Source organism: Natronorubrum texcoconense, assembly GCF_900100335.1.
Taxonomy (GTDB): Archaea; Halobacteriota; Halobacteria; order Halobacteriales; family Natrialbaceae; genus Natronorubrum; species Natronorubrum texcoconense.
In genome coordinates, this window is sequence record NZ_FNFE01000001.1 from 1,238,522 (window position 1) to 1,296,192 (window position 57,671).

Here is a 57,671-nt window from a genome sequence, read left to right on the forward strand (position 1 = left end):
CACCGCCGCGGCGACGATCGCGACGACGCCCGCCGTCCCCATCGTTACGACCGCGACGTCCGAGACGGGGACGAGCGAGTCGCCGAGATCGGCGTAGGGAACGACGCCAGTGCTGACGATCATGACGACGACGTAGAGGAGCGTGACTGACACCACCGAGAGGATCATCGTCAGCGGGATGTTTCGGCCCGGATTTTTCACTTCCTCCGCGACGGTCGCGATGATCTCGAAGCCGAGGAACGTGACGAAGACAAGCCCGGTCGTCGCGATGATCCCGCTCGGTCCCGTCGGGGCGAACGGCTCGAGGTTCGTGGTGTCGACGTAGAAGATCCCGATTGCGAGGAACACGAGAATAACCGCCGTCTCGCTGCCGATCATGATGTTCTGGAACGCGCTCGACTCCTCGGTACCGTAGTAGTTGACGCCGACGAGGAAGGCGAGACCAAGGAGCCCCAAGAGGACCACGAAGCCACGTCCGTCGAGGAACGGAACGGGTTCGACGAGATACTGCCCGAAGCCGATCATGTAGAACGCGCTCGCGAACATCAACCCCGTCCACATTCCCCAACCGACGATGCTGCCGAAGAAACTCCCGAGCGCGCGGTTGACGTAGTGGTAACTCCCGCCGGCGATCGGCATCCCGGTGGCGAGTTCCGACAGCGAGATGGCCGCGAGTAAGGCGACGATTCCCGCGATCGCAAACGAGAGGGAACTCGCCGGGCCGGCACCTTCAGCCGCGATTCCGGGCAAGATGAAGATGCCCGCACCGATCATCGTTCCCCCGCCCATCGTCATCGCCTCGGTGAAGCCGAGATTTCGGGCGAGTTCGCCGTCCTCACCGCTCACAGTCTCTCCCTCCACTCCCCCGTTGGAGCGATGCACCAGATAGAGAATTTTTCATCGTAATTGGTACTAGAGCCACGGACAAAAAAAGTTGCCAGCCTTGCAACGAAAACGGAGAATGGACGCGGCTACCGAAAGACGGGGCTGGAATCACCGTTCGAGCCGACGCCTGGAAGAGAGACGTTCGATCCCGGTCAGTGGACAGCGGACGACATCGTTACGATTTTCACCGGCGTATTGGTAGGGACGAGTATGTTTGAATCGGTTGCGCTTCAGAGCGTCCTCCGTAACTTCAGTATATACGGAGTCGGCGTCGCACTGGCCGTCGTCGGCGCGTTGGGCCTCTCCGAAGCGATCGACCTGTCGACCCTGATCGCCGCTGTGTGTTTCGCCGCTGGCCTCCTCATAGTCGTCGCCGTTCACGAGTATCTCGGCGGTCCGATCTAAGTCCGTTCGAATCGGGACGCGAACCCGTATCGCTCGAGGTTTCCGAGCACCTCGAGATGCTCGTTTTTGAGCGCGGTCGTCGCGTCCTCGTTTTCGATAACCTGCTCGACGTTGTCGAGCAGTTGATCCGACGCGAGAACGTTCGGTACGTTGACAAACGCCGCACCGGAATCGAGCAACTGAGTGGCGTCGCGAGACGATTCGGCTCTGAGTATCACGTCCGCGTCCGTTTCGAACTCGAGGAGGTGAGTCGAGAGCGGCATATGATCCACCGTCGAGACGACGAGTTCTGCGTCGGCTACGCGCGCTCGCTCCAGCGGATACGACGCCATCGCGTCACCGAAGACGTAGTTCTTGCAGTCGAGTTGCAGTTCGTCGTAGAGCACTGGGTCGTTCTCGACGACAACGTACGGGACCTCTAGCTTCTCGAGTCGGTTGACGAGCAGTCGACCTTGGCGACCGTATCCGACGACGACGACGTGCCCGTCGATCTCTTCTTCGACTCGACTGTGTTCGTCGACGTAGCGGGTCTGTCGGCCTCTGAAGAGTCGTTCGACGATGGTGTGGTAGACGAGGTCTTCGTAGCGCTTGGCGACGACCGAGAGGATCATCGTTGCAGCCGCGGCCAGAATTATCGCGTCGAACAGTCCGTCGGAGATCGTCTGGAGCAGCCACGCCTGAATCGCAATCACGAGCGAAAGCTCGCTCACCTGATTCAGGCTCGAACTCGCGAGGAACGCCGTTCTCGTGTCGTACCCTTCGTAGAGAAACGCAAGCGTGTGAACGAGCGGACTGACGAACAGGACGAGAGCGAGCAGCGACGCCGCAAGCACGAGCGCCTCGAAGGTTGGAATCTGAACCAGCGCACCGACGGTGATGAAGAAGATCGCCACGAAGAAGTCCCTGATCGACTCAATTCCGTTGCGGACGCCGAGCGCCTGCGCACCGTCGCTTCGAATCGCGATTCCTGCGGCGAACGCCCCGATGACGATCGAAATGCCGACCGCTTCGGCGGCCGCGATGAACGCGATCAGAATCGAAATACTCCCCATCAGGATTAGCTCCTCGAACCCATCTGCCGCGCGGACTAACAGGGGGAATCCGTGGCGATACAACAGGAGGCCGGCGAGCAAAAACAGGACCCCGTATCCGATGTTCGACGTGATCAGTTGCGGATCGCTCAACGTCTCCGCGGAGATGACCAGAATCACGCCGATCGCAACCATATCGTCGAAAAAGTGGATCGAGGAGGCCAACCGCCCGTGAACGAGGTTGCTGCGAATCTCCCGTTCGAGGACGCCCGCTCCGACGATGGTCGAGCTCAGCGTCGCTGCGGCGGCGAAGTAGATCGCGTTCCGAAGTGGGTACTCGGCACCGAAGAACACGGCGAAACCGTATCCGACGACGGTCGCGATCGATCCGACAATGAGCAACTGCGTGAACGCCGCGACTTCGGCGTCCCGGAACACCGACTGGATGTCGTTGAAATCGACCTGGATGCCGAAAACGAACACGAGAAAGGCGATCCCCCACTGGGCGAGTTCGATGAGATCGGGCTGATCGACGAACCCACTCGCACCCGTAATCAGACCGGCGATGATGTAAAACGGGATCGGCGAGAACCCGAAGTGGTTCGCGACGAGCAATAGCGCCCCGGCCGTGACGAACATCACGGAGAGAGCGATGATGAGTTCAGACATCGTCAGTCGTCCCCCCCGAGCTTCCGCGGATCGAACTCGATATCGACGCCGGTCCGCTCGCTCTCGGCGCGCGATCGGCCGCGCCGTCTGATCCGCTCGATATCTTGCGAGATGATCTCCTCGAACGCCTCACGGTCGGTGAAGTACTGCTCGAGGTAATCGCTCAACTTCGACGCCGTCAGGTACGTGTTCATAATAACGTAGGTTGCACCGTTTCGGTAGAGACTGCGCGCATCGTGAATCCGCTCGGCTTCGGCGAAGACGATCGCGTCGTCGCCTACTTCGTCGAGCAACGCTTCGTTGACGTCAGTCTGGACGCTCGAGCTCAGGACGAACTTTGCGTTCTTCAATCCGGCGGCTTTCCGAACTTCACTGTGTCGGAAGTCGCCGAACACGTACTCGTATCGACCGTTCTCTTCGAGTTCCGCGATGTGGCTCGTCTTGCGGTCGACGACCACGACCTCGCCGTAGCGCTCCTCGAGCAACGGCAGCGCCCGCTCGGTCACTTCGTCGTAGCCGATCGCAACGGCGTGATTCTTGTACGTTCGGAGATTCCGATCGACCTTTTCATCGGATTCGAACCGGCTAAACCAGGGGGCGAGGCGCTCGTAGATCGCGTGGTTGTACGCGATGATGTACGTCGAGACGGTCATCGTCATCAGGGCCATCAGCGTCAGATAGCCGAGCACGTCGGCACCGATGTAGCCCTGCGTGATCGCGAGCGCACCGACGACGAGCGAGAACTCGCTCACCTGGACCATGTTGATCGATCCCAGGAAGGAGGTTTCGACGCTGAATCCCTCCCGATCGATGAGATAGAACATGATCCAGAAGTTCCCGATCATCAGGATGACCGAGGCGATTACGGCCTCCTGCCAATAGGCGAAGAGGCTTGCTGCGCCCTCGATCTGGAGCCCGATGCTCGCGAAGAACACGAGGATGAAGAAGTCGGTGATCGGCGTGATTCGATCCTCGAGTTCCTTGCTGTAGGGGAGCTGCGCGAGGCTGATTCCCGCGAGGAACGCGCCGACTTCGACCGAGAGGTTGAATCCTTCGGCGATCGCGATGAACAGGAACGCCCACGCGATTGCGACGATGAGGAAGATGTCTTTGTTGTCCGCGATTCTGCGGAAGATTCGAGGGAGAAGGTATCGAGAGGACAGAATCGAGAAGAGGCCGATAAAGCCCATCATGACGAAGATAACGGCGAGGGTCGACGCGATTTCGCCGGCGTTGTCGAGCGAGTCGGCAGCGAAGAGGGCGAGAACTACGACGAGGTAGATGTCCTGGACGATCAGGACACCGACGTCGATCTTTCCGGGCAACGATGTGATTTCGTCTTTGTCGGTGAGAACCTTCACGATGATCGGGGTCGCCCCGAAGACCGTCGCCAGCGCGATAACGAGAATTTCGGTGGTTTGGAAGCCGAGCGCCCACGCGACGAGAAAGGCGAGTGCAGTCTGGAGGACCGTCTGCCCGATCGCGATATTCGTAATTGGGGTCAGAATCTCACGAATATCGTCGAAGCGCATCTTCATCCCGAGCAAGAAGAGAAGGAATCCGAGTCCAAGTTCCGCCATCACGTCGACGAGTCCCTCGTCGGTGACGATGTCGAACAGCACCGGACCGAGAACGACGCCCGTGGCGATGTAGGCGACGATCGTCGGCTGACCGAGCCGGCGCGCGATCAGCCCGATCATCGTCGCGACGACAATAATGATCGCGAAATCAGCAGCAAGAGCGATTTGATCCATAGCGAGTCAATCTACACGACGGGTTTGAGCAAGGCCCGTATATATGTTGCTCATCACAGTGGTAACGCGTCCGAACACTCACTAAAGCTATTTTTGCATATCGAAAAAGGCAAGACACACGGAGAATCGCTTCGGTGTTACGCTCCGTGGAATTCTTCCAGGCCGCTCTGTAAAGACAACCATTCTCTCACCCAAGACGGTGTACTAAGAGTGTGCGATTAAGTAGAACGAAGAAAAACAATAAGTGAAAACTGATGGGAGACTCACCGAATCACGAGTTAGAGAACCACGTCCTCGTTCTGGGTACGAGCGAGTTGACGGAAATTATCGTCGAAGAACTCGAGTCGCAGGCGCAGTTCCTGATCGTTTCACAGGGGGGTCCGGACAGTATCGAGCTCGAACGGGACTACGAGGTTCTCGAAGGCGACCCTGGGAGTCGCGAGACGCTGGAGCGAGCGGGAATTTACGATGCGGCCGCCGCGATCGTCGCAGCGGACAGCGATTCGCAGGACGCGATGTCGATCCTCACGGCAAAGAAGCTCAATCCCTCCATACGGATCGCTGCTGCGGCGACCAATAAAGAAAACATTTCGAAGTTGAAACGAGCAGGTGCCGACGTCGTAATCAGTCCGAGCATGCTCGGTGGTCAGTTGATGGTTAGATCATCTCTCACCGGTGAGACGACCGAGGAATTAACTGGCGAACTCTTTTCAGATTCTGAACAACCGTAACAAAGATGCGATTGCTGCTGTCTCGAGAACCCGCTCTTGACGTATTCGAGATGATACTGTCCAATACTGTATCTTGTGGGTCGATCGAACAGTCTCGGTATGACGACGATCAACCGCTCGCCTATACTCCGGAAACTGCCGTTCGTGGGGCTTTCCCCTGGTATAGTGAGCGATCGTGTTCGAAATCACACTGAGTCCCCTATTCGACTACCTCGAGTTCGACGTCGAGTTCGTTCTCGAGTATGAGTTCGAGGTCAAGATCCAACTTGAGCAGTCGGCTGACTTTTCGTTTTAACGAGCGTGTCTTGGATATTCCAATGACGACTCGATCGGCGTCCTGCCTGACAGCTTCGTCGATGATCGCCTCTTCAAGAATATATCCCGATCGAACGACGTAATGAGCTGGAATCTCTCCGAACCGCTGTTGGACTGCTTTTCGCAATTTTGTTCGAGAAACACTTCGTCCCTGCTGAAGCAGTCGCACATGCAACAGTATCAACGAACCGCTATCGTCACCGGAAATGTGATCTAACCCGCGTTCGATCGTGCGATAACTGTGCTCGGAAAGCGGATACCGCACTGGAACAAGAATAGTAGTCATCAGTCGAGTTTTGAAACGTACAATTATCTACGTTATGTTCGTGATAGTTGCTACTGAACGTCGATACACACCTGATCGCATGATAGCTTCCTGATTGGTGTGTGCATCGTTTCAGTGGTAACGATACCAGATAGTCGCTGAGATCGTCGTTTTGCACCGGTTGCTCCTGAACTCAGTGGAGAACAACGGTCTTATACCGTCGGTCTGAGTGAGGTGGGAGCAACGTATGGTCACTGGGTCACTTCGACCAGTCAAAGAGCGCGTATACATTCTTTTAGACGGCGGGAATACTGAAGACCGACTCTCACTCGGGACGAATCTGTTTATCACCGCATTGATCGTTCTGAACGTTGGGACGTATATCGCAGGAACAGTCGATTGGGTCGGTGCCCAGTACGGATGGTATATTTATGTATTCGACATTATCTGTGTCGGCGTATTCACTATCGAGTACGTCCTTCGGGTCTGGTCCTGTACGGTCGACGACCGGTACTCGTCCCCGATACGCGGCCGCATTCGGTTCATGCTCTCACCGTATGCGCTCGTCGACCTGTTTGCCATACTTCCGTTCTACCTGCCGGTAGTTATCGGAGAGCAGGGGGCCGAGCGAGTGCTCAGAATCTTCCGGTTGTTCCGACTGTTGAAGATAGCCCGGTATTCGAGCTCAACAACACTGATTACGAACGTGTTCCGCAGGAAATCGCACGAGTTGATGATTACTGTCCTGGTGATGAGTATCTGGCTCGTCTTCATCTCTAGCCTTATGTATTATATCGAACGGAGTGCGCAACCGGAGGTCTTTTCGAGTATTCCAGCGGCCATCTGGTGGGGTGTCGTCACGCTCACGACTGTCGGATACGGTGACGTGGTCCCGGTGACGCCACTCGGCCGAGCGCTCGGGGCGACGATCGCATTACTCGGTATCGGACTCTTCGCGCTCCCAGCAGGTATTATCGCCTCCGGATTTACCGAGGAACTCAATCGGCGCCGTCAAGGAGATCGATACTGTCCCCACTGCGGCGAGCATGTCGATGAACTTGCTGACGAACCCCAAGCGCATACAGAGAAAGCTGAATTAGACGATTGAGCTTAGTTCCCGATCGAAGTTCGTCCTCGTCGCGTTTTCCTTCGTCACTGCTGACAACGTTCGATTCGTGTGCGTGTTGAATCTGGAGAGCTCCTGTTGGGTAGTACGGGCACAAGAGCGTGGCCTTCAGGTCGTGAAGGCTCGAGGTGTAAACAGCCTCAGACGTAATTTCGGCTTCTATACCGATATCCGGTGATGGCCGTAAAAAAGTCCAATAACCTAAGATGCCTGAAACGGGATATCGTGCAATGGCTTCACCAGCGTTCGCAATCAGACGAATCCGAAGGGCACAGCAACAATTGGCGCGACCGAGCCAGAGTGATGTGAACCCTCGAACTGATTATAAGGATATCCTGGAGGCTGTCTATCGAGCTGCTGATGAAGAGACGCACGACGATTTAATGGGGTGGATTATCGTAGAAACGATACACGACCGTCGACTTCCTCATCCGGACGAATTGCGTGACCGGGCCCGGGAACTTTGTCTGTATCGTGATATCACTATCCCCGATGACTCGCCGCTACACCCATGATCCCATTTATATCATATATTTATGATTTCGTCGGCTACAGTAGCCATTGAAACGAGTCACACACCGGTCTCAGTGACGTCCTGCGATCGTGTATGCAAATGACTTTCAGTAGCAAGTTGCGTCCTGCTGAGACTCCTCGCCCCGCACTCGAGTCAGCTTGAGTCGACTGTCGTCCCGAGACTGGAGGGTCGCTCGGAGTCAGGTCCTCGGCCAAGCGACGACTGACGAACAACCTAAACGGGTTCGGCGTACGGTCTCTGACCCGCCGCTCGACCGCTTTCTGAGCGAGTTCCGACGGGCACTGTGCTCGCCGACCGGTATCTTCCGCGTCACCCGGGAGCCGCTTCGTCCGCTCACGATACCATTATAACCGTCGACTCGAGATGGTGCGTATCACGGAGTCCGAGATGATCGCCATTCCACACCTCGCCATCAGGATTCCAGGCCCGTTCGAAGCCATCGGGGTCGAGAACCCCTGGCTCGTCGCGGTATTCGTTCTGGCGCTCTCTTACGTTGCGGCCCGACTCGTCGAGTGGGGCGGCAAGGGACTTCTCGAGCGGTCGGACTCCTGGTCGGAGACGTCGTTCAACCGGACGCTGTTCGAGGTGATCCACGCGCCGCTGTATCTCTCGATCGGACTGGGCGGACTCTATCTGAGCTTCGTCGTCCTCGATTTCGTGGACTCGAGCGTCGTCCTCGTCGACGCGCTGGTCACGGCGTTCGTCCTGCTCTGGACGTGGGCGGCGCTCCGACTCGGCAATCGCTGGATCGAACACGCCCACGCGAGTGAGACCGACTACAAGTTCGCCCCGGTGTTCAAAAACCTCTGGACGATCGCGGCAGTTCTCGGCGCCGTCCTGCTGATGATCTCGATCTGGAGCATCGAGATCACGCCGTTTCTCGCCTCGGCCGGAATCCTCGGAATCGTCCTCGGACTCGCAGCCCAGGAAACCATTTCGAATCTCATCGGCGGCGTCTCGCTGTACTTCGATAACACCTACACCGTCGGCGACGTGATCGAACTCGACGACGGCTTCCGCGGGACGGTCGTCGACATCGGCATCCGGAGCACGACGGTTCTCACGCGAGACAACGTAACGATCACCGTTCCCAACTCGGTCCTGAATACCAGGCAGGTCGTCAACCAGTCGACGCCCCAGCGGCGGATGCGTCTCCGGATCCCGATCACGGCCGCCTACGGGTCCGATTACCAGGAGGTCGAGCGAATCCTGCTCGACGTCTGCGAGGAGGCGTCGCTCATCCACGACTCGCCGAAACCACAGGTGCTGTTCAGCGAGTTCGGCGACTCCGCGCTGGTGTTCGAACTGCGAGCGTTCGTCGTCCATCCGTTGAAGGAAAAGAGCGCTATCGATCAGATCAATCGGCGCGTGTACGACGAGTTCAGTGACGCCGGAATCGGTATCCCGTTCCCCCAACGCGAACTGAGCTTCCACGAGTCGGAACCGGACTCGGTCGAGTTCGAGCGTACCGTCCCGAACACGGACGGCGAGAATTACGATTACTCGCACGGCGATGATCGGTGAATGCGTCCGCGGTTCGGCGGTTGACCACGATTCCGAGCAGACATCGGTGATCGGAAGCAGTACGACTTAGCCCGTGGGCGAATAGCTGATCGCGTCTGTCGAACGCGAGAAACGACGAATACATCGACCACGTCCTCGTTCTCGGAATGGGCGTGGCAGAGCGATCCTCACGCGTACCTGCATCTCGTATTCGTCTGCGGTGTACGTACTGTCTCTCGAACGAACAGAACCAAGGGTACGTGTTCTCGAAGAACGTACTACGAGTACGATGCTGAAGGTACCCCGTATTCGTCGGCCTGCAGCGTTCGAGGATCTGTTCACGGTCGTCACGGTGTACGTCCTCACGATACTCGTTCTATCCGCGGTTCTCGAAAACGCGTACCGAGAGTACTGGTTCATCGCTGTTACGGCCCTCGTCGGTTGTTGGACCGTCTGGGCGATTCACAGCGTTATCAAACGGTCCACCGAGGACGGACCACCCGAGACGCGATAAATTCGCGTCGAGTCCGACGTTCGAGTCCCGTTCCGAACCGACGCCGCAGCCGAGCGACGACTGACCGTTCACTCGAGTTTCGGTACCGATTTCGCTTCACTCGCCGAGTAGAAGGGATAGCTTCAACCTCCTCGAGCGCCCGGTGACTTCCATGCCACGGTCGGTCGTCTTTGACCTCGATTACACGCTCGCCGTGCCCACGCAGGACCGAACGACCATCCTCCGACAGGCTGCCGCCGAAGCCGGCGCGCCGGCGCTGACTCGCGAGGCCTACCTCGACGCACACCGGCGAAACCTCACCCGCGAGACGCGCGAACCCATCTTCGCGGATCTGCTCGAGGGCCGGGAGACCGACGCGGACCCGGCCGCCGTCGCCGACGCCTACCGCGAGACGATCGCGGCGTCGCTCGAGGCGCTGCCCGGCGTCGAGGCGATGCTCGGGGAGCTCCGCGACGAGTATCGCGTCGGACTGCTCACCAACGGGCCGGTCCGCGCCCAGCGAGACAAGATTGCGACGCTCGGCTGGGAACGCGCCTTCGACGCGGCGCTCGTGACGGGCGAGCTCGAGGCCGGGAAACCGGACCGCCGCGCGTTCGAGGCGATCGCCGCCGAACTCGACGTCGATCCCGGTGACGTCGTCTACGTCGGCGACGAGGTCGAAGCCGACGTCTACGGGGCGACGAACGCCGGGATGGACGTCGTACAGGTGTTGCTCGAGGACGGGCCCGGTCCCGACCCGCGAGCCGCCGATCACGTCGACCAGTCGGCTATCGCCGCGGAGCTTCCACGGATTCTCGACGCGTTCGATTCTCCGGCCAAGTGAGCGCACGCACCGCCTGAAGAGGCCTACCGTGTGAGTGCCACCTCGAGAGAGGATCGTCGATATCCGATTCTAGTCGGTACGTCGAACGCATCGGATGCATCGAACTCGTTCGGCAGCCGGAACGGCTCTGTGTTGTCTGGAGCCACAGGTCTCTCGGTCGAGAGTAGCTGCCACCGGTCGGTGGTGCAAAGTCCCACAATATATAAAAAATAGTGAATCAAAGCCAATCATAATTTCATATTCAGTCACGATACAAGGACATTCTGATTATTTTATTCATTTTTAAGGGGGAAAGCTTATATAGAAAACAGAGAATTACAGGATCGTATGGCACGCGATACTGCAGAATCGGATGGCGGTGAAAACGGCGACAAGCGGGCGTTTGGCGGCGATTGCGCAGATAATAACACGTTACTTGACCGTCGTTCGTACCTGAAGCTCGCCGGTGCGACGACTGCGGCGGCGACCGCAGCGACCGGTGCGGCGAGTGCGAGCGGTGACGATTACGACGTCATTACCGCCCGCGGACAGGTGATCCGTCTCGGCAACGAAACGTGGGAGAACAAACTCATCGACGTTACCGGTGGCGGGAGCATCACCGTAGTCGTCGAGGGCGCGGCCACGATCCGCAACGTCGGGGTCAAGGGGCTCTATCAGGGAAGCAGCTTCATCTTCTCGATCACGAACACCGGCGGCACCGTCAGCTTCGAGAACGTCTACATCGGCGACGGCGCGAACAAACGAGGCGAAAGCTTCGTTCACGGCCCCGGCGCCATCTTCTACCACCGGAGCGCGAACTGTCGCGTCGAGTTCGACCGAATGAACGTCCAGGGCTACCCGAACAACGGCTTTTACTGTTCCAACACTGCCCACGGCGGCAGCGTCCACTGGACCAACTGTTACGGGAAGAACAACGGCGTCACCACGTTCCGGACGGGATCCGGCCGCGACACGCTCGAGAACTGCGTGGCGTACAACGACAACACGGACTACTCGACGAGCTACGGTCGCTGGGGGAACTACTCCGAGAGTCACGGCCGGCCGCTGTGGCACTGGGGCAACCAGACGATGACCGCCACGAACTGCAACTTCGCCGCCGGATCGTACGGCGCCGCGGCGATCACCCACCAGAACGGACGGATCGTTCTCGACGGCGGGAACATTTCCGGCGGAACCCAGGGGCGAGTCAACACGTCTCGAGCGGGCTCCACCCCCGACCTCTCGATCCCCGACGGCGTCCCTACGTCGGCCGAAGCGGCCGCGTCGGGCAGCTCCGGCGGTTCGATCGAGCCCCGCGGCGACTACGAGGACCTTCGACACACCTACGAGTTCGTCGCCGAGGGCGAGTCGGAGCCGACCGACTACTACTTCGAGATCGAAGACGGACCGATCGAGCCCTCGACGTACAACGGAGCCACCGTCGAGGATGACGTGATGTGGGTGAGCGACGACGGCACCCGCGCTGCGGGTCGCGTCGTCGACGGCCGCCACGCCTGGGAGTTCGATACGAACATCATCGACGCGACCGTCGAGGGCCCCGCCCACGCGGTCGTCAACGACGTCGACTCGAATCTCGATCGGTATCCGCTCTCCGGCGCGTCCGGCGACGGCTGGAAGGGCGACATGCCGTGGCACGACGAGGAGGAAGCCGACGAACCAGAAGAGGATGACAGCGACGACGAGGACGACCACGAGTTCGAACACACCTACGAGTTCGTCGCCGAAGGCGAAGACGAGCCGACGGATTACTACTTCGAGATCGAAGACGGCAGTCCCATCGTTCCGTCGACGTACAACGGTGCGACCATCGAGGACGACTTCATGTGGGTCAGCGACGACGGCACCCGCGCCGCGGGTCGCGTCGTCGACGGCCGCCACGCCTGGGAGTTCGACACGCTGCTCGTCGACGTCACCGTCGAGGGGCCGGCAGAGCCGATCGTCAACGACCAGCAATCGTACCTCAGTCGCTATCCGCTTCCGGGGGCGACGGGCGACGACTGGAAGGGAGACATGCCGTGGCACACGTCCGGCGAACACACCTACGAGTTCGTCGCCGAGGGCGAGTCGGAGCCGACGGATTACTACTTCGAGATCGAAGACGGCAGCAGTATCGTTCCGTCGACGTACAACGGTGCGACCATCGAGGACGACTACATGTGGGTGAGCGACGATGGCACCCGCGCCGCGGGTCGCGTCGTCGACGGCCGCCACGCCTGGGAGTTCGACACGCTGCTCGTCGACGTCACCGTCGAAGGGCCGGCGGAACCAATCGTCAACGACCAGCAGTCGTATCTCAGTCGCTACCCCCTCCCCGGTGCGACGGGTGACGACTGGAAGGGCGACATGCCGTGGCACGGCGACGACCTCGATCGGACGCTGCTGCTCGACGGCGTCGGCGCCTCGGGCAAGACCAAGTACGAGTTCGTCGTCAGCGGCGACGTCGAACCGACGACTGAACACGGCTCGTCGATCAACGACGACACCGTGATCGACGGCGGACACGTCACCGGAACCATCAACGGCTGGCGCGACGCGTTCAGCTTCAGCGGCGAACTCGAGTCGATCACGATCGACGGCTCGGCTCGCGTCTCGCTCGACGGCGAGCGGATCGATCCCAGCGAGTACGGCGAAGAGTTGCCACAGATTCTGACGATCGTCAGCAACGGCTCGCCGGCCGCGTACGAGGTGAGCGTCGACGGCCGAATCGAGACGATCGCCTGGGACGCCTCCAGTCGGCACGCGACGGTGGATTCGGACGGCACGGCCAGCGGTGAGATCGAGGACGGCTACCACCGCTTCCGCTACTCCGGATCGGTCACCGACCTCACGTTCGAGGAGGGGACGGCGTTCGTCTACGCCGGTTCCGACCGGATCTCGCCCGACGACTACTGAGGCGCCGACGGATTCGCTGTTGCCATTTTCGCGGGTTTCGAACACCCGTTACGACCGGTAGTATTCGACGAGAGAGACGCGGCGACGAGCGGGCAGCACCCGCTAATCGTTACACCGATCGATTGACGGCTTGCACGACGTCCGTCGCCCGCTTCACCGCCGCACCGCTTTCGACGAACACGAGCGTCCGCGGCGGCTCCGTCGCCTTCGGGCGCACACGCAACTCGAGTTCCGCTGCCGTCTCGGCTGCGATGTCCTGTCCGGCCTCGAACTCGAGGCGCGCGCGGTCGTCGTGAACGAACACCCGTGCGATCCGCTCGCCGTCGTGGGTTACATCGTACGCGCGCGAGCCGTCGGCCGTCGGCTCGACGTCGCGATCCGCGTTCGTGACTTGCGTCGACTCGAGCGTGCCGTCCTCGCGGCCGTCGAGTTCGGAGGCGAGCAGTTCGGCGATCCGGCGGCCGTCGGTGATCCGCGCTTCGACCATATCGGTCGTCGGTCGGCCGGAGACTAACGCGCTTCGGCTTTCGATCGAGATCGACTCGTCGTCGTTACGTTCGGACGATTACGACGATCCGCCGTCGTTCAGCGCCGCCCGCGCGACGGGGACCAGTTCGGACACGTCGATCCCTTCGCGACGGGCGTAGACGACGGCGGCGGTTTCGATCGTCACGCCGAGGTCCTGTTGCAGCGTGTTGATCGCGCCGACGGCCTCGTGTTTCTCCACGCCCGCCGCGACGAGCGTGTCGAGGACGCGCTCGAACGCGGAGCGTTCCTGCAGGAGGTCCTCGTCGGGGACGAACTCGTCGGGAACCGTTACGTCGGCCGGGTCGAACGTGACCTCGAGACCGTCGTCGCCCGGCTCGAGCAGTCCCTCGCGCGTCGCGACGTCGATCAGCCGTTTGGACTGGTCGGGGGAGAACCAGTCGCGGTCGAGCGAGAGTGCGACGACGAGTTCGTTTTCCTGCAGCTGTCGGCTCCCGTTCTGGATGAACGGTGCCGCGATCGCGACGCGAAGGCTCATGCACTGTGATGGCCCGAACGACGAGATAATGGTGGCGGTTCCGACCGCCGGACAGGGTGGATCGATCTCCGCTTGAGGACGGCCGACTGGGTTCGGCCCCCGCTCGAGGAAGCGGGTCGGCCCTCGAGTGGTAAAGCGATCGCTCGGCGTTCGCCGTCAGTCGGAGGCGCGACCGCCGCCGTTGCGGTTGGCTCGAGACGGCGGAGCATCCGTGGAGATAAAACCTAATATTATGGTCAGACAATAAAATCGCCTGGGTTAGACTTCAGAGGACTACCAGCAGAGACCTGGGTCAGCAAGTTGTGGCACTGTTGCAGTAGCGTGGACCTCCACTTCACCGTTAGCCGAATTTGAAGCCGTCGAGTAGATCTGAATGCCCTCTTGCTTACAGATGTCATCGTCCTCGATCATAAACTCATAATAGTGACTTGCATCAGCCACGACTTCATCGTACGAGTACGACCATTCGAACTCTCTTGATCGATCCGGTCCGCTCGCATCTTGAATGTTCTGTAATTGGCTATAAATCTCGTGGGCAGTGAACGCAGCTCTTCCATACGGATGTTTGTTAACTGCAGCTTTAATCGTATATTCGGCTACTTCAGAGTAGTCTACGCCGCCTCCATCCTCAAAAACGGGAAAGCCGCCCAGATACTCCGGGTCATTGCTGTCCCAGAGTTTTATATCATTACTGTTGATGTCGATCGATAGAGTATGTTCGTCTATTGCTGCGTTACCCACATCACCCCCCGTCTCGTACGGGTCTTGCCAGCCACCATCTTCATCTTCCATTCGGGCAACTGTCGAGCCTGCCACACGGTATTTGTGAACCGTGTCATCGAACGCATCATCATCGCCAAAGTATTCGATTGCGAGTGATTGCTCGAGAAGATACTCTGTACCAAACATTTCATCAGTCGACGACTCAATATACGTGTTGGTCCACTCGGGTTCCTCGTCGTCTGTACTCGCCTGTGCAGACGAGACGCTCGATAATGCGGCGATCGACCCAACCACACCAGTGCTTGCGCCCTTGAGTACAGTTCGTCGGGATCGTGTATTGTCTGAGCTGTCTTTCATTGTTTCTGATTTATTATCCTCGTAGAAAGTGTTTTTACACTACAACTTAATAGTTACTTCTAGTATCTTATCATTTATGTTATCTACAATAGGAGATCCCAAATCCGTCCCGACCCGCTGGACCTGAAAGACTGGAAAGCCGCCACCGGTCGACTACTACTTCGAAATCGAAGACGGCAGCACCAATGTTCGGTCAACATACAGCGGTACAACAATCGAGGACAACCTCACGTGGTCTAGTGACGATGCCACACGAGCCGCGGGCCGCGCCGTCGACGCCCGCCATGCCTGGGAATTCGACACGCTGCTCGTCAATGTCACCGTCGAGGTGCCTGCGGAACCGATCGTCAACAACCGGCAGCCGTACCTCAGTCGCTACCCCCTCCTTGGTTCAATCGAGGACGAGAGCAAGGGAAACATGCCGTGGCACGAAAACTAGCTCGAACATACTCCACTGATCGACGGCGTCGGCTCTCTGATCGAGTCCGAGTACGAAATCGACAGCGTCGGACCAATGACCGATCATGGCGCGTCAAGCCCGACGACTATTGGGGGGACGACACTCGTTTTTCGGTCGCTGCGGACGGTATTCCGGACTATCACGATCGGTTGACAGCCTGCACGACGTCCGTCACCCGCTTCACCGCCGCGCCGCTCTGGACAAAGACCGGCGCCCGCGGCGGCTCCGTTCGCCTTCGGGCGCACGCGAAATTTGAGGTGGCCGCCTCGGCTGCGGTATCGTGTCCGGCCTCGAACTCGAGGCGCGACCGTCGAACGGCTGACGTGGTCGCGACGCTCAGTCGGAAGCGCGACCGCCGCCGTTGCGGTTGGCTCGAGACGGCGGCGGGAACTCGGTCGCGGTCGGTTCCGGCGTCTCCGGGAGAACGCAGCGGTCGGGTTCACGGTTGACGTGCCGGTACTGGTCCGGCGCGTTCGCGAGCGGGTGGGCGGGATTCTGGTCGCTGTCGATGCGCGCGGCCCGAACCTCGCCGAAGCCGTTGAGTCGCGCCTGGATGCCCCGCCAGTGATACCGGGTCGCGGACGGGACGGAGATCGGACGCGGCGCTTTCCCGTCCGGGTGGTTCGTCGCGAGAATGGCGCTATTGACGTTGCTGGCGAGCGCATCGTGGTCGATGAGGACGCCGACGCGGGCGTCTCGAGGCGCACGCGCTGCCAGGACGTCGAGTCCGAGATGTAGCGCTCGATACTCGGCGACGTTGTTGTCCGGCGGCGTATCCGTGGTCGCGACGCGTGCGACACGGGTGCCGTCGCGCGTTTCGATGACGGCGCCCAGTCCACCGCCCGCCTTCCGGAAGGACCCATCGGTAGCGACGTAGAAGTCACGATGATGGGTCCGCGGCGGGTGAGCGATGTGGGGTGTGGGCGACTCGTCGAACAGGTCCCGCAGGGCGGACCGGCCGTGAGCGGCCATACTCGTAGTACGAGTCGAAGGTTTCTTAAAGTTATCCCAGAAATCTCCCCGTGAGACGGAACGGTGGAACGTTTATACTTTCCATTCGCTGCATAAGATTATGCATCGGTGTACATATAACCGCATATCGGCTGGCAGATACCAATATTTATAAATAATCATCCGGTTTGCTATGGAGTATGAAGGGTGTTATCAACCAGAGCATCGATCGACGGACGTTATTGAAGCTTACCGGGGCGGCTGGGGCGACGAGCGGTCTCGGTGCGCTCGCCGGCTGTCTGGGCGACCCCGACGACGATGACGGCGACGGCGGCGACCTCGATCTTGACACGCTTACGATTACCCAGGGAGAGTTCCCAGACGTCGAAGACCCGAACGATCACATCACCGGCCCGTACTTCAACGTCTACGACCACGTCTACGAACCGTTGTTTGACGTCACGCCAGGCGAGGAACCCCAGGGCCGCATCGTCGAAGACTGGGAACACGGTGACGACGGCACGGTCGAGTTGACGATCCGCAGCGACGTCGTCTTCCACCAGGGCCAAGAGCTAACCGCGGAGGACATCGCGTTTACCCTCGAGCGACAGATCGATCCCGACGTCCCGCCGGCTTCAGATCAGGTCGCTGGACTCGGTTCGATCGAGGGCGCGGAAGCGCTCGACGACACGACCCTCGAGCTGTCCTACAGCGGGGCCGCACAGCTCGCGGAGTTCGAGTTCGGCAACTACCTGCGAGCGGTCAGTCAGGAGTGGTACGAGAACGACGCGCCGACGACCGACGACGGCGTCATCTCCGGCGAGGACGCCGAAGCGTTTAACGGCACCGGGCCGTTCCAGGTCACGGAGTATAATCCTGGTCAGAACCGGATCGTCATGGAGCCGTTCGACGACTACTGGGGCGAAGCACCGAACGTCGGCGAACTGATCTTTGAGGGCGAAACTTCCGACTCCGGTCGCGTGAGTTCATTGCTGGCTGACGAGACCAACTTCGTCGACAACGTCCAGCCCAGCGAGGTCGGGAACGTCGAAAACGACGACGACGTGCGAATCGAGGAAGTGACCTCGTTCCGCAATATCTTCCTGCCGATGAAAAACGAGGTCGAGCCGTTCGATAGTCTGGAGTTCCGCCAGGCGATGAACTACGCCGTCGACAACGAGGAAATTATCAGCGACATCCTGAACGGCTTCGGTGCCCCGATGTCTCAGCCGACGCCGCCGGAAGTCAACGGCTACAATCCGGACCTCGACCCCTACGAGCACGACCTTGAGCAAGCCGAGGAACTCGTCGAAGAAGCTGGATACACGGAGGACGACCCCGCCGACATCACGCTCACCGTCCCTGAGGGTCGGTACCTCAACGATGCCGAGGTCGGTGAACGCGCGGCCGACCAGATCGATCAGCTCCCGAACGTCGACTGTGACTTCGAATCCGTCCCGTTCGACGTGGTTTCGGAGGCGAACTCCGCCGGCGTCGACCACGAGGATATCCCCTTCTTCCTGATCGGATGGGGAGTCATCACGGGCGACGCCGACTACGGCATGTTCGGGTTCTTCCACGACGACGGTGGCGTCCAGAGCTTCCGCGACGAGGAACTGCAGACGGCCCTCGAGGAGTCACAAGTCGAGGACGATCCCGAAGAACGGGAGGCGATGCTTCAGGAGGTCAACGAGATGGCCCAGGAGAAAGCGCCGTGGGTCTTCCTCCACCAGCAACAGAGCATCTACGGGCTCGACGCCGACATCGAGTGGGACGCCCGTGAAGACGAGAGCGTCTTCGTCTGGGAGATGAGCTAACCGCCGGGTCGGCCCCGGCCTCGAATCGCGGGATGATTAGAAACGAAAACACCTTATTCAAAACAGCTAACCGCAGGACGTAAACTGAATGGCCTTTGGAAAATTTCTGATACGGCGGCTCCTACAGGGGGTGTTCGTCATTTGGGGCGTCGTGACGATCACGTTCGCCCTGCGGGCGCTCTCTCCCGGCGATCCGGTGAACTTGATTGCGGGTCAGGTTCCCGATCAGTCGACGCGAGACCAGATCCGACAGGATCTCGGCCTCGATCAGCCGATGTACGTACAGTATTTTGACTACCTTGGCAATCTGCTAACGGGGAACCTGGGGTACTCATACAATCAGCGTCGCGCAGTCAACGATATCATCGCACAGCACTTCGCAGCGACTGTCGAACTCGCCGTGGCGGCGACGATCGTCGCGGTCGTCATCGCGATCCCGCTGGGCGTCGTCAGCGCGACGCGGCGCGACCAGCCCGCGGACTACGCGGCCACGTTCGGCTCGCTCGTCGGGATCAGTACGCCGAACTTCTGGCTTGGGATCATGCTGATCCTGATCGTGGCCATGCAGGTCGGCGTCTTTCCCACGTCCGGCCGAGGGATCGCGTTCCACGAGGCGATGTACAACCTGTTCCGATACGGGTACGTCCTCGATCTGCTTTCGTGGCTCAGCTATATCACCCTCCCGGCGATCACGCTCGGAACGTACTTTACGGCGCTGATCACGCGGTTGACCAGAAGCGGCATGATCGACGAACTCGGCAAGCCGTACGTAACCGCGACGGAAGCCAAGGGGCTTCCGCGGACGCTGGTCCGGTACAAACACGTCCTCCGGAACACGCTGATCCCCATCATCACGGTGCTCGGGCTCCAGCTCGGGACGCTGATGGGTGGAGCGGTAATCACTGAGGAGGTGTTCAACTGGCCCGGACTGGGGCAGATGTTCATCACATCGCTCAGAAACGGTGACTGGCCAGTCGTCCAGGGGATCGTGCTGTTCATCGCGGTCGCGTTCGTGGTGATCAATATTCTGGTCGACGCCCTCTACGCGCGGCTGAACCCACAGGTGACTGACGAATGATTTCGGATCGAATTAAATCGAATCTGACGAACGAGTTGCGCCGGAGCCTGTTGGCAAAAGTGGGGATCGTTCTTTTCGTTTCGATCCTCCTCATGGGGCTGTTTGCGCCGGTCTTGGCAACGCACAACCCGCACGAACAGGGACACAGCGACGAGGCCGGCGCTTCGTATCCGCCGCTCGGACTGACCGACGAGATCACGATCGCCCAGGACGGCGAGCGAGTGAGCCACACCGTCGAGGGAACCAGCGAACACGTTCTCGGAACGAACAACGTCGGCCAGGACATCTATTCACGATTCCTCTACGGTGCCCGGACTTCGCTGCTCGTCGGGCTCTCAGGAACGCTGCTCGCGACCGCAATCGGCGTTCCCGTCGGTCTCACCGCTGGCTACTTCGGGGGTCGAGTCGACGACGGACTCATGCGGATCGCGGATATCATGCTGGCGTTCCCATCGCTCGTTCTCGCACTGGCGCTGATGGGTGCGTTCGGCCGAGGGACGGTCGGGATCCCCGATCCGATCGTGGCGGCCGGTTTCGCGGACGGAATGCCCGAGACGATTACGTTCCCCGGAATGGTCACGGTGGTGGTCGCACTCGTCACCTGGGTCTGGTTCGCGCGCGTCGCCCGCGGCGAGGCGATGGCGATACGCAACGAGGAGTACGTGAAGGCTGCGCGCTCGCTCGGTGCGAGCCACGCCACGATCCTACGCAAGCACGTCCTGCCTAACAGCCTCACGCCGATCATCGTGCTCGCGACGATCCAGGTCGCGGCGATCATCCTCCTCGAGAGCTCGCTCTCCTATCTCGGATTCTCCGGGACGACGCTCTCGTGGGGCTACGAGATCCAACGGGGACACGACGTGATGCGCAACCAGTGGTGGGTCGCCACCGTTCCGGGGATCGGAATCGTCCTCTCCGTGATCGGGGTCAACCTGCTCGGCGATTGGCTACGGGACGCCCTCGATCCGAACATCGAGGGCGAAGGCGCCGGAGGTGCCGGCTGACATGACTGAGGAAATTCTTCGAGTCGAGGAACTGAAGACCAGGTTCTTCACCGACGAGGGTCAGGTGAACGCAGTAGACGGGGTCGACCTCTCGATCGACCGCGGCGACACGTACGGAATCGTCGGCGAGAGCGGCAGCGGGAAGAGCGTCACGGCCCGCTCGATCATCGACCTGATCGAACCGCCCGGCGAGATTACCGACGGGGAGATCTGGTACCGCGAACCCGACCTCGCCGCTGCGATCGGCGACGACTACCCGGACGCTATCGACGGCGATCGGATAGACCTCCTCCGGATACCGCCGTCGGTTCGCCGCTCCCTGCGCGGATCGAACTTCAGCATGATCTTTCAGGACCCCCAGAGCAGCTTCAACCCGACCATCACCGTCGGCGAGCAGATCGCCGAGGCGGTGGAGGTTCAGCGGCGTGCGAGCGCCAACCCCCGGTCGACCCGCGCTCGATCGGAGCAGTACACGCTGACATCGATGATTCTCGGGTCGATGTTCTCCTCGAGGCGGTACGTCTCGCCGGAGAGCCGCGAGCGGGCGATCGAACTGCTCGAACTGGTCGGCATTCCCGACCCTATCGAGCGGGCCGACCAGTACCCACACGAGTACTCCGGCGGGATGCTTCAGCGGGCGATGATCGCCCAGGCGCTGGCGGGCGAGCCCGACGTGCTGATCGCCGACGAGCCGACGACGGCGCTCGACGTCACCATTCAGGCCCAGATTCTCGATCTGCTCGACGAACTCCAGGCGGAGATGGGAATGACGATCCTCCTTATCACGCACAACCTCGGCGTCGTCGCTCGCATGTGCAACCGCGTCGGGGTCATGTACGCGGGCGAGATCGTCGAACGCGGCACGCTCGAGGATGTCTTCGACGATTACGTCCACCCCTACACGGCGGGTCTGCTCGGCTCGGTCCCTGATATGGAGGGTGGGGGCGGCCGTCTCCAACCGATCTCGGGGAACGTTCCCAGCCTGCTGGACCACGAGATGGGCGATCGGTGTCACTTCGCGGATCGGTGTCCGAAGGCCATGGAGGACTGCCTGAACCATCCGCCCGAGTATCCGGCGAGCGGCAGCGACCATCACGCGGTGCGGTGCGTGCTCGCCGAAACGGGGTACAACGATGGAAGGGCGTTGCCCGACGACTACTTCGACGGGACGGACCGCCCGGCCGGAGACAAGCACGTCGGTCCCGACGACCGAGACGAGGACTCCGACGACGAACGGCAACATCCGCCGGCCGAAACTACCGGAGGTGAACACCAGTGAGCACCGGCGAGCCGCTCGTCCGCGTCGACAACCTCGAGAAGTACTTCTGGGAGAACGACTCGATCCTCGACCGGCTGCTGGGCGACGATCCGGTGCCCGTCCGCGCCGTCGATGGCGTGAGCCTCGACATCTATCGCGGGGAGACGCTCGGACTCGTCGGCGAATCCGGCTGCGGGAAGTCGACGGCCGGCGAGACCCTCCTCCGGCTGCAGGAGCCGACGGACGGACGCGTCGAGTTCGAGGGTGCGAACGTCTACGACATGGACGGCAGCGACCTCGACGACTTCCGGCGCGAGGCACAGATCGTCTTCCAGGATCCGTTCTCGAGTCTCGACCCCCGAATGACGGTCGGGAGCATCGTCAGGCAGCCACTCGACATCCACGACGTGGGGACGAAAGCCGAGCGACGGGATCGGGTCCAGAAGCTCCTCGAGCGCGTCGGCCTCTCGGCCGATCAGTTGGATCGCTACCCCCACGAGTTCTCCGGCGGCCAGCGCCAGCGAATCGGGATCGCCCGCGCGCTGGCGCTCGAGCCCGACTTTCTGGTGCTCGACGAGCCGACGTCGGCGCTCGACGTCTCGGTGCAGGCCCAGGTGCTGAACCTGCTCGACGACCTGCAAGCGGAGTTCGATCTGACCTACCTGCTGATCAGCCACGACCTCTCCGTGATTCGCCACGTCTGTGATCGCGTGGCCGTGATGTACCTCGGCGAGATCGTCGAGATCGGGCCCGTCGGCGATCTGTTCGAGGACCCGAGACACCCGTACACGCAGGCCTTGCTCGAAAGCGTCCCACGCGCCTCGACGGACGAACGCGAGCGCGAGCGAGAGACGCTCGCCGGTGACGTGCCGTCGCCGCGGAACCCGCCGAGCGGGTGTCGGTTCCGGACGCGGTGTCCGATGGTGATCCCGCCAGAAGACCTCGATATCGAGCAGGATACCTATCGCGAGCTCATGACCGTCCGTCAACGAATCGAAAGCCGCGACGTCTCGCTCGAGTCCGTCGGCGACGACGGCCGGTTCGAGCGCGGCGAGGACGGCGTACCCGCCGAGGACGTTCCCGGGTTCGTCGCGGCACTGAAGGAGCGATTGCTCGACGAGACCCTCCCGCCGCGTCACGACGAAATTCTCGAGGAAGCCCTGGCAGAACTGGCCGACGAGAACTGGGACGCCGCCGCCGATCGGCTGCGGGCGTCATACGAGAGCGTCTGCGAACGGGACTCCCCCGAACTCGAAACCGAGGACCATCCGGTCGCCTGCCACCTCCACGGCGAGGCCCGCGAGCGAACTGCCGACCCGGATTCGTGGACCTGACGGAGTCCGTGAATACCGGGCCGGAGAATGGCGGGCTTACAGAACCCATGAATCGGTGGTATGACCCACTGAAACGGCCGAAAGTAGCGTAACCGGTGCCAACATAGCGTCGACCGTTCGGATCGGGGAGCCAATCTGTGTTGGCAGCAGGTGTAATATGGCCCAGGCTGTTGTACGGGTATGAACGACGCGAGCGCCAGCCGAATGGAAGCCGCCTGTTCCCTCCTCGCCGAGTCCGAGCGCCGGTTCCTGCTGTACCAGTTGGTGGAACACCGAGACGCGAACATCGAGGACGTCGTCACCGGGATCGCAGCCTGGGAGCTCGACGTGCGTCCGGCGGAGATCGACAAGGAGACCAGACAGCGGGTCTACGTCTCGCTGGTGCACAACCACCTGCCACGACTCGCCGATTACGACATCATCGAGTACGACCTGCGAAGCGGCGACATCGTGCTCACCGACGGCTTCGAGGAGATCAAGCCGCTGTTAGAGCAGTTCAAGCAGACCGAAGCGGAGCCCGAGATTCGCGAGCTACCCCCGCTCTGAGCCGGCGTCTTCGTTCGACAAGGAGTTTCGCGTCGCCGCCGTTTTCGACGGATTGCCGACGCTCGAGAGGCGTTCGATTATCCTTTCCACGAGTCGAGAGCTGCGGTTCGGTCTCGGCGTCGTTCGTTTCGAACCGAAACACGTAGGATGGTACTGGCGAGACGTTCCGTGTGAGCCGATATCGAAATCTCGGACTCTTTCTGGCCCTCGCAGCGATCTGGGGGAGCGCGTTCGTCGCGATCAGTGCGGGGCTCGATCACTTCCCGCCGGTGTTGTTCGCGGCGCTACGATACGACATCGCGGGCGTGCTCATGCTCGCGTACGCAGCCTACGCCGTCGACGACTGGTACCCGCGGGGGCGTAGCGAGTGGCTACTGGTCGCCGCCGGCGCCGTCTTGTTGATCGCGGCCTATCACGCGTTTCTGTTCGTCGGTCAGCAACACACCACCGCAGCCGCGGCGGCGATCGTCGTCAGCCTCTCGCCCGTGCTGACCACCGGGTTCGCCCGCGTGTTCGCCCCTTCGGACGCGCTCTCGGCGGTCGGTGTCGTCGGCCTACTCGTCGGACTGGTCGGCGTCGGCATCATCGCTCGCCCGGACCCGTCGAACCTGCTGACGGCGGACGTCGTCGCGACGCTGCTCGTCTTCTGTGCGGCGGCCGCGTTCGCGCTGGGGAGCGTCCTCACGCGCACAATCGAGGCCGACCTCCCGATCGAGACGATGGAGGCCTGGTCGATGATCGGCGGCGCACTCCTCATGCACCTCGTCAGTCTCGGACTCGGTGAATCGATCGAGCCCGCGGCGTGGACTCACCCCGAGGCGCTCGGGGCGCTCGGCTATCTCGCGGTCGTCGCGAGCGCGATCGGCTTTCTCCTCTACTTCGACCTGCTCGAGCGACTGGGGGCCGTCGAGATCAACATGGTCTCCTACGTCGCCCCGATATTCGCGGCGGTCGTCGGCTGGTTCTATCTCGGCGAAGTCATCGACGCGACGACCGTCGTCGGCTTCGGTCTGATCGCGGTCGGCTTCGTGCTCGTCAAACGGCAGGCGCTGCGCGAAGAGTTCGGGCACGCGGTGCGGTGGCGCTCGAGCGAGTGACGGGCGTCCGGCGGCCGAGTTACCGATCGCGCGACTGCCGGCGGCGGTGGGTGTGTCCGACGTACAGCGCAGCGAGGTTCACCGAGAGGAGCGCGAGAAAGAGCAGGGCCTGAAACGGCGTCGACAGGCCGACCGCGAGCAACGGCAGGTACAACACCGGGAGCACGATCGCTCCCCAGAACCCGGCCACGCGAATCGGTTTCGCGACTGAGGGTGCGACGTCCTCGAGCGTCCGGTCGCCGGTCGACGGTTCGGGACTCGACTCGAGGTCGGGATCGTCCCGGTCGCCGGTTGGCTCGCGCTCGTCGCGGTGCTGGTCGTCCGTCGACTCGAGGGAGGCGTCGGCCGAGTCGCTGGCAGTGGAGGGTTTCGACATCGATTTGGGCGAGTTCGTCTCACGTATCCGACGGTCAGTACATATAACGCGACGAACGTTTGACAATCATATGAGGAATTCACCGTCGATAAGAGCGCCCTGAACGAACACCTTCGGTTTCGGGCCGTAGATCGGTCAGTCGACGATGGCGACGAATCGTGACAGCGTCGCGTTGCAATCGGGATCTACCGTCGCTAAGGCCCGATTACAGTACAGTCCAGCGTGGTATTGTTCGGGCCGTGCCACTTCGTTGTCAGCGAGAGCGCGATCCTCGCCGACCGTACGGTGGCGGTCGAATGGGGAGCGGATACTCGACGAAAATCGCAAAAATCGGCGTTGATCGACAGCGCGTCAGCTCACTGGAAGCCGATGCGGCTGCCGCGTCGGCCCGTTGGCCCGGGCCCGCCGGAGCCGCCGCCCTGGAACTCCTCTTCGATCTGCTCGTAGTACTCGAGGATGTCGTCCGTGATCGTCGGTCGGACGTTCTCCATCGCCTGTCGGAAGTGGCGCATCTCGACGATGTCGGCCTCGTGGTCCTCTCGCAGGGCCTCGATGGCCGACTCTCGAGCGATCGACTCGAGGTCGCTGCCGACGTAGCCGTCCGTGATCTCCGCGATCTCGCGGAGGGTCACGTCGGCCGCCAGCGGCGTGTTCTGCGTGTGGATGTCGAGGATCCGCTCTCGGCCGTCGACGTCGGGTTCGCCGATCATGACGAGTCTGTCGAACCGACCCGAGCGCAGGAGCGCGGGATCGATCATGTCCGGGCGGTTCGTCGCGCCGATGACCATCACGTTCTCCATCTCCTCGAGCCCGTCGAGTTCGGTCAGCAGCTGGTTGACGACCCGCTCGGAGACGTTCGAGCCGGTTTCGCCGCCCCGACCCGGTGCGAGCGCGTCGAGTTCGTCGAAGAAGATCACCGTCGGGGAGACCTGCCGCGCCTTGCGGAAGGTCTGGCGGATGGCCTTCTCCGATTCGCCGACCCACTTGCTGAGCAGCTGCGGGCCGCGCACCGAGATGAAGTTCGCGTTCGTCTCGTTGGCGACCGCTTTCGCCATCAGCGTCTTCCCGGTGCCCGGCGGGCCGTACAGCAGGACGCCGGCCGGCGGATCGACGCCGAGCCGCTCGAACCGCTCGGGGTTGTTCAGCGGCCACTCGACGGACTCCTGGACCTGCTCTTTGGCGTCGTGGAGCCCGCCCACGTCGTCCCAGGAGATCTTCGGTAACTCGACGAGCACCTCCCGCATCGCGGAGGGTTCGACCTCGTTGAGCGCGCCGCGGAAGTCCTGGCGCTTGACGATCATCCGGTCGATCAGGCTCGGCGGGATGTCCTCCTCGTCGAGATCGATCTCCGGCAGGTATCGACGCAGCGCCTTCATCGCGGCCTCTTTCGTCAGCGACTCGATGTCGGCACCGACGAAGCCGTGAGTCTCGTCGGCCAGGTGGCCGAGTTTGACGTCGTCGGAGAGGGGCATGCCGCGGGTGTGGATCTGGAGGATCTCCTCGCGACCCACTTCGTCCGGCACGCCGATCTCGATCTCGCGGTCGAATCGGCCCGGCCGTCGGAGGGCGGGGTCGACCGAATCGACGCGGTTGGTCGCCGCGATGACGATAACCTGGCCTCGTGCCTCGAGGCCGTCCATCATCGTCAGCAGCTGGGCGACGACGCGGCGTTCGACCTCGCCCGTGACGTCCTCCCGTTTCGGCGCGATCGAGTCGAGTTCGTCGATGAAGATGATCGACGGCGACTCCTCGCTGGCGTCCTCGAAGATTTCCCTGAGTTGCTGTTCGGACTCGCCGTAGTACTTCGAGATGATCTCCGGCCCCGCGATGGAGAAGAAACTCGCGGAGGTTTCGTTGGCGACCGCTTTCGCCAGCAGGGTTTTCCCGGTCCCCGGCGGCCCGTGGAGCAGGACACCCTGTGGCGGCTCGATCCCCAACTTCTTGAAGATCTGCGGGTGTTTCATCGGGAGTTCGACCATCTCCCGGACGCGTTGAATCTCGCCCTGGAGACCGCCGATATCCTCGTAGGTGATCCCGCCGCCGGTCTTCTCGAAGCCGCTGATCGGCTCCTCGCGGAGTTCGACGTCGGTGTCCTCGGTGATCAACACGACGCCCTCCGGCTCCGTCTCGACGGCGATGAGCGGAATCGCCTGGCCTGGCGACCGCATGAATGGATGATTCGTCGAGGACATGACCGGGACGATGTCGCGGCCGACTACCGGCCGTTTGAGGATCTGGCGTTTCACCATCCCCGCCGCATCGGAGCCGAACTGGACCGACGCCTCTTCGGGGGGTGCGAGCGTGAGTTTGTCCGCCTTCGTCGCCTCTGCCTTGCGGATCGTCACTCGCTCGCCGATCCCCACGTCGGCGTTCTGACGGGTGAAGCCGTCGATCCGGACGGTGTCGGTGTTCCAGTCCTGCCGGTCAGCACGCCACACCTTCGCCGCGGTGGTGTCTGCACCTTCGATCTCGATGATGTCGCCCGGACTCAGCTTCAAATGCAACAGCGTGTCCGGGTCGAGTCGGGCGATACCACGACCCGAGTCGTTCGGGTACGCCTTCGCAACCTCCAGTTGAACTTCATTCATGATTCGGGGTAGACGGTGATGTCTTTCACTCCGCTTCGTGAGCGGATAGGTTTTTTGCTAGCCTTCACCGTATAGTATGCTAAGTGCTACCATATGTATGTGTGGCTGGAACGTACATAGCTGTACCGGCATCGGTTGGTTTTGGGGCTACCAACAGTTCGCGTAAGCACCGAATACGGCGGCGTCCTCGCGACGAGCAGATGCCTTTTTGACCGTGCCACCCCGCCACCTACCTATGAGCATTCTCGCGTTCGACGGCCGCATGGGCGCAAGCGGCGATATGATCCTCGCCGCCTTGCTCGACGCCGGGGCCGATCCCGACGCCCTCGAGTCCGTCACCGACGCCCTCGAGGTGGAGTACCGGGTCGACGAGACGGTCAAGTGCGGCATCTCCTCGACGACCGTCGACGTCTACCTGACCGATCGTGACGATGGCGGTCACGACGGCCACGATCACGACGCCGAGCACGGCCACGCGGACGAGCACGACGGGAGCGAACACTCCCACGAGCACGCCGATCACGCTCACGGCCACGGAGACGGACACAGTCACGAGCATAGCCACGACCACGGAGACGGGGACGAACACGGTCACGACCACGCCGACGGGGACGAACACGGTCACCAGCACTCTCTCGACGACGGAGACGACCACGTCCACGCCGAAGGCCACGGCCCCCACCGGAGCTACCTCGAGGTCTGCGAGATCGTCGAGAACATGGGTCTCGAGCCGGCGATCGAGCGCGACGCGCTCGCGATCTTCGAACTGCTCGGCGAGGCCGAGGCGAGCGTTCACGGCGAGTCACTCGAGGAGATCCACTTCCACGAGGTCGGCGCCGACGACGCCATCGCTGACATCGTCGGGGCCGTGTTGCTGTGTCACGACCTCGGGCCCGACGAAATCGTCACGACGCCGCTCGCGACGGGTGGCGGCAGCATCTCGATGAGCCACGGCGAGTACCCCGTCCCGACGCCGGCGGTCGTCGAGATCGCCCAGCGTGCCGACTGGTCGCTTCGTGGCGGTCCCGTCGAGACCGAACTCCTGACGCCGACGGGGGCCGCAATCCTGGGCCACCTCGCCGACGGCGTGGAATCGCTGCCGTCGCTCGACCTCGAAACCTCGGGCTATGGCGCCGGCGGTTACGATCTCGATCCACACCCGAACGTCCTCCGAGCGCTGGTCGGCGACGGCAGCGGTCGGGGGGCGCTGGCGAAGGACGATATCGCCGTCCTCGAGACGAACCTCGACGACGCGACGCCGGAGGTCCTCGGCGGCCTTCAGGACACGCTCTCGGACGCGGGCGCGAGAGACGTCTCGATCCTGCCGGCCACGATGAAGAAGTCCCGGCCCGGCCACCTCGTGAAGGTGATCTGTAAGCCCGAAGATCGGGAGCGAGTGGCTCGAGCGCTGGCCGAAGAGACCGGAACGCTCGGCGTTCGGGACGCCGGCGCGACCCACCGCTGGATCGCCAGTCGGGAGTTCGAGACGGTCGAACTCGAGGTCGAGGGTGAGACGTACGAGGTGACGGTGAAAATCGCGAGCGACGTGGATGGCGAAGTGTACGACGTGAGTACCGAGTACGACGACGCGCGGGCCGTCGCCGCCGAAACGGGCGTGGCGATTCGCGAGGTGATTCACCGCGCAGAGACGGCTGCTCGAGACGCTCTGACGGACCACGGCCGGTAGTGAAAGAGGCGGCGGCGTGTGGAATCGGGAGCCCGTAGCAGCGCGTCGTCTGTGTCGAAATGCGCGCGTAACTGCGCCCTATCCAGCTCGTATCCTCCTCGTTCCGGTGGCTCGCTCGCCGCGGCCGTTCCCACATGCCGAGGGGTCGTGACTTCGACAGCCGTCGTTCGGACGGCCGGGCCTTTTCGGACTGATTTCCGGAGCGAAAGCAGCCGTTCGCGCGGCGAACAGTTCTGTCGATTTATTGTCCGATGTGGGTGACGTGTGGGTGCCCTCGAGGCAACCATGAGACGGATATCACAGCGGTACGGAACGATCGGACGGACAGTGTTCGTGATCGCGATTGCGGCAGGGTTGCTCGCGTTGAGCGGCGCCGGAACGGCAGCGGCCCAATCTACGACCGTCGAGGACGGTGACGACGCGGTGGAGGAGGCGAGCGCGACCGTCACCGAGGAGGAGACGATCAGCGAGGTCACCGAACAGGAGACGGTCGATATCAGTGAGGAGACGGAGGAATCCACGGACGGGACTGACTCGTTCGAGGATATCTCGGTCGATCCGGTGACGCCAGAAATTCCGGATCTGCCGGCGATCTGACGGGGTCGGTTGACACGTAGTCCGAGACCGTCGGCGAGGGGCCGTTCGGAATCGGTCGCCGTGCTCTCGTACATTTTTTGTCGGGTGGAGTGTCGTGAGTGCCGACGAGACCGACACCCATCTCAGCTGCGACGGTACTCGAGAAGAGACAGGAGCCTCGAGATGCACGCGATAGCGTGGCTGCTATAGTAACAACTGAAACGAGTTACACACTGATCGCATAGCTCGCGGGTCGTTCCTCCCCGCTCGTTTGTCGCGGTTCTCGCCCTTCGGGTACCGAATCGCGCTACTGTCGTGCGATCAGGTGTGCATTGACTTTCAGTGGCTACTGGCTCGAGCGCCCGACTGCTGCCATCGAACAGTTCTCGACGACGACCGAATTCAGTCGTCGTCGCCGTCGTCGATATCGATCGACGTTCCGGACGAAATGTTCGTCGATTGTGACGTGTTCGTCGTGGACTGGGTGACCACCGAGCTGGTGGTCGAACTCGTCGTAGACTGAGTGACGTTCGCGGTCGCGTCGGCTGACGACTGAACCACCGTCGTCGACTCCGAATGTGTCTCGCTATCGGATACTGCCCTCATGGAGACCGAAACGTCGGCTTCAGCGTCGGTGATCACCTCGATGGTAGTGGTTCCAGCATCGGCGTCGGGCGTGTGGACCACTACCCCCCACGGGAACGTCGCCGTCTCGGCTTCCGCGTCGGTGTCGGCTCGCTCCGCCGGAGGAGCGTCCGCCACGTTGGCGGCTGTCGTCACCGAGAGCGAGATGCGTCCCTCGGACTCGGCGAGTATTTCGACGTTCGTGTCGCCCGATTCGGGATCGGTCTGGTGGGTAATCGTTCCCCACGAAAAGTCGGTCGTTGTCATATCAGTTGCAGGGTTTCCGGGTTGTCCGTTGGCGTGATCCTCGGTGAGCGTGGTCGCTTTTGGTTTGGGAACCGTAACTCCTTGAACCATCGACAGCGAAACTCACACCGGATCACGACTGCTGTTCGTTGGACCGTGTCGAGTCGTCTGGCGATCTCTCGCTACCTCGTCAATGCAGATGGTTCGGTTTGAACCGTGGGGATCGTTTTCCCAGTACTCGGTCGCTACTACGCGGCTCGCGACCCATGACGAACGGGCGTTCGGAAGCTCGAGCGACCGTGCAACCGCGCACCTCTCGGTCGGCATCGTACGAGACGGTTCGAAACGGTGGCTGCTGCTCGAGGTCGTATCGGCGGCAGTCGAATTCGCAGGTCCACCGGACAGTGGGTAGTATTGCCGTTCGGAATCCAGATACAGCCGTCTTGATTCGGATTCTCGCCGGCTGGTTGCGGAGTCCGTTTCTAGCCGATAGAAACGTGTCTGAACGGGTCAGTTGGTTTAGTTTGAGCGGATCCGGGGGGTTAGCTGGTATTCGCTATCCGCACACGTGATACGGCGTATCGCCTCGCCGTTTTCGGTCACACTGATCGCTCTGGGGTGCGGTAAAATAAATAAATTGGAATAACCGTTGCAGCTCCCAATTACAGGATCAGGCCGAAGCCGTTGTCGAAGTCATCGACATCGATGTTGACATCGACACCAACACCGGCGTCACCACCGTCGCCACCGTCGCCGCCTTCAGCGGCCGTGGTCGCGTCTGCGTCAATTGCGTTACCCTGCTCGACGTCCTGAGACTGCCCCACAGCAGCCGTGGACTCGGACACAGCCGTGGACTCAGCGCCACCGGCAGCGAAGTCATCAGCCGCACCTTTGTCCTTCGGGTCGTGTTTGTCGTTTGCAGCAGCCTGTCCGTCGCCGTCACTCACTGCGGCCGACGTTGCAGTCGACTCTGAGCTAGCCTCTCCGACCTGCTGGTTCGCGTTAGTCTGATCGAAGTCCTGCACCGTTGCTGCAGCCGCATCGCCACCGTCGCCACCGTCACCAGCTGTGATGTTGTCGGTGTCAATATTGATGTCCTGTGCTGCAGCAGTTCCTGCGAACCCCATAAACATGAGGCCGCCGACCATTGCTACCGTCAGTGTAACTGCGAGTGCTCGATTCATTTGTGTTAGGTCTGGCACCCATCACAGCACACCGAATCGCTCGCGGATGCTGTGACGCGTTGCCCAGTCGGGACGAATCACCGACTCCCACTTATACCCGGAGAACGGTTACGGGAGGAATAGCTGGTTTAACGGATCGAACAGTGCCGTTTAGTCATTGTACGTGAGAATACACGTTCGGATCGGTGCTATTTGGTTACGCGAACGGGAGTGTTGCTCCGCCGTCGTCGTTCGTCTGATGAGCGTCTGCATTTGCACACGAGGCCCGTACCACTGATCGAACGCATGGAGCCGACAGTCACCGGCCGGCCGACAACCCAGTTGCTGCCTCCGAATGCGATCGACGTGCAGTTCGCGTGCCCAACCGTTTTTCGACGCGAGCCCCAACGAGCCGCCGAGACGGCGCCAGGAGCCAGTCGGGAGACATCGATCGGATAGCTATCGCCGCCGACGAGACGCAGGGCAGCCGAGAAACCGCCGTGTTTTGCGACCAGATACGACGGTTGGCAGCCGGGTCTTGACGATCGAACAGTTCGGTATCAGGTGGCCTCGTGACGATCACAGTGGACAGCCGGTACCGTCTGCGGGTGATATGGGCGGCGGTTTCGTCGACCGTCATCCGTACCGGCGCTCGGGTGCGTCGGGTTCGCTGGCGGCCAATCGCTCGACGCTGCCGGATTTTCCTTTGTACCCGGTCCTCGAGTGAACGGGGAGCGGTCGTCTTCCGAAACGCCGATACGAGTGGACTGGCAGACGGCAACCGTCACGGCGCTCACCCTCGCTCTCCGCTCACTCGAGCGAATCTGCGTTCGACGTGTTTCGTACGCACAGACCGCTTCGATCGGCCGATTTCTCACCTCTATAGATTACGACGGAGCCACCGCGACGAGCGACAGCGAGCTCCTTCCTCGAGTCTGGGAATCATAGAGTGAGAGCGGGCGCTCACTGATTGACGGCGTTCTGGGGCACCGATCGCCGGCGAAAAAAGGAATGATAGGGGCGGTTCGATAACCGCTACGACTACCGATTACAGGAGTCCAGCGAGGAGGAGGTCGATGTCGATACCGACATCGACACCGGCGTCACCGCCGTCGCCACCATCGCCGCCAACAGCGATCGTGGTTGCGTTCGCTTCTATGGCGTTCCCTTGGTTGACGGTCTGACTCTGGGCGACGACAGCTTCGGAACTGCTGCCTGCAGCAGAGTCAGCCCCACTACCGACTGCGTACGACTCCGCAGTCGACGTCGAGTCAGCTACGCCAACCTGTGCGTTTTGATTCGTCTGATCGAACTCCTGCACCGTCGCCGCAGCCGCATCGCCACCATCGCCACCGTCACCACCAGTGATGGCGTCGGTGTTGACGTTGATATCCTGTGCCGCGGCGCTTCCTGCGGCTCCCACGAATAAGAGGCCGCCGACCATTGCTACCGTCAGTGTAACTGCGAGTGCTCGGTTCATTGTTTCGTTCTGGAACGCATTACAGCTATGCGACACTGGGTTCCGGTACCAATGGTGCTGCGACGCGTTGACCAGTCGAGACGTATCACTGACTCCTACTTATACCCGGAGAACGGTTACGGGGAGGAATACCCGGTTTAACGGGTTGAACGGTCCATTTTGTAGTCACTGCGCGTGAGGGGCCATTGCTACCTGTTCGGCATTCTTCACCTACGTGGACAGATACGGTTCCATTCGCGGGTGTTCGTCGGGTAGGCACCTGTTTCGGCACTCGAACTCGGACCCCCGCTCGAACGGATAGAGTCGCCGTCCGACGTCGGCCGATACTCCACTCGAGGCCGTCGAAAGCGATCGACGCGTATTTTACCCGTTCCTGGACGCGAGCTCGCAGCGAGATTCCGAGACGCTGCCGGACCCCAGTCGAGAGACGTCGATCAAGAGTCACAGCCGGCGAAAAATACGGCCTCGAGAGATGGACCTGTCTCGATGACTCGGTGCAAAACCGCGGCCGAACGGAGCCTCAACGATTGACCAACTCAGATTGCAGCGGAGATTCGGCACCAGTTCCGTCGATTCCAGCACGGTTTCCTCGACTGCGATCCGTGGCGATGTGGCATCTCCAGAACACATCGCGTTCTGACGGTGAGTCGAATTAGTCATCTGCTGACCGTAGAGCGCTTTGCGTTCTAAAAGCCTGCACGAGAGCTCTGTACTCGTGTACATCGATACGTCTGCTGTCAGCCGTCCCTCGTTCTTTGCTCGTCGGTTACTGCACCAATCTACGGCGAGTTGCGGTAGTTGGTTCTCGAAACACAAGACTAGCAGCTCCGCGGCAGTCGATGGCACACGTCGAGGCCCTTTGCGACCCGCTCTCGCTCACATCGCTCGAACGAATGGATCCCGACGCTGTTTGCGACCGAGTCTCCTCGGTGAGTGCCGGAGAGTCTCCCACGTCAGCCGAACGAGGGGTGGATAGTTCGATTACTCGTGCGGTGGTGGAGTCACGTCAGAGAGATTAGTACGATCGCCGACGAATCTGAAACGCCAGGGGCCCACAATAGACGGCGGTTGTTGCGGCCGTCGTAGGAACACGCCAGGCAGTAAGCGGAAAAGTAGATCACGAAAACGTGAACGGAGATAGGGCTACGGCCACTAGTATGTGAGTATCGATTACGGAGCGAATGGCTATCGGCTTGTTGGTTACTACCGGCTCTAATGTACCGACCGCCTCAAAAAATTCGGATCGTTAGGGAATGGTCAGATAATCGGCGCGGTTATCGATTAGGTGTCGCCGTTGTTGTCGTTGTCATCGTTGTCGCCGTTGTCACCGTTGTCGTCACCGAAATCGAGATCGACACCGACATCGACACCGGCGTCACCGCCAGCGCCACCATCGCCGCCAAGGGCGATCGTGGTCGCGTCTGCGTCAATGCTGTTTACTTGGTTGACGTTCTGATCCTGTTCGACGACAGCAGCGGAACTACTGCTTGCAGTAGAGTCAGCCCCAGAACCGGCTGCGAGCGAATCCGCAGTCGATGTGGAGTCAGCTACGCCGACCTGTGCATTTTCGTTAGTTTGATCGAAGTCCTGCACCGTCTCGGCAGCCGCATCGCCACCGCTGCCACCGTCACCGGCAGTGATCTCGTCGGTGTTGATGTTGATATCCTGTGCTGCAGCGGTTCCTGCGAACCCCATAAACATGAGGCCGCCGACCATTGCTACCGTCAGTGTAACTGCGAGTGCTCGATTCATTTGTTAGGTCTGGCACGCATCACAGCTCCCAGATCACTGTGGTCGCTGAGACGCGTTGCCCAGTCGGGACGAATTACTGACATGCACTTATATCCGGAGAACAGTTTCAGTGGGAATCGTTGATTTAGCAGGTCGAAAACGTACTATTAGTTACGATCGACGAGTCTCTGCCCTACTTATGTGTGATTCTATCACTTCTACATTGATATTTCTGTCTCCGCTACTCCTTTTCATCACCGGCCTCGGTTCGCCGCGCCGTCCCCGAAACTGATCGCTGACAACGGTTCCGATGCTATTTCGTACGGGCTAACATATCAGTTTTCGTGATGAAACAGTACTTGTTTCGTAGAACGTTCGGGAGACGTGACATCGTCGTCGCCCGTACTGTATCGTGGGTTATCGGTTTCTCGAGAGCCCATCCGATGGCGGGAGCAGTCTCCGGCCGGCACTTGCGTTACGTCAGCGCAGACGCTCCCCGTCACAGCCGTCGTCGACCTCCAGAACGATTCAGCACGCCGATTCAGTGTCTCGCCAACACGTCGCGCGCTCGAACGTCGCCGTCGGAGGCGTAGCGCCCGTTCTCGAGGGCCCGACGGACACACGGCTCACTGGGACGAGATTGCCACGATCGTTTGAGAGTCGCTTTTCCGTGAAAAAAGTGTTTGGCGCTCGATCCTGTATCCGTGGCCATGAACCGACGCGACATCATCAGTCTTGGTGCCGGTGTCTGTGTCAGCGCCATAGCCGGCTGTCTCGGGAGGACCGCGGATTCCGCGGACGGTGGGTCCGACAACGAGTCGCTGTGGGCCGACGAAGGGGAGAACACGTCGAACGGGGAGTCGTCGGCGGACGAGCCACTCGAGCGGATCGTGATCGGCGACGAGTCGGAGACGGACGCGGCGTACTCGCTCTACGTCCGGAACGCGTCGGACGACGAGCGGTCGGTCGAGATCCAGATCGAACACGACGAGGAGACCGTTCTCGATCGGACCGAAGACGTTCCGGCCGAGGCGTATCTCGAGGTCGCCCTGGTCGATTCGGGGACCTACGAGACGACCGTGGAGTCCGAGTCCAGTCAGAGTTCGGTGTCGATGACGCCACCGAGTGGCGACTGCGAGGAGTCACGGACGGTCATGACGCTCGGGGACGGCGGCATCGGCGTCGACACGTCGATAGTATGTTGAGCGAGGGAGTTCGTCGTCGTATCGGTCGAACGGACGGACCGCGAGGGGGCGATGGGAAGAACCGTTTCGGGTCGCGTAAGCATCCGGTAATTATGTGGTCCCACGGTGTGGCCGGTGGCATGCATCCGTTCCGACGCTCGACGCGGAATGACACTCCGTCGAGTCGACGACGCGACGGCGGGACGAACAGGGAGGCTGCAACTGGCGTACTTTCTACTTTGGGACGTTGCAACGGGACAGCGAGTGGACGGTCGGTCGCGGCTGGCTCGCTCGAGTATCGCCAGCAGAACGAACTGCCGGCATCGCGGACGTCTCCGTGTCGCCGCGCCGGCCGCCTCTCGAGTGATCCATGCCGCTGATCGACGACGACGGGAACCTCTTCGGAGCCGTCAACGTCATCGACGCGATCGTCGTCGTCGTGTTACTCGCCGTGGTCGTCGCGGGAATCGCGGTCGTTGCGGCCCTGGGCGGCGGCGAGTCGGAGACGCGGTACGCGACGATCGAACTCGAGAACCAGCCCGACTACGTCGTCGAGCGGATGGATGAGGGCGACGTCGCGACGTTCGACGGCTCCGAGGACTCGATTACCGTAACCGACGTTCAAATTACCCCGTCACCGGCGGACGAAGGGAACAGCAGCCAACCGGACGTAACGATCCGCGCAGAGGTCGACGGCGAACGGATCGAGGACGAGGATCGGGAGGAGGATCGGTTCCAGGTCGCCGGTAATCCGCTCATGCTCGGCAACGAGATCCAGCTCAATATGGGGACGTACACCACGACCGGCACGGTTTCGGACCTCGGCCAGGAGGGGGAGACGCTCTCGGACGCCGAGGCGACCTCCACCACGCGGGCGGCGGTCGAACTCGAGAACGTCCGGCCGTCCGTCGCGGACGGGTTGGGAGAGGGCATGACCGAGACGATGCGCGGCGAGACCGTCGCGACCGTCGAGGACGTCGAGAGCGAGCCGGCGTCCGTCGTCTTACAGAGCGAGGACGGCAACATCTACGAGCGCGAGCACCCGCAGAATCGGGATGTGACGATGGTCGTCGAGTTGCAGACGACGGAAACCGAGACCGGCATCGAGTTCCGGGGTGAGCGACTCGGCGTCGGCTCGTCCATCGTCCTCAACTTCGACGGAATGAACGTTCAGGGCGAGGTGTCCGCGGTTGAGTAACGAGCTCGAGTCCGCGCGGGATCGGTCGGTCGTTTTGCGGGTGGTAAGGAGAGGTGGTGATCGAGTTCGATCGGCAGTCGGGGGGTCCGTGTTCGTGCAGGTGGGTTTGGATCGGGTCTCGAGCGTTCGGAATCGGGACGAGTCCGTTGGTGGGAGTCGACTCGAGCGCGCGCGTGAGGGGTCTCGGGCGCTTTCGGTGGTCTCGGGGAGTAAGGTGGTCTCGAGCGGGGTCGCTTTCGGGGATCGGATCAGGCAGTGGCGAGGTGAGTCGCGGCTCGTGGGTGTTGGTGCGGAGGGTCGAGACGTGGTGGAGTCGTCGTTTGCCTACCGGTGGCTCACCTCGGAGCCCGATCCGGAGGTGATCGTCATCGATCTCCGCGAGACGCGAGCGTTCGGGCCGCTGATTCGAGGGGTGGATCGCGGTGTGAGTGAGTTTACGGCGCGGAGTCGAACGTCGACCGTCGTGGGTGCCTTAGGATGGGTTGGGTCGGCGATTCGGGCACGACCGATTCAGGTCGTGAGTGCGGTCGTGTTGGCCATGGTGGTCATGTCGTTGGTTCTGATGGTACGTGTCGGATCGGTCTCACAATCGTTGCTTCTCGGACAGCTGCTGGTCGCCGGGCTGGCCGCGCTCGGGCTTCGGTCGCGGGCGAGTTTAGGGGCGTTACTCGAGACTCGAGTCGGACGAGGGATTGTGGCAGCGTTCGAACCGCCCGAGCCGCCCGAGCGTGTCGATGATGGGTCTCGACAGGATGCGGAAGATTCTCCGTGACGATTTGGGCGTACTCCACTCGTCGAAATGGTACTCTCGAAGAGACGCACACCCCGAAAGCCCCCAACGCGCTCGAGTCGGGGGGCTTGCTGCGCTCCTCACTCCTTGCAGTCATTTCGGTGCTTGCTGCGCCCGCCTTCCTCGAGCAACGGGAGAGCACGCTCTCCCGAGCCTCGCGAACGCTTCGCGTTCGCTCACCGCGTCGGCCCCTTTCAGTCCCACCCGACCGCGCGGTGGTCTGACGCGAGCCGTCACCGTAACGGGTCGGGCGACGATCCCGGAGCCGCTGCTTCTCGGGCAGCTTATGGTTGCCGGGTTGGCCGCCCTCGGGCTTCGGTCGCAGTCGAGTTTTGGGGAGTTACTCGAGACTCGAGTTGGGCAAGGGATTGTGGCAGCGTTCGAACCGCCGGAACGGGTTGACGACGAGTCGCGAGAAGGTGGGGAGGACGCTCGGCGAAACGCCGAGAACAGAACTAAGTAATTCTGGCCGAATGTATTACTTATGTCCAGTAATACCAACGGCCCCGGTGAGGAGCGAGTTGTCTCCGTCACCGAAAAGGGGCAAGCAACGATTCCGAAGCGGCTCCGAGAGAAACACGGGATCCCGGCTCCCGGACGGGTGAAGTTCGTCGAGAACGAGAACGGCGAGATCGTCGTTCGAGCGGTCGGCTCGATGCGGGAGTTCCGCGGCCTCGAGCGAGACGGCGAAGAGGAACGCCCGGCAACGGCCGTCCTTCGCGACGAGCGCGAACGAGATAGACAGCGAGGCGAAGCGGTGGTAGAGCAGTTTGCTGAGGACGTGGAATGACCGAGCGGCTCGTTTTCGATACGGAGCCGCTCGTTGCCTACCTGGACGACGAACCGGGGAGCGACATCGTCGAAGATTGGATCGACCGCATCGCCTCGGGGGAGCTCGAGGGCTACATCAGCCCCGTGACGAAGACCGAGGTCCTCTACGTCGGCTCTCGAGTCGGATTCCGTCCGGACGACGTTCGGCGGAGTCTCGAGCGACTCGAGGAGCTGGGCGTCGATGTCTACGATCCGCGCGCGTGCTGGGAGACCGCTGCCGCGCTCAAAGAGGCACATCAGATGGCACTCGGCGATGCGTACGCACTCGCGACGGCCGACGCCGTCGACGGAACGCTCCTCGTCGGCGCGGACGACGACTTCGACGATCTCGCGGCGGACGTCGAACGGTTCCGTGACGAACCAGCCTGATCGGTCGCCGTGGACAGCCCTATGCTGTGGGCTTCTTGTCGCCAGTTTTTGTATCGAGTGTGGACGCTGCTCACGCTGACTCAATGCGGACGCGTTCGATCGGGTCCCGTTACTGCGGCGGGAAGCGATCGTCTCGCTCGGATCGGTCCCGCTCTCGCTTCTCTCGGAAGAGATCCGTTGCGAAGACATCCGTCGATGCCTCACTCCGAGCGGCGAATCCCTGCATCTCGGTCGCGGATCGGACCCGTTCGATGACGACGTTTCCATCCTCGGTCTCACGGAACAGTACCTTCCCCGGCGCGTCGATCCCGAGTTTCGCTCGGAACCGCTTCGGAATCATTGCCTGGCCGTGCTTCGAGATCGCAACGACCGCCGTCCCAGAGTCGGGCGACGATTCAGACTTACGCATCATTCATCGCTATGTGCTGGTCATCGATAAATGGTCCCGGGCTTACAGGATCGAGTCTCCGGAGACAGTTGTCGTCGCCGGACCCAAACACACGGTTGTCTTTCGAATGGACTGCCGAGCGACTGCTCGAGAGGACACCCACAGCTACCCAACCCACTACTCACCCGCTTCGCGAGTTTTTTGACGTTCAGTTTTGAGAGGGAAGATCTCTCTCGAGGGCGGCTACTCGGTCCCGTCCACGGTCACCCGAGGACGTCAGCTGTCTCCGGCGGTCGGTCGGTGGTTTCGCCGGGGAGCTCGGCATCGTCTGGAACGATCAGTCGGCGTTCGGTGTACTCGAGGCCGTTCTTTCGCTCGGTTCGCTTGCGGACGGCGAGCCGGTTCTTCGAGAGCTCCAGGGCGGCGTCGATCGTCCGCGAGACCAGCTTCTTGGCGTAGGCCTCGCTCGTTCCCGGCTCCTGGCGTCGGATCCAGTGTTTCAGGTCGCTTGCCTTGAGCGAGGCGGTGATGCCTTTACAGCCCGTTCGCCAGGGATCGTCGCCGACGCTCGAGTCGGTTCGTGCCTTCCAGAGCTTCGCGGCCAGTCTGGTGGGGAGCGCGTTCGTCGTCGACCGGAGCATGTCCTCGTCCATGCGCGCGAGTTGCTGGATCGGGAGGAGGTCGCCGTATGCCAGTGTCGTGTTGGTACCGTCGAGGGGATCTGCAGTGTCCGGGAGCCTGAAATAGGCCCGGCCGTCGTCCTTGGTGATCCGCTCGAGTCGCCCGTCGGGGACGTCGACCTCGTGTTCGTCGACGGTCTTAGCTCGGAGGTGGGCTCCCTTCTCGAGTTCGCGCGACTGGAGCTCGCGAAGCCGCGTCTTGTTGGCGTTCGCCTTCTTCAGGGCCGCTTCGGTTTGCCTGGTTGTGGTCGTGGTCCGGGTCTCGAGGGCGTCGATCCGTTCCGCGTGATCTTCGATTTGGTTGGTGTGCTCCTCGAGCCGATCGGTGTGGTCCTCGAGTCGATCGGTGTAGTTCTTCAGTTGGGTGTTGGCTTGTTCAAGGCGCGCGTCGTGCTCGTCGAGTTTTGATTCGAGGGTCGCGATCCGCTCGTCCTTTCGCTCGAGTTCGGTCTCGAGTCGTTCGACGCGTTCGGTGAGGGATCGGAGTTGGGACTCGAGGGCGTCAGTCATCGCGCTCACCGTTGTCGGTGTCTTCGTCGTTGGCGTCCTCGTCGTCGGGCTCTCGGTTCTGTTCGGGCTCGTGGTCGTGCTGGTGTTCGCGGCCGAATTTGCTCGGCGGCGGGCCAGAGAACGTCGTCACGCCGCTGCCCGTGTCGGCGTCGGTCTCGTCCGGATGATATGGAATTGCAGCGTCCGGGCCGAGTAGAGAAAGTCCGATCCCGCTTGCTTCCGCTCTGATTTCCCGGCACCGGCGACGCGCCTTCCGGCGCGTCTCGTCGGGCACCCGTTCGCCCTCGATCTCGGCCAGGTGGAGGCGCGCGTGAAGCGCGCGGGTGAGGGTGTCGAGAGCCTCGAGGTAGGTTCGGATCGGCTGGGTGGGGGTCTGTGGTAGCGATGCATCCTGTCGGTCGGGGCTTTCATTACCCCGCGAATCGTCGTTCGACATGGCTTCCGTAGGCAGGTTACGGGAGCTTCTCGCGGACTCGGTGCTCCATCACCGGGTCGCGATTTTGATCTTGATCGTCAGTACTAGATCAGTTTCCCGTTGACTGTTACTGGTCTATAATACAACATAAATCTATGCTTTGCAGTCTTGTTAAAGGGTATAATTGATCTGTGAGTATGGAATAGATATCCGTGGCGATGCAATCGCTTAGATTGATACAACTCCCTTTAGCAGTGCTATACAGATGCGAAAGCGTTCTGAGTGGATGACACGGGCTGATGATGAGATCCTCGAGTACCTCGAAATGCATGGCGCTGGCACCCCGAAATCCATTGCAGACGAAATCGAACGTAACAACGACTATATCGGGGTTCGATGTCGAAAACTTGCTTCATACGGACTCGTGGAAAAGCCATCTCGAGGATTCTACGTGATTACTGATATCGGTGACGCGTATCTCGAGGGGGAGCTTGATGCGAGTGAACTCGAACAGAATGATAGCTAAGGGTGATGTTGGCCGTAAGAATGTTTGGAACCTCTATCTTTGTTCGCACCCACTAGGTGTGTCTCCGACAGTCATCGATAGAAAATCATACTGAATATGATTTCTCATTAGAAGTTTTGATGTATAGAATAGTTGCGCAATAGATCTTCATTTGTTTTTACTACTGCACTTTATCGCTAACTAGCCGTAGAAATCGTGCAGTGCGATTTGGGAGTTGCTGTTCCAATATCCGAACTTCGCTTGGAGAAAAAACGCCTATCTTGAGTGAGACAATTGCATAGATTGTAAATCCAATGGGTGGGACAAGAACTAGCGATAAAAATGACGATTCAATAAACGATGCAGTCCCGAAGACAGCAATTGCGGTGACAGCACCAGCAGTTCCGATCTCCCTAAGCCGGAGATCAACAAGCGGATTGAAGCCGATACGCCGTGCAGCCGATAGATGAAACACCAGCATCGATCCGTACCCGACCGTCGTTGCAACTGCTGCACCGGCCATTCCATATCGAGGAATCAATAGGACATTTAGAACCAAGTTGATGAGAGCAGCAGATCCCGTTGCCGCAATGAGGACTCTCAAGTCACCTTTTCCTTGTCCAATAGCAAATATTGGTCGTGCAATTGCGAATCCGACTACACCAGGTAGTAGAAGGAGTAGTGGTGTTACTGCACCAACGAATTCTGCGCCGAAATATAGTTCCACAAACTCAGTAGCTAGTGCCGCAATACCAATTGCTAATAGCAATGTGAATGCGAGTGTGAATCTTGTTGCTCGACTCGCCATTTCTGTAATCGCCTCGTGATTTTCTTTTGACCACTGCTCCGAAGCCGAATGTATGAATATAATCTGAACAGCTTGAGGCACGATCCACATGAACTCTGAGACTACCAGTGCCGATTTGTACAGCCCTGTCTCGTGGCTTCCAGCGATTGGTTGTAATAACAAAATATCAACATTATATAATGATATTGTGAGTAGAATAAAAATAGTGTTGTAGAGATTGAAGCCGAGAAGATCTCTCCGTGGGAAATCAGAGGGAACAGGTGTAAGAAGAGAACGAAAGTCAACATGTTTTCGAAGCAACCATACCGCGACTATACCACAAACTATTGACGCGATAGCAGTTCCTGCAAGGACACCCGCAACGTCAAAACCGATATATGCAAGAGAAAGTCCAAAGATACCGAATAGGACTTTCTTCAGAACAAGTAGTGGTTCCGATAACTGCTCAAAATTCAGTCCCATCAAGGTGTAGCGCATTACATAGAACACCTGATCCGTGACTAACATCACTGCAAGTAGTACTAAGTATATAGAAAAACCGTCTCCGAATATTGCTTCGACTGGTCCAAAGAATCCAAATAACACTACTGCAGTTCCTACAACAGAAGCAAGACCAAACGCAAATCTGCCGTAGAACGCGAAGACAAGACCTTGCCAACCAGATTCTGACCGTTGTTCTGCCATGAACTTGCGGATACCGGCCGAGATCCCTGCGTGGACTATAGTCGTTAGTATAGAAAATATAGAGAGAATCAGCGCATAATCCCCATATTTTCCACTTCCAAGTATCCTTACTAGAATCGGTGTGATAACAACTCCCAGAAGGAGAACACCAATTTTTCCTGACAAAACCGAAATGATACCGGAAACTGTTCGACTACTCATTTGCGAACATGCACGAAATCAGTTCCATATTTCCCATTCGATTTCTGGGTTCTCGAACGGTGGAACAAGCCTATTTAACAATTTGGCGAGAGTTATGAGGCGAACTATATTAGTGAAAGTTGCATTACCGTCATGACAAATCCGATTTCCAGAAACGAATTCTGCGTTACCAATGGACAATCCTCCGGGTGGAATCTTGTGTAGTGGCAACCGAGAACCCGATTTGAATACTGAACCAGCATTTGGTTTGGATCGTTCTCGTCTACGGATCTTTTCCATTCGTTCTTTTATAAGCCGATTACCCTTCTCTTGAGATTGTTCAGGAAGATCGAATGTTGCAGATAAAATCACCCAGTCATTGTGGTCTTGGAAAGTTGAATAGCGATGATTGAATTGAAGGTCCTCTTTTGTGAGAACACAATGTTCACCGTCAGCAAATACCTCGACAGAGATAAGATAATCCGAGATCGTCATGTTGTGACTTTCTCCTCGTCCGGCATTCATGAAGATTGCACCACCGACAGTTCCTGGGACTGAATATAGATACTCGTATCCTCCCAAACCGTTGCTGATACATTTATTGATAAACTGGGGTACCATCATCGATGCACCGACATCAACTTGTGTTCCATCCACTTTGAACTCCATACATGCTTCTGTGGTTTTGATCACAAGTTCATCAACGCCGTCGTCGTTGACGAGGAGGTTTGATCCATTTCCTAGTATACGATAGTCCCGATTTGACTGGTAACAACAATCCAATATTTTCACAAGTTCTTCTTTTGATTGTGGAGTTGTAATTTCGGCTGGGCCACCAATTTTTAACCACGTATGATCCGCTAATAGCTCAGTGTTCGTTTTCATAGTGTCTTCTCAACCCGTTCAAGATAGTCAAATCCTCTATCTCGGAGTTTCGAAACCTGGCTTTCAATATGAGATTGATCAGGGGACTGCTCTAATCTATCCATATCTTCGTAGAACTCGGACACGTCACCGTCGACAGCGCTGATATGTCTATCTGTCATAGAGACGTCCTGGAGAAGTGAGTGTGTTTTGCTTTGGATGCTCTCATAGATACTGTCTGTATCGATAGTTACAAAGGGTACTCCATGCTTCAAGCTAAAGATTGTGGAGTGAAGACTATTGGTGACTACCATATCAAAGTATTGGTATGCAGTATAGTATTCAAACGGATCCACTACCCCTTCCAGCTCTATATCTGCGAACGGTGATGAGCGAGGAGTGACAATCTGAAAACCACGTTCTCGATACTGGTGGCAGATCTCTTTGAAAGCTTGTTGATTAGGACCGTGGAAGCCAAGGATCGGTTTTCTAGGATCAATTCCTAAATTTCGAAAGATTGAATCAACATTTCTTGTGGGGATTTCAACCATAAGTGTTGGGTCAGGAACCAAGGTTACATCGTTCACACCTAGCTCATTAAGAATATTTTTAGTATGCCGGTCCCGTACGCTAATATGTTTGTACTCGCCAATATGTTTTTTAAACTTAGTAATTGATTGGCTTGAAAGAGTGTTTATATCCGTTTTGTTTGCTGATGCTGCATATGATGCTTTAACTGCGGAAATTGATGGGTCTAAGAAATACAGATTTGGGAACGGGCGTGATGGGAAAATTTTAGAGCGAATATTAGTGTTTTTCTGTTCATTGATTTTCCAAATTTCGTCGCTACCAGTAACTAGGAGATTATAACTCTGTTTATTCAACCATTTTACTGCTTCTTGGTGATTGTCGGTGACGATCGATTCTTCGCTAGTCGGTAATTCATCATCCAAAAATGTTTCAATAATACGTCGATCTCTGACTCGCTGTGGAGTTCTAACAATGCGCTCTAAATGTTTTGAGATGAAAAGAGAGTTTCGCCGATCTCTCTCTTTTGATTTGGTTCGATATTCGATTAGATCAACATTAGTGTCAAATGTATCTTCAAGTAATTCACAAAGAGCATAAGCTTGTAGTATAGCCCCTCGATTTTCGTTGTTGTGGTACGTTAGAACACCGATATCCGTCATAGTTGGGATGAGTTCAGACAAGTGTATATTATTTTGGGTACGTGCTTCTGTTGCGATCCCCAATACATATATAAAATTAATAAATTTATGACGGTTAGAAAGAAGGGTTTAAGACTACAAAACTTATTGAATAGTGCAAATGGGATCAAATAGAGGGGTTGTCTATATTGCCACTGGAGAAGATTATATTAAAGAGGCGAAAAATTCTGCGAGGAGTATAAAATCATGCATGCCAGACATTAACATCTCTCTTTTTACGGACACAGACAAGGATATTACTCATTTCGATAATATATATTCAATTGAAAATTCACGTGGTGACTATGGTGATTCTATTGTTCAACCGGAGATGCTCTGTTATGATCGGACGTTGTTTATCGATACGGACACATATATCACCGAAAATATCTCAGACGTGTTTCACTTACTAGATGAGTTTGATGTAGCTGCAGCACACAACCCAGGAAGCAGAACCACTCCAGAAAATCAAGGATATCCGGATCAGAATGTTCCGGAGTCTTTTCCCCTCTATAACACGGGCGTATTAGCACTCAAACGGAATGATGCTGTCTGCGAATTACTAATTGATTGGGAGTCGATTTATCAGGAGCATATTTCTAAATCAAAGAGTGCACTTAATCAACCAGCATTTCGCGAGGCACTTTATCATAGTGATGTGCATGTTGCCACATTACCTAGCGAATATAATTGTCGAATTCGATACAGCGGTTCCACTGGATTTCTTTCATCTAATGCCAAAATCGTTCATGGGCGTCATCCTGAAAGCCTATCAAAGATTGCAGATTTACTGAATTCTAAATCTGGAATGCGGGTTTTTTCATATAAAGATTACCCACTTCGACTTGATACTAGTTCTCCGAGCTTTCGCTTTTACATTCGTACAGTTCTTACTGAAGGCAATGAACACTATACCTATCGTGGAAGGTTCTATAACTCTTTGAATGAAAGAGGAACTGTAGATACAATAAAACGTATCGTCAGAGACCTCAAAAAATCGTTATTCGAGTGAGAATATATAAAGCTCGATGCTCTTTGACAAGTCGCATTTTTCTTCGACCGCTTCGCGGGCTTTCTCTTCGGGTCGGTGGGTGCGTTAGTCGTGCTCATAGACACAGGTCACGAATGTACTGTTGCTCGTCTCGCGGGCGGTCCTCCAAGCGAATGCAGGTCACGAGCCGGTCGTATGCCTCGAGCCACGCGATCGTCGGGTTGAGTTCCAGTCGGTCGCAGTGCTCCGACCAACGCTGCGGGAAGTACGGATCGACGAAGGCCACGTCATACGTCGATACATGGATGATGTGGATGTCGATGTCGGTCTCGGCCATTCTCATACCGGAACTACTCCAATCTCACCGACAAAGATGCCGCTGGCGAAGCCGATCGTCAGTGCGGTCAGTACGCGAAGGGCTGAGAGCGGCATCTAGTGCTCACCTCGCTAGGTTCGTAAACCACGGGTTTGGGACCGAGCACGGCCTCAGTCGCTACGTCCTGTTCGTCTCGCCATCCAGCCATCGGTCGCGATGATCGTCTTGCGTCGGAACATTTCTTTGAAACTACCGTCGGCTCACATCTCGCTCGTTCGAACTCGCCACCATCATGAATGGCTGGTTCGACTTGGTCATCCTAAAGGCAATTGTCCCGCAGTCGAGCTCGGACACCTTGGGCTCGCCAGCTTCGTCCACAGGTTGAAGACATCGCTTAGGTTCTCGGTCCGCTGGAACATGAGCAAGATTTGGAAGCGATCCGGACCGAGATCCGACTCATGGTATCTGTTGATGTAGTATTCGGCCTCATTGAACGTCGGGCTCTGCCGAAACGGTGGCTCGAGCGATGTCGCCTGCTCGCGACCGGCGCGCTCGACAACGTGGAAGGTATCGTCGAAGCTGGCCTCGATCTGGATGTTACCCGAACGATCGAACTGTCGCCAGTGCTTGAGGTCGTTATGACCCTCCTCGAACGACAGCAAGAGTGTTTTCGGTGGAGATCAGCATCGAGGGTTGCTCGAGCGTATGATACCGATCCGCCAGTTGAGTGGCCCACCGTCTGCAGCGGTGGCGCTTGAGTCGCTGAAGGCGGTCGTATTTCGAGTGAACGATCTTTCTTCGCGACCGGTTAACGTCGCTGCGGACTTAGCGGGTCGCCGTCGCCCGATCAAGTCGTGTTTCACTGCTTTGAGTTGAGAGTACTAGCCAAGTTGTCTATTTTGACTAACCAAAGAATTAGGAGAGTTCATCCCAGATGTGCAGACATGAGAATAGGCGCGAAGCTCAAATCACGGTATACCGATTTCAAGCGGTTTCAAAAAAAGAAGGGGACTATTGAGGCGTTGAAAGTAGCTTCTCAAAATCCGCAACGTGCGTTCCTTTTGCAAGACAAGAATTACCAGAGTGAGAATCGTATTGATTTAGAAGATCGGTGGAGATTGATAAGCAAACACTATAATGATGACGCAAAGAATATAGTTGATATTGGTTGTGACCAGGGTGAATTAACACGCCGGTTTGCTAAGCATGGCCTGTTCGCAATTGGTATTGACAGAACAGCATCGACCATTCTAGAAGCAGAATCACAGACCAGTAAGGAGTTACAATGTTATTTCTTGAGGTCGGAGCTTGACCCTAAGAATATAAAGAACATGCCACCTTTTGATGTGACATTATTGTTGACAGTATTCTATCACTGGGGGCGAGAATTTGGATGGAACGCTGCTGAGGATATGCTTTATACAATAGGAAAGAACACTGATCAGCTGTTTTACGAGACTCCAAAGTCTTACGAGTATATAGGTAGCGACCAATTTAAGACTACTGAAGATGAGGATGTTATAGAGAGTCATAAAAACTATTTGCGAGAAGTTTTAGGAGATCAAGTAATTATTGAACATATTGGTACAACTGATTACAGAGGAGAGGCAAGAAAAGACCTAATTTTCGATGTTGATTGTTCTCAATTGAATTGTGTTTGTGATTAGGGCGTAAACAATTGGAATGCAGTAAAGGACCATCAGACAACACTACTTTTAATGACCTGTAGGGTTATCTGGGTTATAGATGTCAACGAAAGATGCTTGGAGTTTTAGTCAACTATTCTCTTTCGAATCACTCTTCATATTGTTCCTTTTCGCCTCACTCTGGCAAGAGTTTCCATACATAAAGTCCACAGGTGTCGATTTAACTATATTATTTTTTGTAACTATACTTTTTTGGTCAGCATATTTATTATACGTTGGTGGGTGGAAAATAACCTCCGCGATGCTTTTGTTCACCGCCCCAGTAGCCATATTCATCATATATGCGACTATTTCAGCGACGTGGTCTCCGAGCAATAATTATGCCACTCACAAACTTGTACGGTTGTATAGTCTCGTCCCGGGATCTATTTTAGGGGCCCTTATAATCGGTCAGTCACGGATCCGCCTTCATAGATTTCTCCGTCTACTAGGAATCTTTGGTTCAGCCTTGGTTATCTCTGTTATTTTCCAGATATTTACTGGTGAAATGAGTCAGGGGTTTCATATCGGAGATCGATCGTATCTCCTCCCATCCCGGGTGATGGGTGCGAGCGCACTAATCTTCATCTACTGGCTAACAACCGTGCGTCAGCTTCATACTCGACTGATTTTGGTAGGCGTAATTGGAACTCATCTAATTGCTATATTACTCGCTGGATCACGAGCCGCTTTTATCTCGTTGATAGCTGCGTCAGCCATCTTCCTACTTCTACAGTTTTCCCTCAACGACTATGAGTTGTATGTGCCGACAGTTATCCGCGATCTAGCTACTGGAGGAACAATAGCATTAGGAATACTAATTGCTGCACTTCCCATTATAGACATAACTGAGGTCCGAGCAATCCGAAGAACATTACGCATTATTTATACAGGCGAAACCGAAACAGCTCTCTTAGCGCGTTTTGACCATGTAGGGTCTTCGGTAGAGTTATGGATTCAATCTCCCCTATTTGGGCATGGAATTGGGTCATATGGAGTTTTATTTTGGGGTGAAGACATAGTTGCATATCCTCACAATATTATTTTGGAAGTCTTATCTGAGCTTGGCCTAATAGGTTTACTATTGTTTGGGACCATAGTCGTTCTATCTTTATCACGACTTTATTTGTTTTACAATTTCCTACCAAAGAACATGGGATCGTTCCTAGTGTCATTCATATTATTTTGGTTTATCTCATCACTGTTTTCATTCGATATGACTGGGAATAGATATCTGTTCATGAGTCTTGCTCTAGGATATGTTTCTGCAGGCATATATTGTAGCAAGGAAAATGGTGTTCAATGTAGTGATCGCCAGTACTCCTATGAGAATTCAAAATAGATCATCAACATGGAACTCAGATATCTAACAAAGCGGGCAAGACTAATATATCGGGAGGAAGGAATATTCAGCTTAGTTAGTTCCCTTTGGAGATTTACTGAGTTGACTTTGATTGATCGAATAGAGTACTTTCGATACAAACAAAGAATCAAGAGAATGCACCCATCTTATTGGAGATACACTCATCTACCTGACCCTTTCAAAATTATTTTTGTAGATCCTAACTCTGTTAACCATTTCTCCCCAACAAGTGGTCTCGAAAAATGGTCGAGTTCTGGAACAGTAAAATCAGGAAACTGGGACGTTAATAATGAGGAATTTGACGAAACGTACGATCTATTTCGTGCATTTCAAAAACACTTTCAGGACAAAATCCCTTGGGAAAATACTGATTTTTATGATAGAGTGGCAGACCAAATAGAAAAAGGAAATCCAAAATGGGGTTGCCATTCCATTAACGACCTAGACAATAGATGTGAAAGACTAGATAGATTATATAATAATATAAAGTCAAATGGCTATAAATCAAAACATGAAGTTATAAGTGAGGGGTTCGATAATATAGATGAGCCATTTGTGATAAAAAATACCTGTCTGGAAAAGTACGATGAAGTGGCAGTAGATATTAGTAGAGATGGGTCTTTGCTGTTTGTTGATGGGCGGAACCGTTTAGCAATAGCAAAGATCCTCAATGTGGAATCTATCCCTGTTCGCGTCGTTGTTCGACATGGCAAGTGGCAAGAAAAACGAGACCAATTTGGAAATGGGGAATTCCTTCCAACCGATGAACGTAACCACCCTGACCTAATGGATTTGGCTGATACACATAGAGACAAAAACAATGAGTGAATACAAACTCTATCAGATATTAGAAGATTCTGTGAATCACATAATTGATGACCAGGCTCATGAGGGACAAGTTCCATCTGGCCACAACGGACCTTGGGGCAACCCACAAACACCAGTTAGGAACACGTCGCATCATACCATCACGCTAATACATTTGGCAGAACAGACCGCAGATCAACGCTATGGGAAAAAAGCTAATGAGTGTCTTTCTTATTTGTTGTCAAAGGAGGCCCGACCATACGACCAAACGTTCTACCACCTAAAAGAACATGAAAAATCACGCTGTAATGGTCTAATTGGCCAAGCTTGGACAATTGAAGCACTGGTATTGGCAGCAAAGTACTTTGATAGACCTAATTTGATAGACCTTGCACAAGAAGTTTTCTTGCTTCATTCATTCGATGATCAACTTGCTGCCTGGGACTACGTTGATGTTGATGGTCAATTCCAGTCACTTGATAAAACATTCAACCATCAACTATGGTTCGCAATGGCGGGTGCAATGCTTGCCCATTGCCCAGATACGGAGCCAAAAATCAAACACCAGGTCCATAGTTTTCTTGATGAACTTCCAGAAAACCTTAATCTATACGATTCTGGCCTTATATATCATCCATTTAAACCAGAATTCGACATTATCAAGTACAGCAAAATATTCGCCGAAGGAATCCAATCTGGGGTTGCACATAAAATGATTTCTAACGTGATGCAGGCCACTATCGGTGGTGAGTCAGGTGATCCAATGAAGGAGACGTCAATTGGATATCACTCGTTTAACTTGTACGCATTCGGTGTTCTGAACGAATATTTCCCTGATCATCAATTTTGGGAAAGTAAAAAGTTCAAGCGCTCACTTGAATATGCCCAAAGTGACCAGTTTAAAAACCAACTTGCCGGAAATCCATATGGATATCCATACAACTGTGCAGGGATCGAAATGGCCTACGTTTTAAATACATTTTCCGAAGATTCGATAGAAATGCAACGCCAGTGGTTAAAAGAGCAATTTGAGAGGACATTTGACCCGGAGACAATGAGGATGTCTCGGAACAATCCTGATCCTGCGACGTTGACGGCCCGGTTGTACGAAGCGACTCGATTACCGAACATAGAGCTGTCACTCAGTTTTGAGCAGGAAAATGAAATCTGATAGTGACAATTTCCCTTTCGTTTCTGTCATCATTCCCGTCTACAATGATCCCGACGGGGTTCGAAGTTGTTTGACTGCGCTCATTGAACAGACGTACCCGAATTCATGTTTCGAAGTGCTGGTTGTCGATAACGGGTCAACAGATGAAACGAGATCAGTTGTTCGTGAGTTTCCTGTCCAACTTCTTCTCGAAGACAAAATACAAGGGTCGTATGCGGCCCGAAATAGGGGTATCAAGGAGGCAAGTGGTGAGATCCTTGCGTTTGTTGACGCTGATTGTACGCCTGAAGCAGAATGGATTGAGTCTGGCGTCTCGATGATGGTTCAGAAGGATGCGGATCTTGTCGCCGGGAGAGTCCGATTCAAGTTCACATCTAAACAGACTGCGGCAGAGCGTTTCGATGCGAAGGGAAACATGCGGAACGACAAGACTGTTCGTGATGGAATTGGAAAGACAGCAAACCTTTTTACTCGGAGATCAGTTGTTGATGAAATTGGAATGTTTCCACAGGATTTACGGTCAGGTGGAGATGTTTATTGGACGCGATCGGCAACGAAGGCGGGCATGAATATCGTCTATTCGCCAGACGCCATAGTAAATCATCCCTCCAGACAGCTCCGTTCTCTCTTGGGGAAGATGTACCGTGTCGGTACCGGAAGCGTTGAGATGTGGTATCTAGATGACCAAACGACCACTTGGACAATCCTCACTGGACTCGTAAAATTCCCGTTGAAGGCATTTCGGTTTGCGGAAACTGGAGATAAGAAGGAAACGGCGGCAAACGTAGAAACACCACCCGACCGAGATGTGGAACAAACTCTTGGATTCTATTTCGCCGCTGGGCTTGCAGTTACCGCACTAATGATTGGACGGATCGTCGGCCTCGTGAAATTGATTCCACGAGTTCTGATAACATAGAAAGTTCGTTATTTCTCATCTGCTGTCCGGCTGGAGGTCTCCCAGACAACAATGTTATTTCCGCGTAAGAAGTTCAATAGTCCTAACAACATCCCGTAATTGGACTTGAGGAAATAAAATGGGACGTGAGTGATTAGTGGGTCATCTACCTCGAACCGCTCTGCGAGAGCCCCTAACACTGCAAAAAGATAAAACGCGAGTTGTCCAGCCAATAGTAGTTGGTAGAGTACTGACCCGAACGCCACAACGAGTCCTAAATTCGAGACGAACACCAGCACTAGTAGGAGCGGAGACAACCAGCGCAGAATCTTGTGAGACCAAAGTTGATACGCAAACAGCGGATGTCGTAGCGGATTCAACAGGTCTTGATAGTTCGATATCGCATGCCAACATCTAGTAACGATCCGAACACGTCGGCGGAATTCGGATGTTGACGAACTTTCCGTCTCTTCCCAAGCAATTGCGGCAGAGACATACTTTACGGCTTTCCCACCTCGAACGATCTCTAACGGCTCAGCGAAATCGCTAATTGCATCTCGAGACAGGGGCACGTACGATTCGGAACGCACCGCGTAGATGGAACCATTACCCGTTACGAGTGAATTGACTCGCGACTCTAGGTGCTTGATTGCTGATTCGTATCGCCAGTATACGGATTCTCCCTCTACGTCGCTGGACCCGTGGTACCGGAGTTCTCCGACTACACATCCAACATCGGAACTAAACCCTTGGACTAGCTTTTTGATTGCATCCGGTTCATACATACTGTTTGCATCCGAGAAGACAAGAATATCTTCGTCTACCATCTCCGCCACTTCGTTTTGACAGGCTGTTTTCCCTACTCGACCCTCAATCCTTGCGAGTTCAATACCATGACTGGAGTATTCCTTGACAATCTTGTCAGTGCTATCTGACGAAGCGTCAGAGAATACTACTATTCTAAGTTTCTCATCAGGATAGTTCAGATCAAGGCTATTCTCGATCTTTTCACCAATTATCTCTTCCTCGTTATATGCAGCAATAACTAGTGCTACAGTAGGAAAGTTGGTATTGTGAGGACCCTGTTGGGGACTTTGGAGATGACTACCGATCCACAATGTGAGTGGGTAAATAAAGTAACTATGTATAAGTCCATACAGCGATCCCCAGAAGATAACCAATAAGATCGTTTCAAGTATCATCGTTACTCAATTGAATTCCAGCCGGATTGCTCGCTATAGCAGGATATGGTGCCATCCATGTCGTGTACAGGCGATAGAGAACTTTCACCTTTCATGTTCAGATGTACCTTCTGTACGCCTCGTAGAATCCACATTGTCGAATCATCTTTCGGGAGGCGGATATGTCGTTCGATCCCTCTCAGCGCCACAAAATCTCTTGCACGTCCTTCATCACCCCCCAAACCTGCCTCACAACGATCTTCAGATCGAACCACGGCGACTGCTTCCGGATATACTCCAGATCGTACCGCAACTTCGCCTCGGGATCCGTACTCTTCGCCCCATTGATCTGCGCCAACCCGGTCAACCCGGGCTTCACGAACCACCGTTTGCGCCACGCCGGCGCGTCCTCCTCGAGCAACACCTCCTCTTCCGTCCACGCCGCACGCGGCCCGACGACGCTCATGTCGCCGACGAAGATCGACCACAGCTGGGGCAGTTCGTCCAGGTGCGTTCGTCGCAACACCGCCCCCACTCGAGTGATTCGATCGTTCTCCGAATCCGACGTCGGCGTCGCCGACTCGCCCTCGGGGACCATCGTCCGGAACTTGTAGACGGGGAACGTGTCGCCGAAGCCGGCCGTGCGATCCTGGCTGTATAACGCCGGCCCCGGACTGTCGACTTTGATCGCGAGGGCGATCAGAATAAACACCGGCGCGAAGATCACCAGCCCCACCGTCGCGAATGTGACGTCGAACAGCCGCTTGAACAGGTGATCGAGCGGATCCCAGGGCTCGACGTCCACGTCGACGATCCCCTCCAGGTCGTCCTCGGCGACCAGCACGCTGTCGGCGTACTCCCGGTGGATCTTCGCGTCGATGCCGTGTCGGTGACAGACGTCGAGCGCGCCGAAGAACTCCGCCCGGTCGGGCTCGCGAAACGCCAGCACGACCGTGTCGACGTCGTACTGGAGCAACACAGTTTCGAGCCGCGACAGTCCACCCAACCGATCCAGTGCACTGGCGTCGCCCGCAATACCACTCTCTGTCCCGTCAGCGCCGGTCGTGATCCCGCCGTCGGCGACGGTCCGGACGGAGAGGGAGTCACCACCAGCGCCGAGCACGGACGGATACAGATACCCGAGTACCGGCACGTCGAGCGCCGGGGAGATCCGCTCCATCTGCTCGAGATCGTCGCCGACCACGAGCGTCCGCCCCGGATCGTCGGCCGGACTGCGGTGGATCCAGACGAACCACGCGGGGATCACGATGATAAGCGCCCCGATGGTCATCACGAGCGTCGCCCGCGGCAGTCGGTGCGACCACTTGAAGTAGCCCAACGCGGCCAGCGCGAGCCCGCCGACGATCACCCGCCGCTGGGCGAAAAACACCGTATCCAGCACCCGCCGCGGCTGGGGTTTGTACAGCGGCACGAGACTCCCCCCGACCGCGAGCACGCTGAGGAGAACTGCCCAGTAGAGCGACTCGCCGGAGAGGATGGTCACCTCGAGCCGGTTGAACAGCGGCACGTGCGAGGTAAACAGGGTCTGAGAGAGCTGGTGGTTCGCGACGAGCACCGCGACGACGGTCAGCAGTATGACACCCACGACGCTCACCGTGCGGTACTTCCATCCCGTGAACATTCATTATCCGACACGACCGGGGGTTACATAGTGCATTTCATGTTTTCTCGTGTACATCTATTCTCGGAACGTTAGCTGTACGGATGGCAACAGAGTCATACCAACCACTACATACCAATCGCTGACACGGATTTCCGCTCGAGGCGCCGGGAAAACCCCCGCTACTCCGTCGAGAAACGCGACCGCCGGGCCGTCAGCCGATGCCCCGAAAGCGGGCCGAAACCACAACGATCGATCCAATCAGTCACTAACCGGTTCGTCTCGGTACCCGAGCCGAACACGGCAAAACCGAGTCGGAGACCGAACGGTCACTGCACCTGAACCGTCTCCCCGTTCTCGACCGCCTCCTCGCTCACCTCGACCGTTCCGTCGCCCACCGCGTACTCGCCCGCGTAGGGAACCGTCACCTCGAGCGAGCCGTCCTCGCCCGCGGTCACCTCGCGCTCGTAAGAGATCGTCTCCCCGGAGACCTCGACCTCGGTTGCGACGATCACCGTCTCACCAGGCTCCCCTGTCGACGTGATCGTCGCCCCGGGGACGACCGCAAACGCAGTCGCATCCTCGCCGACGTAGATCGCCTGGTAGTGCGCGAGCGGCTCGGTTTCCTCCCCACCCGTCCCGAGATCGTCGTGGAGCTGTGTCTGCGAAGTCGTCTCTGCGAACTCGCCGTCTAAGTCGGTCGTCACGACGTAGCCGACGTCGCGCTCCGCGAACTCCTCGTACCAGCCGTCCGGATCGTCGCTGAACACGAACGGCTCGAAGTTCGCCTGCGCGTACGCGTAGCTCTCCGACTCCCCGTTGACGAAGTAGTTGTACAGCCGGTTGTCCCCCCACTCGCTGAAGACGAAGGTTTCCGGGTACTCCCGGTCCGTCGCCTCGGCGTGGTCGTCGATCACCGCCGTGGCTTCGAACTGCGCGTCGCTGTGGGTCGTCTCCGCGAGCATCGACGGGATGAAGAAGAGACTCATCCCGCACACCAACAGCACGATCCACACCAACGTGACGAGCGTCTTGGCGTCCCCCGGAACGACGAGACTCGGCCGGCGTTCGCCGCCGTCCGCGACGGTGCCTCGAGCCGCTTCCGACCCGCTCTCGACGTCGCCCTCCCCGCGCTCTCGGAACGGCATCGGATCCCGGGCGAGGTGGGTCCAGGACAGCAACCAGACGAGCCCCATTCCCCCGAGCACCGAGATGGGGATCGCCAACTGCGCCGCGAAACGCCCCTGAATCGCCGCCAGTGCGAGCCAGCAGACCGCGTAGACCGCGAGCAACAACCAGCCGGGTTCGTAGCGGCGATAGACCGCCCAGCAGGCCCACGCCAGAACCAGAATCCCGAGGTAGAAGCCCAGACCGAACTGCGTCAGCGGCCCGAGGACGACCGCGTTCTCGACGGCGAGAAGCGACGCCGTCTCCTGGGCCCCCTCCCTGAAGAACA

General features: G+C 57.7%; 52 protein-coding genes (2 of these 52 running past the window's edge). 28 read left to right on the forward strand and 24 right to left on the reverse strand.

Annotated features, from left to right (window positions below):
- Window positions 1-846 carry the beginning of an amino acid permease gene (locus BLT08_RS05940; RefSeq protein ID WP_090303820.1) on the reverse strand. Its footprint begins 1,416 nt before the window's first position, so the window shows 846 of its 2,262 coding nt (coding positions 1-846); the start codon lies at window positions 844-846; its stop codon lies off the left edge, out of view.
- A gap of 249 nt (window positions 847-1,095) precedes the next feature.
- Here BLT08_RS05940 and BLT08_RS05945 point away from each other — a divergent pair, with 249 nt between their 5' ends.
- The gene (locus BLT08_RS05945) at window positions 1,096-1,290 is read left to right on the forward strand and encodes a hypothetical protein (protein ID WP_090303821.1); all 195 of its coding nucleotides are present in this window, start codon (window positions 1,096-1,098) and stop codon (window positions 1,288-1,290) included.
- On the opposite strand, the gene BLT08_RS05950 is transcribed toward BLT08_RS05945, so the two are convergent.
- Both BLT08_RS05950 and BLT08_RS05955 read right to left on the reverse strand, forming a co-directional pair.
- The gene (locus tag BLT08_RS05950) at window positions 1,287-2,990 is read right to left on the reverse strand and encodes a cation:proton antiporter (RefSeq protein ID WP_090303822.1); all 1,704 of its coding nucleotides are present in this window, start codon (window positions 2,988-2,990) and stop codon (window positions 1,287-1,289) included. The two genes, BLT08_RS05945 and BLT08_RS05950, sit on opposite strands and share 4 nt — an antisense overlap.
- Before the next feature lie 2 nt (window positions 2,991-2,992).
- The gene (locus BLT08_RS05955) at window positions 2,993-4,744 is read right to left on the reverse strand and encodes a cation:proton antiporter (RefSeq protein ID WP_090303823.1); all 1,752 of its coding nucleotides are present in this window, start codon (window positions 4,742-4,744) and stop codon (window positions 2,993-2,995) included.
- Window positions 4,745-4,998: 254 nt separating this feature from the next.
- On the opposite strand from BLT08_RS05955, the gene BLT08_RS05960 reads away from it, so the two are divergent.
- Window positions 4,999-5,475 carry an NAD-binding protein gene (locus BLT08_RS05960; RefSeq protein ID WP_090303824.1) on the forward strand — a complete coding sequence of 159 codons (477 nt, stop codon included), beginning with the start codon at window positions 4,999-5,001 and terminating at the stop codon, window positions 5,473-5,475.
- 199 nt (window positions 5,476-5,674) lie between these two features.
- Here BLT08_RS05960 and BLT08_RS22485 read toward each other — a convergent pair whose 3' ends face one another.
- Window positions 5,675-6,076, reverse strand: a complete 402-nt coding sequence (locus BLT08_RS22485; protein WP_139171274.1) for a universal stress protein — start codon at window positions 6,074-6,076, stop codon at window positions 5,675-5,677.
- 226 nt (window positions 6,077-6,302) lie between these two features.
- On the opposite strand from BLT08_RS22485, the gene BLT08_RS05970 reads away from it, so the two are divergent.
- The 4 genes from BLT08_RS05970 (at window position 6,303) to BLT08_RS05990 (ending at window position 13,448) form a co-directional block, all read left to right on the forward strand.
- Window positions 6,303-7,163: an ion transporter gene (locus tag BLT08_RS05970; protein WP_090303826.1), complete on the forward strand. Its 861-nt coding sequence runs from the start codon at window positions 6,303-6,305 to the stop codon at window positions 7,161-7,163.
- 916 nt (window positions 7,164-8,079) lie between these two features.
- Window positions 8,080-9,240: a mechanosensitive ion channel family protein gene (locus BLT08_RS05975; RefSeq protein WP_090303827.1), complete on the forward strand. Its 1,161-nt coding sequence runs from the start codon at window positions 8,080-8,082 to the stop codon at window positions 9,238-9,240.
- Window positions 9,241-9,884: 644 nt separating this feature from the next.
- Window positions 9,885-10,556, forward strand: coding sequence for an HAD family hydrolase (locus tag BLT08_RS05985; protein ID WP_090303829.1), 672 nt, complete (start codon window positions 9,885-9,887; stop codon window positions 10,554-10,556).
- Between the two features lie 327 nt (window positions 10,557-10,883).
- Window positions 10,884-13,448, forward strand: a complete 2,565-nt coding sequence (locus tag BLT08_RS05990; RefSeq protein WP_090303830.1) for a hypothetical protein — start codon at window positions 10,884-10,886, stop codon at window positions 13,446-13,448.
- Window positions 13,449-13,557: 109 nt separating this feature from the next.
- On the opposite strand, the gene BLT08_RS05995 is transcribed toward BLT08_RS05990, so the two are convergent.
- The 4 genes from BLT08_RS05995 to BLT08_RS06010 all read right to left on the reverse strand — a co-directional run bounded on the left by BLT08_RS05995 (window position 13,558) and on the right by BLT08_RS06010 (window position 16,984).
- Window positions 13,558-13,935, reverse strand: a complete 378-nt coding sequence (locus BLT08_RS05995; protein ID WP_090303831.1) for a DUF7993 family protein — start codon at window positions 13,933-13,935, stop codon at window positions 13,558-13,560.
- A 78-nt stretch (window positions 13,936-14,013) separates the two neighbouring features.
- Window positions 14,014-14,472 carry a DUF2240 family protein gene (locus BLT08_RS06000; RefSeq protein ID WP_090303832.1) on the reverse strand — a complete coding sequence of 153 codons (459 nt, stop codon included), beginning with the start codon at window positions 14,470-14,472 and terminating at the stop codon, window positions 14,014-14,016.
- Window positions 14,473-14,745: 273 nt separating this feature from the next.
- Window positions 14,746-15,552, reverse strand: coding sequence for a hypothetical protein (locus tag BLT08_RS06005; RefSeq protein WP_139171275.1), 807 nt, complete (start codon window positions 15,550-15,552; stop codon window positions 14,746-14,748).
- Window positions 15,553-16,348: 796 nt separating this feature from the next.
- Window positions 16,349-16,984, reverse strand: coding sequence for a ribonuclease H family protein (locus BLT08_RS06010; RefSeq protein ID WP_090303834.1), 636 nt, complete (start codon window positions 16,982-16,984; stop codon window positions 16,349-16,351).
- A gap of 179 nt (window positions 16,985-17,163) precedes the next feature.
- Between BLT08_RS06010 and BLT08_RS06015 the strand changes: the two genes are divergently transcribed.
- From BLT08_RS06015 to BLT08_RS06045, 7 genes are all read left to right on the forward strand, one after another.
- Window positions 17,164-18,780 carry an ABC transporter substrate-binding protein gene (locus tag BLT08_RS06015; protein WP_090303835.1) on the forward strand — a complete coding sequence of 539 codons (1,617 nt, stop codon included), beginning with the start codon at window positions 17,164-17,166 and terminating at the stop codon, window positions 18,778-18,780.
- A gap of 88 nt (window positions 18,781-18,868) precedes the next feature.
- Window positions 18,869-19,858 carry an ABC transporter permease gene (locus BLT08_RS06020; protein ID WP_090303836.1) on the forward strand — a complete coding sequence of 330 codons (990 nt, stop codon included), beginning with the start codon at window positions 18,869-18,871 and terminating at the stop codon, window positions 19,856-19,858.
- Window positions 19,855-20,862: an ABC transporter permease gene (locus BLT08_RS06025; protein WP_090303837.1), complete on the forward strand. Its 1,008-nt coding sequence runs from the start codon at window positions 19,855-19,857 to the stop codon at window positions 20,860-20,862. Before BLT08_RS06020 ends, BLT08_RS06025 begins: the two co-directional genes overlap by 4 nt.
- Window position 20,863: 1 nt before the next feature.
- Window positions 20,864-22,141 carry an ABC transporter ATP-binding protein gene (locus tag BLT08_RS06030; protein ID WP_090303838.1) on the forward strand — a complete coding sequence of 426 codons (1,278 nt, stop codon included), beginning with the start codon at window positions 20,864-20,866 and terminating at the stop codon, window positions 22,139-22,141.
- Complete coding sequence (locus BLT08_RS06035; protein ID WP_090303839.1) at window positions 22,138-23,454, forward strand: ABC transporter ATP-binding protein; 1,317 nt, start codon at window positions 22,138-22,140, stop codon at window positions 23,452-23,454. The genes BLT08_RS06030 and BLT08_RS06035 overlap by 4 nt, the downstream gene beginning before the upstream one ends.
- A gap of 180 nt (window positions 23,455-23,634) precedes the next feature.
- Window positions 23,635-24,000: a DUF7344 domain-containing protein gene (locus BLT08_RS06040; protein WP_090303840.1), complete on the forward strand. Its 366-nt coding sequence runs from the start codon at window positions 23,635-23,637 to the stop codon at window positions 23,998-24,000.
- Between the two features lie 170 nt (window positions 24,001-24,170).
- Complete coding sequence (locus BLT08_RS06045) at window positions 24,171-25,097, forward strand: DMT family transporter (protein ID WP_090303841.1); 927 nt, start codon at window positions 24,171-24,173, stop codon at window positions 25,095-25,097.
- Between the two features lie 19 nt (window positions 25,098-25,116).
- Here BLT08_RS06045 and BLT08_RS06050 read toward each other — a convergent pair whose 3' ends face one another.
- Entirely contained in the window at window positions 25,117-25,473 is a 357-nt protein-coding gene (locus BLT08_RS06050) for a DUF8028 family protein (protein ID WP_090303842.1), read from the reverse strand.
- Between the two features lie 356 nt (window positions 25,474-25,829).
- Window positions 25,830-28,061, reverse strand: a complete 2,232-nt coding sequence (locus BLT08_RS06055) for a CDC48 family AAA ATPase (RefSeq protein ID WP_090303843.1) — start codon at window positions 28,059-28,061, stop codon at window positions 25,830-25,832.
- A gap of 235 nt (window positions 28,062-28,296) precedes the next feature.
- Here BLT08_RS06055 and larC point away from each other — a divergent pair, with 235 nt between their 5' ends.
- Together larC and BLT08_RS06065 are read left to right on the forward strand one after the other, a co-directional pair.
- Complete coding sequence (gene larC / locus BLT08_RS06060; RefSeq protein WP_090303844.1) at window positions 28,297-29,748, forward strand: nickel pincer cofactor biosynthesis protein LarC; 1,452 nt, start codon at window positions 28,297-28,299, stop codon at window positions 29,746-29,748.
- 285 nt (window positions 29,749-30,033) lie between these two features.
- On the forward strand, window positions 30,034-30,345 hold the full coding sequence (locus BLT08_RS06065; RefSeq protein WP_139171276.1) for a hypothetical protein: 312 nt from the start codon (window positions 30,034-30,036) through the stop codon (window positions 30,343-30,345).
- Between the two features lie 381 nt (window positions 30,346-30,726).
- Here the strand turns inward: BLT08_RS06065 and BLT08_RS06070 are convergent, their stop codons facing one another.
- From BLT08_RS06070 to BLT08_RS06095, 4 genes are all read right to left on the reverse strand, one after another.
- A complete protein-coding gene (locus tag BLT08_RS06070) occupies window positions 30,727-31,215 on the reverse strand; it encodes a hypothetical protein (RefSeq protein WP_090303846.1) in 489 nt (162 codons plus the stop codon).
- Between the two features lie 641 nt (window positions 31,216-31,856).
- On the reverse strand, window positions 31,857-32,342 hold the full coding sequence (locus BLT08_RS06080; protein WP_090303848.1) for a hypothetical protein: 486 nt from the start codon (window positions 32,340-32,342) through the stop codon (window positions 31,857-31,859).
- A 1,063-nt stretch (window positions 32,343-33,405) separates the two neighbouring features.
- A complete protein-coding gene (locus tag BLT08_RS06090; RefSeq protein ID WP_090303850.1) occupies window positions 33,406-33,837 on the reverse strand; it encodes a hypothetical protein in 432 nt (143 codons plus the stop codon).
- A gap of 1,281 nt (window positions 33,838-35,118) precedes the next feature.
- A complete protein-coding gene (locus BLT08_RS06095; RefSeq protein WP_090303851.1) occupies window positions 35,119-35,553 on the reverse strand; it encodes a hypothetical protein in 435 nt (144 codons plus the stop codon).
- Window positions 35,554-36,278: 725 nt separating this feature from the next.
- On the opposite strand from BLT08_RS06095, the gene BLT08_RS06100 reads away from it, so the two are divergent.
- From BLT08_RS06100 to BLT08_RS06120, 5 genes are all read left to right on the forward strand, one after another.
- Entirely contained in the window at window positions 36,279-36,773 is a 495-nt protein-coding gene (locus tag BLT08_RS06100) for an Ig-like domain-containing protein (RefSeq protein ID WP_090303852.1), read from the forward strand.
- Window positions 36,774-37,122: 349 nt separating this feature from the next.
- Complete coding sequence (locus tag BLT08_RS06105; RefSeq protein WP_090303853.1) at window positions 37,123-37,950, forward strand: DUF4330 family protein; 828 nt, start codon at window positions 37,123-37,125, stop codon at window positions 37,948-37,950.
- A gap of 100 nt (window positions 37,951-38,050) precedes the next feature.
- Window positions 38,051-38,722: a hypothetical protein gene (locus BLT08_RS06110; protein ID WP_245724153.1), complete on the forward strand. Its 672-nt coding sequence runs from the start codon at window positions 38,051-38,053 to the stop codon at window positions 38,720-38,722.
- A gap of 502 nt (window positions 38,723-39,224) precedes the next feature.
- The gene (locus BLT08_RS06115) at window positions 39,225-39,530 is read left to right on the forward strand and encodes an AbrB/MazE/SpoVT family DNA-binding domain-containing protein (protein ID WP_090303855.1); all 306 of its coding nucleotides are present in this window, start codon (window positions 39,225-39,227) and stop codon (window positions 39,528-39,530) included.
- Window positions 39,527-39,940, forward strand: coding sequence for a type II toxin-antitoxin system VapC family toxin (locus BLT08_RS06120; protein WP_090303856.1), 414 nt, complete (start codon window positions 39,527-39,529; stop codon window positions 39,938-39,940). Before BLT08_RS06115 ends, BLT08_RS06120 begins: the two co-directional genes overlap by 4 nt.
- 109 nt (window positions 39,941-40,049) lie before the next feature.
- Here the strand turns inward: BLT08_RS06120 and BLT08_RS06125 are convergent, their stop codons facing one another.
- The 3 genes from BLT08_RS06125 to BLT08_RS06135 form a co-directional block, all read right to left on the reverse strand.
- Entirely contained in the window at window positions 40,050-40,349 is a 300-nt protein-coding gene (locus tag BLT08_RS06125) for an AbrB/MazE/SpoVT family DNA-binding domain-containing protein (RefSeq protein WP_090303948.1), read from the reverse strand.
- Window positions 40,350-40,591: 242 nt separating this feature from the next.
- Window positions 40,592-41,518, reverse strand: coding sequence for a DUF8008 family protein (locus tag BLT08_RS06130; RefSeq protein WP_090303857.1), 927 nt, complete (start codon window positions 41,516-41,518; stop codon window positions 40,592-40,594).
- Window positions 41,511-41,954, reverse strand: a complete 444-nt coding sequence (locus BLT08_RS06135; RefSeq protein ID WP_090303858.1) for a hypothetical protein — start codon at window positions 41,952-41,954, stop codon at window positions 41,511-41,513. Before BLT08_RS06135 ends, BLT08_RS06130 begins: the two co-directional genes overlap by 8 nt.
- A gap of 265 nt (window positions 41,955-42,219) precedes the next feature.
- Between BLT08_RS06135 and BLT08_RS06140 the strand changes: the two genes are divergently transcribed.
- Window positions 42,220-42,459, forward strand: coding sequence for a winged helix-turn-helix domain-containing protein (locus BLT08_RS06140; RefSeq protein ID WP_245724154.1), 240 nt, complete (start codon window positions 42,220-42,222; stop codon window positions 42,457-42,459).
- A gap of 160 nt (window positions 42,460-42,619) precedes the next feature.
- On the opposite strand, the gene BLT08_RS06145 is transcribed toward BLT08_RS06140, so the two are convergent.
- Genes BLT08_RS06145 through BLT08_RS06155 form a run of 3 tightly spaced genes read right to left on the reverse strand, consistent with a single transcriptional unit; the run spans window position 42,620 to window position 46,164 of the window.
- On the reverse strand, window positions 42,620-44,131 hold the full coding sequence (locus tag BLT08_RS06145; RefSeq protein WP_090303860.1) for a lipopolysaccharide biosynthesis protein: 1,512 nt from the start codon (window positions 44,129-44,131) through the stop codon (window positions 42,620-42,622).
- Window positions 44,132-44,149: 18 nt separating this feature from the next.
- A complete protein-coding gene (locus BLT08_RS06150) occupies window positions 44,150-44,995 on the reverse strand; it encodes an FAD-binding protein (RefSeq protein ID WP_090303861.1) in 846 nt (281 codons plus the stop codon).
- On the reverse strand, window positions 44,992-46,164 hold the full coding sequence (locus tag BLT08_RS06155; protein ID WP_090303862.1) for a polysaccharide pyruvyl transferase family protein: 1,173 nt from the start codon (window positions 46,162-46,164) through the stop codon (window positions 44,992-44,994). Before BLT08_RS06155 ends, BLT08_RS06150 begins: the two co-directional genes overlap by 4 nt.
- A gap of 139 nt (window positions 46,165-46,303) precedes the next feature.
- Here BLT08_RS06155 and BLT08_RS22495 point away from each other — a divergent pair, with 139 nt between their 5' ends.
- On the forward strand, window positions 46,304-47,194 hold the full coding sequence (locus BLT08_RS22495) for a glycosyltransferase family protein (RefSeq protein ID WP_139171277.1): 891 nt from the start codon (window positions 46,304-46,306) through the stop codon (window positions 47,192-47,194).
- A 94-nt stretch (window positions 47,195-47,288) separates the two neighbouring features.
- Here BLT08_RS22495 and BLT08_RS06165 read toward each other — a convergent pair whose 3' ends face one another.
- The gene (locus tag BLT08_RS06165) at window positions 47,289-47,516 is read right to left on the reverse strand and encodes a hypothetical protein (protein ID WP_245724155.1); all 228 of its coding nucleotides are present in this window, start codon (window positions 47,514-47,516) and stop codon (window positions 47,289-47,291) included.
- Between the two features lie 431 nt (window positions 47,517-47,947).
- Here BLT08_RS06165 and BLT08_RS22500 point away from each other — a divergent pair, with 431 nt between their 5' ends.
- The 6 genes from BLT08_RS22500 to BLT08_RS06185 all read left to right on the forward strand — a co-directional run bounded on the left by BLT08_RS22500 (window position 47,948) and on the right by BLT08_RS06185 (window position 53,434).
- Entirely contained in the window at window positions 47,948-48,247 is a 300-nt protein-coding gene (locus tag BLT08_RS22500; RefSeq protein WP_139171278.1) for a hypothetical protein, read from the forward strand.
- Between the two features lie 186 nt (window positions 48,248-48,433).
- Window positions 48,434-49,156, forward strand: a complete 723-nt coding sequence (locus BLT08_RS22505) for a class I SAM-dependent methyltransferase (protein WP_139171279.1) — start codon at window positions 48,434-48,436, stop codon at window positions 49,154-49,156.
- A 580-nt stretch (window positions 49,157-49,736) separates the two neighbouring features.
- Complete coding sequence (locus tag BLT08_RS23345; protein ID WP_245724168.1) at window positions 49,737-50,516, forward strand: O-antigen ligase family protein; 780 nt, start codon at window positions 49,737-49,739, stop codon at window positions 50,514-50,516.
- 9 nt (window positions 50,517-50,525) lie between these two features.
- The gene (locus BLT08_RS22510) at window positions 50,526-51,365 is read left to right on the forward strand and encodes a hypothetical protein (protein ID WP_139171280.1); all 840 of its coding nucleotides are present in this window, start codon (window positions 50,526-50,528) and stop codon (window positions 51,363-51,365) included.
- Window positions 51,358-52,515 (forward strand): glycoside hydrolase family 88 protein, encoded by a 1,158-nt coding sequence (locus tag BLT08_RS06180; RefSeq protein ID WP_245724156.1) that lies wholly within the window; start codon window positions 51,358-51,360, stop codon window positions 52,513-52,515. The genes BLT08_RS22510 and BLT08_RS06180 overlap by 8 nt, the downstream gene beginning before the upstream one ends.
- Complete coding sequence (locus tag BLT08_RS06185) at window positions 52,505-53,434, forward strand: glycosyltransferase family 2 protein (RefSeq protein WP_090303867.1); 930 nt, start codon at window positions 52,505-52,507, stop codon at window positions 53,432-53,434. Before BLT08_RS06180 ends, BLT08_RS06185 begins: the two co-directional genes overlap by 11 nt.
- Before the next feature lie 8 nt (window positions 53,435-53,442).
- Here the strand turns inward: BLT08_RS06185 and BLT08_RS06190 are convergent, their stop codons facing one another.
- From BLT08_RS06190 to BLT08_RS06200, 3 genes are all read right to left on the reverse strand, one after another.
- The gene (locus tag BLT08_RS06190) at window positions 53,443-54,615 is read right to left on the reverse strand and encodes a glycosyltransferase (protein ID WP_090303868.1); all 1,173 of its coding nucleotides are present in this window, start codon (window positions 54,613-54,615) and stop codon (window positions 53,443-53,445) included.
- 178 nt (window positions 54,616-54,793) lie between these two features.
- A complete protein-coding gene (locus BLT08_RS06195; protein ID WP_090303869.1) occupies window positions 54,794-56,236 on the reverse strand; it encodes a sugar transferase in 1,443 nt (480 codons plus the stop codon).
- A 308-nt stretch (window positions 56,237-56,544) separates the two neighbouring features.
- Window positions 56,545-57,671, reverse strand: partial view of an MFS transporter gene (locus tag BLT08_RS06200; RefSeq protein WP_090303870.1) — the 3' end only. It continues 1,318 nt past the right edge of the window; only the last 1,127 of its 2,445 coding nucleotides appear in the window; its start codon lies beyond the right edge, outside the window; its stop codon occupies window positions 56,545-56,547.

Bases quoted from the DNA above. Each gene is read 5' to 3' on its own strand.
- BLT08_RS05945 (WP_090303821.1), top strand. From the start codon at position 1,096: ATGTTTGAATCGGTTGCGCTTCAGAGCGTCCTCCGTAACTTCAGTATA.
- BLT08_RS05950 (WP_090303822.1), bottom strand. From the start codon at position 2,990: ATGTCTGAACTCATCATCGCTCTCTCCGTGATGTTCGTCACGGCCGGG.
- BLT08_RS05955 (WP_090303823.1), bottom strand. From the start codon at position 4,744: ATGGATCAAATCGCTCTTGCTGCTGATTTCGCGATCATTATTGTCGTC.
- BLT08_RS05960 (WP_090303824.1), top strand. From the start codon at position 4,999: ATGGGAGACTCACCGAATCACGAGTTAGAGAACCACGTCCTCGTTCTG.
- BLT08_RS22485 (WP_139171274.1), bottom strand. From the start codon at position 6,076: ATGACTACTATTCTTGTTCCAGTGCGGTATCCGCTTTCCGAGCACAGT.
- BLT08_RS05970 (WP_090303826.1), top strand. From the start codon at position 6,303: ATGGTCACTGGGTCACTTCGACCAGTCAAAGAGCGCGTATACATTCTT.
- BLT08_RS05975 (WP_090303827.1), top strand. From the start codon at position 8,080: ATGGTGCGTATCACGGAGTCCGAGATGATCGCCATTCCACACCTCGCC.
- BLT08_RS05985 (WP_090303829.1), top strand. From the start codon at position 9,885: ATGCCACGGTCGGTCGTCTTTGACCTCGATTACACGCTCGCCGTGCCC.
- BLT08_RS05990 (WP_090303830.1), top strand. From the start codon at position 10,884: ATGGCACGCGATACTGCAGAATCGGATGGCGGTGAAAACGGCGACAAG.
- BLT08_RS05995 (WP_090303831.1), bottom strand. From the start codon at position 13,935: ATGGTCGAAGCGCGGATCACCGACGGCCGCCGGATCGCCGAACTGCTC.
- BLT08_RS06000 (WP_090303832.1), bottom strand. From the start codon at position 14,472: ATGAGCCTTCGCGTCGCGATCGCGGCACCGTTCATCCAGAACGGGAGC.
- BLT08_RS06005 (WP_139171275.1), bottom strand. From the start codon at position 15,552: ATGAAAGACAGCTCAGACAATACACGATCCCGACGAACTGTACTCAAG.
- BLT08_RS06010 (WP_090303834.1), bottom strand. From the start codon at position 16,984: ATGGCCGCTCACGGCCGGTCCGCCCTGCGGGACCTGTTCGACGAGTCG.
- BLT08_RS06015 (WP_090303835.1), top strand. From the start codon at position 17,164: ATGAAGGGTGTTATCAACCAGAGCATCGATCGACGGACGTTATTGAAG.
- BLT08_RS06020 (WP_090303836.1), top strand. From the start codon at position 18,869: ATGGCCTTTGGAAAATTTCTGATACGGCGGCTCCTACAGGGGGTGTTC.
- BLT08_RS06025 (WP_090303837.1), top strand. From the start codon at position 19,855: ATGATTTCGGATCGAATTAAATCGAATCTGACGAACGAGTTGCGCCGG.
- BLT08_RS06030 (WP_090303838.1), top strand. From the start codon at position 20,864: ATGACTGAGGAAATTCTTCGAGTCGAGGAACTGAAGACCAGGTTCTTC.
- BLT08_RS06040 (WP_090303840.1), top strand. From the start codon at position 23,635: ATGAACGACGCGAGCGCCAGCCGAATGGAAGCCGCCTGTTCCCTCCTC.
- BLT08_RS06050 (WP_090303842.1), bottom strand. From the start codon at position 25,473: ATGTCGAAACCCTCCACTGCCAGCGACTCGGCCGACGCCTCCCTCGAG.
- BLT08_RS06055 (WP_090303843.1), bottom strand. From the start codon at position 28,061: ATGAATGAAGTTCAACTGGAGGTTGCGAAGGCGTACCCGAACGACTCG.
- larC (WP_090303844.1), top strand. From the start codon at position 28,297: ATGAGCATTCTCGCGTTCGACGGCCGCATGGGCGCAAGCGGCGATATG.
- BLT08_RS06065 (WP_139171276.1), top strand. From the start codon at position 30,034: ATGAGACGGATATCACAGCGGTACGGAACGATCGGACGGACAGTGTTC.
- BLT08_RS06070 (WP_090303846.1), bottom strand. From the start codon at position 31,215: ATGACAACGACCGACTTTTCGTGGGGAACGATTACCCACCAGACCGAT.
- BLT08_RS06080 (WP_090303848.1), bottom strand. From the start codon at position 32,342: ATGGTCGGCGGCCTCATGTTTATGGGGTTCGCAGGAACTGCTGCAGCA.
- BLT08_RS06090 (WP_090303850.1), bottom strand. From the start codon at position 33,837: ATGAACCGAGCACTCGCAGTTACACTGACGGTAGCAATGGTCGGCGGC.
- BLT08_RS06095 (WP_090303851.1), bottom strand. From the start codon at position 35,553: ATGGTCGGCGGCCTCATGTTTATGGGGTTCGCAGGAACCGCTGCAGCA.
- BLT08_RS06100 (WP_090303852.1), top strand. From the start codon at position 36,279: ATGAACCGACGCGACATCATCAGTCTTGGTGCCGGTGTCTGTGTCAGC.
- BLT08_RS06105 (WP_090303853.1), top strand. From the start codon at position 37,123: ATGCCGCTGATCGACGACGACGGGAACCTCTTCGGAGCCGTCAACGTC.
- BLT08_RS06115 (WP_090303855.1), top strand. From the start codon at position 39,225: ATGTCCAGTAATACCAACGGCCCCGGTGAGGAGCGAGTTGTCTCCGTC.
- BLT08_RS06120 (WP_090303856.1), top strand. From the start codon at position 39,527: ATGACCGAGCGGCTCGTTTTCGATACGGAGCCGCTCGTTGCCTACCTG.
- BLT08_RS06125 (WP_090303948.1), bottom strand. From the start codon at position 40,349: ATGCGTAAGTCTGAATCGTCGCCCGACTCTGGGACGGCGGTCGTTGCG.
- BLT08_RS06130 (WP_090303857.1), bottom strand. From the start codon at position 41,518: ATGACTGACGCCCTCGAGTCCCAACTCCGATCCCTCACCGAACGCGTC.
- BLT08_RS06135 (WP_090303858.1), bottom strand. From the start codon at position 41,954: ATGTCGAACGACGATTCGCGGGGTAATGAAAGCCCCGACCGACAGGAT.
- BLT08_RS06140 (WP_245724154.1), top strand. From the start codon at position 42,220: ATGACACGGGCTGATGATGAGATCCTCGAGTACCTCGAAATGCATGGC.
- BLT08_RS06145 (WP_090303860.1), bottom strand. From the start codon at position 44,131: ATGAGTAGTCGAACAGTTTCCGGTATCATTTCGGTTTTGTCAGGAAAA.
- BLT08_RS06150 (WP_090303861.1), bottom strand. From the start codon at position 44,995: ATGAAAACGAACACTGAGCTATTAGCGGATCATACGTGGTTAAAAATT.
- BLT08_RS06155 (WP_090303862.1), bottom strand. From the start codon at position 46,164: ATGACGGATATCGGTGTTCTAACGTACCACAACAACGAAAATCGAGGG.
- BLT08_RS22495 (WP_139171277.1), top strand. From the start codon at position 46,304: ATGGGATCAAATAGAGGGGTTGTCTATATTGCCACTGGAGAAGATTAT.
- BLT08_RS06165 (WP_245724155.1), bottom strand. From the start codon at position 47,516: ATGAGAATGGCCGAGACCGACATCGACATCCACATCATCCATGTATCG.
- BLT08_RS22500 (WP_139171278.1), top strand. From the start codon at position 47,948: ATGGTATCTGTTGATGTAGTATTCGGCCTCATTGAACGTCGGGCTCTG.
- BLT08_RS22505 (WP_139171279.1), top strand. From the start codon at position 48,434: ATGAGAATAGGCGCGAAGCTCAAATCACGGTATACCGATTTCAAGCGG.
- BLT08_RS23345 (WP_245724168.1), top strand. From the start codon at position 49,737: ATGGGTGCGAGCGCACTAATCTTCATCTACTGGCTAACAACCGTGCGT.
- BLT08_RS22510 (WP_139171280.1), top strand. From the start codon at position 50,526: ATGGAACTCAGATATCTAACAAAGCGGGCAAGACTAATATATCGGGAG.
- BLT08_RS06180 (WP_245724156.1), top strand. From the start codon at position 51,358: ATGAGTGAATACAAACTCTATCAGATATTAGAAGATTCTGTGAATCAC.
- BLT08_RS06185 (WP_090303867.1), top strand. From the start codon at position 52,505: ATGAAATCTGATAGTGACAATTTCCCTTTCGTTTCTGTCATCATTCCC.
- BLT08_RS06190 (WP_090303868.1), bottom strand. From the start codon at position 54,615: ATGATACTTGAAACGATCTTATTGGTTATCTTCTGGGGATCGCTGTAT.
- BLT08_RS06195 (WP_090303869.1), bottom strand. From the start codon at position 56,236: ATGTTCACGGGATGGAAGTACCGCACGGTGAGCGTCGTGGGTGTCATA.